We start from the raw sequence: 57671 nt of genomic DNA, 5'->3' as shown, positions 1-57671 counted from the left end.
ATTTGACAGGTGTAGGCGCTTTTGTTTAAATGTTATTAAAAACTCAGAAAACGGGATCAATGATCCTTGTTTTCTGAGTTTTTTTGTCTCCTTTTGCACAAACATCTTTAACCATGGTATTCTATATATAGATATAATTATTTCTTATGACATAAACTGGTCTCAAAAGGAATAATCAAAAAAAAGGGGAATAACTGGAATTGGATATTACACAATTGAATTATTTTATCAACATTGTTGAATGCGGTTGCAATTTATCGTTAGCTGCAAAAAAAATTCATATCTCGCAGTCAGCTTTAAGCCAAATGATTACTAATTTTGAAAAAGATGAAGAATTAAGTCTCTTTTATCGTAAAAATGGAAGATTAGAAGAAATGACACCAAGTGGTATTAAGTTATACCGATATGCTTTAGATATTTTGAAAATGCATGATGAAATGAAAAATATGATTCGTAAAGAATCATCCAAACAAAAAGGAACGATTCGTTTAGGTGTACCTTCTTTGATTTTACGTGTTTTCTTTTCCAACTTCTTCTCTAAATTCATCGTGGAAAACCCGGAAATTAAAATAGAGATTGTAGAAGATGGCTGTAATGAGTTGAGAAGGATGTTCTTGCAAAAAGATTTAGATTATGTCGTATTGATCGAACCAACGAATCTTGATCCGAAAGCCTATGAAGAGCATGTGATTCAAATTGATGAATTAACAGCTTTTATGTCAACAACTCATGATTTAAGCAGGAAGAATAAAATCAATTGGACAGAAATTGATGATTACCCAATTGCTACATTTAATGAATCATTTGTGACCAACGATTTAGTTAAACGAACATTTAAGGAACAAAATTCTAATGCAGAAATTATTTTTACTTCTTCTTCGTGGGATTTTTTAATTGAAACAACTCGTTACTCAGATACAATTGCTATTTTACCTTCACCTATTGGACGCTATTTAAACAGTGAGGATTATGTGGAAAAAACATTTAAGAACCCGATTCCTTTTAATGTTCTATTGTGCCGTCCGATAAAAACTAATTATTCAGTTGTTGAAACAAATTTACATGAATCTGTTTTAAGTTATTTTTACTGATTCATGAAGTAAGCAGTACAAATTAGCTTGAAATTGTGCAAGAAATTTCTTTACTCAAATACGAAAGGCCCGATGTTTTTATCCGGTTCTTTCGTATTTTTGTTTTTTTGAATACCCTTTCACAAAGGTATTAATAAAACTTATTGAATCTGTAATATATACTTGTTAGACGTTTAGAATCAATCCATTTATGATAACGATGTAAACGCTTCACGTAAACTTGAAGACGTAATAAAAATAGGGAAATTATTTGGAGGTAATTTAAATGACAGAAGCAGTAATCGTGTCAGCATTAAGAACGCCAGTTGGATCATTTGGAGGAGCTTTTAAAGATGTATCAGCCGTTGATTTAGGAGCTGCTGTTGTAAAAAAAGCAATTGACAGTATTGGATTAGATCCAGCAACAATTGATGAAATGATATTTGGAAACGTTTTAAGTGCAGGTTTAGGTCAAAATGTTGCTAGACAAGTAGCAATAAAAGCTGGAATCCCAAAACACGTTCCATCTTTTGCTATCAATAAAGTATGTGGTTCGGGATTGAAAACGGTCGCTTTAGCAGCGCAATCAATTCTTTCAGGAGACAATGAAATTGTTATTGCTGGTGGAACCGAAAGTATGAGTCAAGCACCATACGTATTGCCTGATGCACGATGGGGTAAACGAATGGGTAATGGTCAAATGATCGATACAATGTTGAAGGATGGTTTAACGGATGCCTTTACCGATATTCATATGGGCATAACAGCTGAAAATATTGTTGAAAAATATCAATTTACTCGTGAGCAACAAGACGAATTAGCGGTTCGCAGTCAAAATAATGCTGAGAAGGCTGTAACCTCTGGCCGATTCAAAGAAGAAATCGTTCCAATCGAAGTACCTCAACGCAGAGGAGGACCTAAAGTAATCGATACAGATGAACACCCACGTTTTGGTACAACAAATGAAGCAATGGCGAAATTAAAACCCGCTTTCAAAAAAGATGGTTCAGTAACAGCAGGAAATGCTTCAGGATTGAACGATGGTGCAGCAGTCTTGATCGTTATGAGCCGTGAAAAAGCAGATGAGTTAGGATTGAAACCTCTAGCTACAATCAAGTCATATGCAAGTGCAGGTGTAGATCCAAAAATTATGGGATGTGGTCCAATTCCAGCAACTCAAAAAGCATTGAAAAAAGCCGGTTTAACAGTAGAAGATTTAGACTTGATCGAAGCAAATGAAGCTTTTGCGGCACAAGCATTAAGTGTCATAACAGATTTAAAATTCAACACGGATATCGTTAACGTCAATGGTGGTGCGATTGCTTTAGGACACCCAGTTGGAGCTAGTGGTGCTCGTATCTTGGTCACTTTACTTCACGAAATGGAAAAACGCGATTCAAAACGTGGATTAGCAACGTTATGTATTGGCGGAGGACAAGGAATGTCACTAATCGTTGAACGTTAAGAAATAAAAAATGTATGGCTAGCTAGTAGAAAATTCAAAGAGGAGTATCCAAACATGATGAATGAAACAATGAACCATTTGATCAGTCGAGTAGCTGATTTTTCTAAAACAGTCATACGACCAAATGCTTCTGAATATGATAAAACAGAAGCATTTCCTGAAGAACAACTAAATCAATTAAGTGATATGGGCGTTTTACGGATGCCATTTGATCGGTTGCATGGGGGACTTGGGGGATCATTTAAAGATTTGTTGGAAGTCATTCGGATCGTATCAAGAGATTGTGCTTCAACAGCTAGTATTTTACTGACTCAAACATCTATGAGCCTTTGGCCAATCTATCAATATGGCACTGAACGACAAAAACAGAAGCATCTGCCTGCTATGCTAAGTGGAGAAACCTTTGGTGCATTTGGACTAAATGAGTTAGGGATGGGCAATAATCTTGAAAACATGGAAACTCTTGCAGTTGAAAAAGAAAATTATTGGGAACTAAGTGGGGCTAAAGCATTTGTTTCAAATGCGGGAAAAGCAAACGTTTATTTAATAGGAAGTAAGACCATAGCTAAAGATGGAACAAGCGGATACGGTATCTTTATTATAACAGCTGAAATGCGTGGGCTTACTATAGGAAATAGAGAAGAAAAGATGGGTATACGTGCTCTTCCTGTGGCTTCACTTGAGTTTGACCAGATATGCGTTTCAAAAGAAAATTTATTGGGTGGTAGCTGTAATGGAGCAGAGCAATGCCAATCTATCAGTGATCATATGCGATTGTCAATTGCCGCTCAAGCGATAGGAATCGCTGAAGGATCTTTTGAACGAGCTTTAAACTATGTTAGTCAAGATCGTAAATTTGGGCAACGACTGATTGATCTGCGCAACACACAATTTAAACTCGCTGAAATGTATACAGAATTACAAGCTGCGGCTGCACTGTTGGATCAAGTAGCGAAAAACGATCAACTTGATTCAATAATGGTCGCTATGGTTAAGTTGAAAGCTGCAAATACTAGTATCGAAATGACTGAAATGGCCATTCAAGTAACTGGCGGTTACGGATACATGCGGAACAACGATATCGAACGCTACGTTAGAGATGCTAAGTTAACAGCCATTTATGGTGGTACGTTAGAAACGCAAAAAGATGCAATTGCAAAAAAATGGATTAACTGATCACAAAGAAAAGTACTAGTTACTTATTTAGAGGAGTGAGATGATGGAAATCAAAAAAGTTATGGTAATCGGATCAGGACAAATGGGCAGTGGTATTGCGCAAGTTATGGCACAAGCTGGATATGATGTTATCTTGAACGATATAAAAGAAGAATTTGTGCAACGAGGATTCACTAAGATCGAAAAAGGGTTAACTCGTGAAGTTGAAAAAGGTCGTAAAACAGAAGCCGAAAAACAACGTATTTTAGTTCATTTTACACTTTCAACAGATATTCAAGATGCAAAAGAAGCGCAATTAGTCATTGAAGCAGCGACAGAAAATAAAAAAATCAAATTGTCTATTTTTAAAGAACTAGATGAAATTACAGATAAAGAAACGATTTTAGCCAGCAATACGTCCTCTCTTTCGATTACAGAAATTGCTGCAGCGACAAATCGACCTGAAAAAGTTATTGGATTGCACTTCTTTAATCCGGTTCCTGTTATGAAATTAGTAGAGATCAATCGAGGTTTGGCAACAGATGATGAAACAGCAGCCACTATTAAAGCGTTGAGCGAAAAAATCGGGAAAATTACGATTGATATTAAAGATTCGCCAGGGTTTGCCGTTAATCGTATTTTGATACCAATGATCAATGAAGCCATTTTTACGGTGCATGAAGGCATAGCAACACTTGAAGAAGTCGACGAAGCAATGAAGCTAGGTGCAAATCACCCAATGGGTCCAATTGCTTTAGCAGATTATATTGGACTGGATGTTTGTTTAGCTATTATGGAAGTTTTATATATAGGATTTAATGATTCCAAATATCGTCCTTGTCCGTTGTTGAAAAAATATGTAGAAGCTGGCTGGCTAGGTAGAAAAACCGGTAAAGGGTTTTATGAATATGCTTCATAAGGAGAGGACAACGAAATGACAGAATATAATACACTTACTTTAGAAAAAGCAGAAGGAATCGCTACTTTAACCATTAATCGACCTAAAATGTTAAACGCATTAAGTCAAGAAGTCTTAGAAGAAGTGTCGGTTGCGCTTGATGAGGTGGAGAAAGATGGTGCGATTCGTGTGCTAATCGTGACCGGTTCAGGTACTAAAGCGTTTGTAGCAGGTGCAGATATCAAAGAAATGAAAGAAAAAAATGCAGTTGAAGGAACAATTTTTTCTTCCTTAGGCAATGCGGTTTTTTCAAAATTGGAACAATTACGTCAGCCGACTATAGCTGCCGTTAATGGATTTGCTTTAGGCGGTGGGTGTGAACTTGCTTTAGCTTGTGACATTCGAATCGGCGCTGAAAATGCAAAATTTGGACAACCTGAAGTAGGGTTGGGAATCATTCCTGGATTTGGCGGAACCCAACGCTTGCCACGCCTGGTTGGAACTGGGAAAGCTAAAGAATTGATTTACACAGGAGCAAACGTCGCAGCCGCAGAAGCTTATCGAATTGGTTTACTGAATAAAGTAGTAGCCGTTGAAGACTTGCTAGAAGAAACAAAAGCGATGGCTGAAAAAATAATCAAAAATTCGCCATTAGGTGTAGAAGGCAGTAAAAAATCAATCAATCAAGGCATGCAAATGAGTATACAGCAAGGATTAGCATTGGAATCTGAAGTTTTTGGAGCTTTATTTGCTACTGAAGATCAAAAAGAGGGTATGACTGCTTTTGTTGAAAAGCGTAATGCACAATTTGAAAATAAATAAAAAAGAATCATTCATCTGATTGGGGGATTGTAGTCATGTTAAAATTATACGAAAAAATGTATGAAAAGAAAAAAACAACAGCACAAGAAGCGGTACAATTGATTGAGCCAGGAGAGGGGATCATTTTCCCAATCATGCCAGGCGAACCTCCAGCATTATTGGAAGCGTTACCTATAAATGGGTCGTTAAAAGGAAATACTTTATACCGTATGCTGCCAAGCTTTCCGACCGTGGATATCTCGCCATCTAAGCTAAAACAAGTATCAATATTTTTATCAGGTATGGACAGAAAAGGATTTAATCAAGGCAACATTGATTTACTGCCAAATCACTTTTCGGATATACCGGCATTACTAAAAAAACGTACAGATCGTCCAGTAATCATGGCGACAGTATCGTCAATGGATGAAGACGGTAACTTCTCTTTAGGAACAAGTCCTTCTTATGTTGCTTCATTGATTGAAGATGCAAAAACCATCATTCTTGAAGTCAACAAGAATATGCCACGTACATTTGGTGCCAAAAATACCATTCATATTAGTGAAGTCTCAGCATTAATTGAACACGATTTTGAATTGCCAACTTTACCTAGCCCTAAATTAAGTGAAAAAGATTTGGCTATCGGCAAAATCATTGCTGAAACGGTGAAAGATGGAGATACGGTTCAAATTGGTTTTGGTTCAATGCCAAATGCTGTAATGGACTACTTGATGGATAAACGAAATTTAGGTGTTCATAGTGAGATGCTTCCAGATAAAATTGTGGAACTCTATGCAAAAGGCATTGTCAACAATAAATATAAAACTACTTATCCAACAAAAACAGTTTCTACGTTCGCGATCGGCTCAAAACAATTATATGAATTTATGAATAACAACAGAGATATATTGATGTTGCCCTGTGATATGACGAATGATATTCGCGAAATTGCTAAAATTGATAATTTAAAAGCCATCAATTCGACAGTTGAAGTTGACTTTTTAGGACAATGCAATTCAGAAACGGTAAAAGGTTCGTATTATTCATCTACAGGTGGTCAAGCTGACTTTACTAAAGGAGTTAGACTAGCTAAAAATGGCTGTGGAATCATCTGCTTGTATTCAACAGCTAAGAACGACACTATCTCTACAATTGTACCTGAATTAGCTTTAGGATCAGCTGTATCAACTTCTAAAAATGATATCGATACAATTGTAACGGAGTATGGAAAAGCTGAATTAATTGGGAAAACAGTACAAGAAAGAGCAGAGGCTTTGATTGAAGTAGCACATCCTAAGTTTCGTGAAGAATTGCGACAAAAAGCCATTGAAAAACACTTTATTGTGGAAGAAGTTGCTGAAAAAGAAGAAACAATGGTCATGATGGAAGGGTAATGGAATAAAAAATAAAAGGGTACAAGCCTAGAATTCACTTGAATTCTAGGCTTGTACCTTTTTTTGATTTGGTTATAAACCCTTATTTTGTGCTTTCTCGTAAGATCAAATCGGTAGATAAAGTGATTTTTTTTGCAACGGTTCTTTCACTTGTGACTTTATCCAACCACAAATCAAAGCCCGTTTCTCCCATTAACTCTGTATGCACTTTCACTGTGCTCAATGTAGGATAGATGTATTTGGCTACACTGATATCGTTAAAGCCAATAAGGCTGACCCGCTCTGGTACGGATATTCCTGCTTCTTGTAAGGCTCTTAAACAACCAATGGCCATTGAATCATTTGAAACAAAAAAAGCTTTTGGTAAATCGTCTTTTAACGTTTCAATAGCGTGTTTCATGAGTTCTTGTCCAGATGAAACATTGAATGCTCCAGTAAATACAATCTCTTCTTCATAAAGCTCCACTTGCTTCATATAGTTTTCATAAATGATGGTTCTTTTGTCAATAATCGTTTTAGATTTGTCACCAAAATTTTCTTGTCCAGCAATCAAGCCAATACGACGTTGACCGTGAGTTTGGAAATAGTCAAGAACGGCATTGACGGCTTGTTCAAAATCGATGACAACAGAATCTAATTTACGATGAAGTTGGTCGAAATCAACAAAGCAGATATTCTCTGTCCACGAGGTAAGCTTGTTCACCTGTGAATCACTAAATTTTCCGATTGCGATAATACCTTCTATCTCTGCGCTCATCTCAAAATCAGTATTTTGAAAAACTCGAATGATATCGTAATTCATTTCTTCTGCTCTTTTTTCTACGCCTAAACGAATCGATAAATAATAAAGATCATCTAGTTCTTCTTTTTCGGTGTACCACTGAACGATGGCCAATTTGCCTTGTTTTTTAGATTGCTTCTTTTGATATTTTGTATAGTCTAAAGCTTCAGCGACTTCAAAAATACGCTTTTTTGTGTCATCTCCTACAGATAAAGTATCGTCATAATTCAATACACGAGATACTGTAGAACTTGAAACGCCTGCTTGTTCGGCAATATCTTTGATGGTTGCCAATTTTCTCACCACTTTCTTTGAAGGTACCATTTAGTTTATCATTACTCTTTCTCTATTATAACATGGTATCAAAGCGGTAAGTCGTTTCGGAATGAAAAGTTTCATTAGGATGCAGGATGACGTTCCCAAAACCAGCTTGGTTAATTGCGTTAGGTAGATTTTGCGCTTCTAAAGTAATTCCAGCAAAATGTTCTTGTAAGCTACCTTCATCAGTATGTCGACCATCTAATGTATTGACAGCATAAATCACAACAGCATCTCTATCCGTAACCATTTGAACTTGTCTACCGCTAGCACGGTCAGATAAGATTGCTTCTGGTTTGTTCGCTAGATGCTCAAGAATAAAAGGGTGATCATATCCTGAAACGAGTTTGTTTTGTGGATAGTCGCTTTCAAAACCTTTATTCACAGTATCAGTCGTTCTAAAATCAAACGGTGTTCCATTTACGGGCAACAACTTTCCGGTTGGAATAGAGTCTGCTCGTAGTTCAGCAAAATGGGAGCTAGTTAAAGTCAATTCATGTTGGTTAATCCCTTTAGTTGGCTCTCCTGACAAATTAAAATAGACGTGATTTGTTGGATTAAATAAGGTTGTTTTATCTGTGGTAGCTTGGTAATTGATTTTCCATTCATTCGATTCGTTTAAAGTATAAGTAACTTGAACGGTCAAATTTCCTGGATAGCCATTTTCATGATGTGGACTAGTATAAGTGAAAATCAGCTGAGCTTCATCTTCTGAAGAAACTGTTTCAACAGTCCAAATTTTGGTATCCAAACCATTTATTCCACCATGAGAATGATTGGTTTTATCATTTGTTTCTAGCTTGTAAGGGGTACCTTCTAATGTAAACGACCCTTTATCAATTCTTCCAGCAACTCTACCAATTGTTGCACCGTAATAAGGACGATAATTGGCATACTCATTTAAGTCGGTATAACCTAATAAAATATTTTGAAAAAGTCCATTCTTGTCTGGTGTTTGAATAGAAGTGACGGCAGCTCCATAAGTTATAGCTGAAAGGGATACGCCTTGACGATTCGTCAAAGTATATTCTTGAATGATAGTTTCTGAAAGTTTTCCAAAATCCTTAATTGAAATTTCCATGATATTCCTCCTCATATTTTAGCAAAAAAGGGTTGCAAATTTCTTGAACGCGGCTTTTCCTTCAGCGGATTTTTTGAATACACCCGCATCTTCTAAGACTCGTAGAAAAACAGAACCAACGGCCTCTTCTACAATAGTTCCTACAGTTTCTTTAGTGATGTTGGATGAATTCTTTAATTCATTAGCCCATTGTTTATGCGAAGGATCTAACTGATTAGGTTCTTCTAATAAATAACGTTCAACCTCAGCAAGTTCTTGTTTCAGTCTAGGTGGCAATATAGCAAGACCCATGACTTCAATTAAGCCAATATTTTCTTTCTTTATGTGTTGAACATCCGAATGTGGATGGAAGATGCCATCTGGGTATTCTTTTGAAGTTCGATTATTGCGTAATACCAAATCTAGTTCGTATTTTCCGTCATTATATCTTGCGATAGGGGTGACTGTGTTGTGAAGCTCCCCATCTGTATGAGCTATTATATTTACAGATTCATCTGAATAAGAGCGCCATTTGTCCAAAATCATGCTAGCTGCAGCCGTTAAATCAGCTTGATGAGTACTACTTAAGCGAATAACAGACATAGGCCATTGAACAAGCCCAGCTGCTACAGTCGGATAGTCTTTTAGCTCAAAAGGAAAGTCGATTGCTGCATTTGCCATTGCAAAAGTGTGTTGGCCGCCTTGATAGTGATCATGAGAGAGAATTGATCCCCCAACTATCGGTAAATCAGCGTTAGATCCCACAAAATAATGGGGAAACTGCTCAACTATATTGAGTAGTTTTGCAAATGTCGCTTTTTCTAATTTCATCGGTTTGTGTTCTTGGGATAGAAAAATACAATGTTCTTCATAGTAAGCGTAAGGCGAATATTGCAATCCCCAGTCATTTTGGTTAATCTTTAAACGAATAATTCGATGGTTGCTTCTAGCCGGATGATTTAAATGACCTTCATACCCTTCATTTTCCATACATAAAAGACAAGTAGGGTAGCCAAATGAAGCAGGAGCAGTTTTAGCTAAAGCAATTTGTTTTGGATCTTTTTCTGGTTTAGATAAATTTATTGTAATCTCCAAATCCCCATAAATAGTTGTCTTAGTAAACTCGATGTTTTTTTCAATAGCTCTCGTTTTAATATAATCATTTTCTTGGCTAAGGTTGTAAAAATAAGTTGTAGCAGCTGCAGGACTCTCTTGATATAGCTCCCAAAATTTGCGGTTTATTTCCGAAGGCAGAGGTGTAATAAGGTTCATTATTTTTGATGCCAAGATGTCTCTTTCAGATTCATTGTCAGAGATGATTTTTTTTTTGACAGCATAGTTGACTAAAGAATCCAATACGTCTAAACGATCAGGCAAAAGTGTAGCAGCAGTTAGGTCTGTATTTAATGCTTGTTTTCCAACTAAAGCGAGAAGTTGATTTTGTTTGAGAAGTAAATCTAATGGATGAATGTCTTCATTTATATACCCAATTTGAATGAAATCTGTTATTGCTTGGTCAATCACGCTATTCATCCTTTCTATTCATTTTTAGTATCGTCATAGCCATTTGGAAAAGCATTATGCCAGTTCCAAGCTGAAGCGATAATAGCCTTTATATCTGTATGCTGAGGCTTCCAACCTAAGATGTTTCTTGCTTTTTCACTCGAAGCAATCAAAGTACTTGGGTCACCAGCGCGGCGTGCAGTCACTACCGCTGGAATCTCTTTTCCAGTAACTTCTCGAGCGGTATCCAACATTTGTTTGACTGAAAAACCGGCACTGCTACCTAAATTAAAAATAGTGCTTTGATTTCCAGCCTTCAAATAGTCAAGTGCTAAAATATGGGCTTCAATTAAATCGACGACGTGGACATAGTCACGAATACAAGTTCCGTCAGCTGTTGGGTAATCGTCTCCGAAGATAAGCATTTCTTTACGCTGACCCAAAGCAGTTTGGAGGATAAGCGGCACTAAGTGTGATTCAGGCGAATGGTCTTCACCAATACTGCCGTCTAATTTTGCTCCGGCAACATTAAAATAACGCAAAGCAACAAATTTCATATCATAAGCGTGATCACACCATTTTAAAATGTTCTCCATCATTAATTTTGTTTCTCCATAAGGACTTTCAGGATTCGTATCAGCAGTTTCTTTGATTGGAATCTCTTTAGGTTCGCCATAAGTGGCAGCTGAAGAAGAAAAGACAATTAATTTCACGCCGAATTTTTGCATAACTTCTAAGACTACCTGCGTTCCATAAACATTATTATTAAAATATTGTAAAGGTTGTTGCATAGATTCTCCAACTAATGAATGAGCTGCAAAATGAAGAACTCCTTCGATAGCTTCTTTTTCAAAGATAGATTCCATAAACGACTTATCACGAATGTCTCCTTGATAGAAGCGTGCTTTTTTGTGAACAGCTTGTTGATGTCCTGTGCGCAAGTTGTCGATTACTGCAACATCATACTGTTTTTCAATTAACTGATCGACAGCGTGAGAACCAATGTATCCTGCTCCACCTAACACTAATACGGTCATAAGTTTTCTCCCTCAAGTACTTTAGGACCATCACTGATTTGAGCAATGTAAAATTCACCTGGATAACCGACTTTCTCTTGATACTGTTTGCCAACTTGACCGATAAAATCATCAATCGCATTATTTTCAACAATAGCAATGGCACATCCACCAAAACCAGCACCAGTCATTCGAGCACCTAACACACCTGATTGGTCCCAAGCAGCTTGAACCAAAGCATCTAACTCTAAGCCAGTTACTTCATAGTCATCTCGTAAAGAAATGTGTGATTCGTTCATTAACTTGCCAAATTCTGCTAATTTACCAGCTTTTAATGCGGTAGCAGCTTTCAATGTCCGTTGGTTTTCGGTCACAGCATGTCGTGCTCGTTTTAGAATAGTTTCATTTGAAAGAATTGCTTTGTGCTCATCAAATGTTTTTTCATCCATAGCACCTAATGAAGAGATATTAAGTTCTTTTTGAAATTCTGCTAGAGCTTGATCACATTCACTGCGACGTTCATTGTATTTAGAATCAGCTAACTCACGCCTTTTTTTAGTATTCATAATCACGATAGAATGATCTTTTAAGACTACTGGAATCATTTCATATTCTAAGGTGTTGCAGTCTAGCAAGATTGCAGTATCTTTTTTCCCTTTTCCTATTGCAAATTGATCCATGATTCCTGAGTTGACTCCGATAAACTCATTTTCAACTCGTTGTCCCGTTTTTATTAGATCTAATCGGTCTAACTCTAACTCAAATAAATCTTGAACGATAAAACCAGTCAATAGTTCAATAGAAGCAGAAGAGGAAAGTCCAGCTCCATTTGGAATAGTTCCGTAATATAGAATATTTAATCCATGATCAATAACGTAGCCAGCTTCTTTTAAAAATTTAATCATTCCTTTAGGGTAATTAGTCCATTTGTCTGCTGGATCATATTCTAAATTGTTTAAGTCAATCGTAATCACGCCTAATTCAGAAAAATTTTCAGAATAGAGTTTGATTAGAGTATCATCTCTTTTGGTGGCTAGGCCATAGGTTCCTAAAGTGATAGCGCAAGGAAACACGTTTCCTCCATTATAGTCTGTATGTTCGCCAATTAAATTAATTCTTCCTGGAGAGAAGAACGCTTTCATATCTGATTGTTTAAATAACTCCTCGAATCTGTTTTTCAGTGTGTTTAAGTCCATTTTTAAATATCCTCCTTAAGAATAGGTTATTGTCATCAGTTTAATTAATTTAGTAAATAAAATCAAGTAAATTTAGTAAAATTTTAAAAAAGAGAATAACCATAGCAAAATGGACCAGTGTAATTTCTGAGACCGTTTTGTTATGGTTATTAGGATTGGTTGATAAGCTAATTAAAAGAAGACAGCTCTTTAGCTTTCTATATATGTTAACCGTGGAGCCCGCTATTCTTTAATTCGGGTTTTTGAATGAAGTCAATTCTATCTTATAATAGTTCCATTTTTTGTAACTAATCACGACTTCAGCTACAGTTCCATCTTGTAAAATAGTTTTCTTTTCTTGTCTGATAGTAGGTTCGTTTGTTCCCATTTTTAATAATTCAGCAACCCAGTCATCTGTAGGAAAACAAATTTCATTGGTTTCTTTCGATTCTTCGTCGTACATGTAGATATTGAAATCATCTTTAAAGCGATTATAAATGGAATCATAATAGTCAAGACTTGGAATGTCCTGTTTAATAAACTTGTTGGGAATATACGAAAGATGCAATAAAAAAGGATCATCATTAACTTTTCTCAAGCGAATAATTTCATAATAATCTTCCTTTTTTCTTAATTGTAGTTCTTTTCGTTTTTCCTCATCCTTTTGAATCTTCATACTTAAGACTTCAACGGTTTCTGGTTCGCCAGAATAAACTTCTATATCTGAGAATCCAACCAGTTTCCGTTTCCGTGAGCGTGAAACATACGTCCCTTTTCCTTGATAGCGGACAAGATAACCATCATTTGCTAACTCTTGGATGGCTCTAATAACGGTAATTGAGCTGACATTATAAATTTTTACTAACTCTGCTTCACTATAAAAACGATCGCCATGTTTAAACTCTCCAACTTCAATTTTTTTGAGTAAATCATCTTTAATTTGTTGATACTTTGGGATTCTCATGCTTTTCTCCTTGCTATACCATTTATTTAATATACTAACTTAAAAAAAGGAATTTTACCAATTATTTCTTTCTTTAGTAAATTTTTTTCTTTTTTACTAAAAAATGATTGACAGAAAGCAACTTAGTATATTAATATATTAAATGTAAACGTTTTAAGAAAGGGGAACCTAATGAATACATTTGAAGTGAAAGAAGAATTTTTACTAAATGGTGAACCATTTAAAATTATATCAGGAGCTATTCATTACTTTAGAATTCTCCCTGAGGATTGGTACCATTCATTATACAATTTAAAAGCCCTTGGGTTTAATACAGTAGAAACCTATATTCCTTGGAATGTACATGAAACTAAAGAAAGAGAATATGATTTTTCTGGTCAGTTAGATATTCAACGATTTGTTCAAACAGCAAAAGAATTAGGTTTGTTTGTAATTCTTCGACCGTCTCCTTATATTTGTGCAGAATGGGAATTTGGAGGACTGCCTGCATGGTTACTCACTTATAAAAATATGCGCATTCGTTCTTCTGATCCACAGTTCATTGAAAAAGTTTCTAGTTATTATAAAAAACTTTTTGAACAAATTGTACCGTTACAAGTAACTTCAGGTGGACCGGTTATTATGATGCAGTTAGAAAATGAATATGGGTCTTATGGTGAAGATAAGGAGTACTTGAAAACACTTTATGAGTTAATGCTAGAATTGGGCGTAACGGTTCCAATTTTCACATCAGACGGAGCTTGGAAAGCAACTCAAGAAGCAGGAACAATGACGGATCTTGATATTTTGACCACAGGAAATTTTGGCTCCCAATCAAAAGAAAATTTTAAAAATTTGAAAGAGTTTCATGAATCAAAAGGAAAAAATTGGCCTTTAATGTGTATGGAATATTGGGGTGGTTGGTTCAATCGCTGGAATGATCCCATCATAAAAAGAGATGCACAAGATTTAACAAATGATGTAAAAGAAGCATTAAAAATTGGAAGCCTAAATCTTTATATGTTTCATGGCGGAACTAATTTTGGTTTCATGAATGGTTGTTCAGCAAGATTAGGAAAAGATTTACCTCAATTAACGTCTTATGACTATGATGCACCATTAAATGAACAAGGAAATCCAACGAATAAATACGATAGTTTGCAAAAAATGATGAAAGAAAGTTTTCCAGGGATTGAACAACATTCTCCGCTAGTTAAAAATAGTATGAGCATCACGGATGTTCCAGTTGTTGGAAAAGTAAACCTGCTTTCTATTATCGATCGTATTGCGGATAAACAAGAATCAAAATACCCAAAAACAATGGAAGCATTAGGACAGCAATATGGCTACACGTTATATAGAAGTTTTGTAACAAAAGACAGTGACGAAGAATTTTACCGTGTAATAGACGGAAGCGATCGAGTACACTTTTTCCTGAATGAAGAAAAAATTGCTACACAGTACCAAGAAGAAATTGGCGAAAAAATATACGGTTCACCTATAGCGGGTTCTAATCAGCTAGATGTATTAGTAGAAAATATGGGACGTGTCAATTATGGGCATAAATTATTAGCAGATACACAACAAAAAGGAATTCGAAGAGGTGTCATGTCTGATTTGCACTTTATTACGGATTGGGAACAGTACAGTTTAGATTTTTTGAAACCGTTAACGATAGATTTTAATGAAGAATGGAAAGAGAATGCACCTTCTTTTTACCAGTATAAGGTCACAATTGATACACCAGAAGATACCTTTATCAACATGGAATTATTTGGTAAAGGAATTGTCCTAGTAAATGGGTTTAATATTGGACGATTCTGGAATGTAGGACCGACACTGTCTTTATATGCTCCAAAATCTCTCTTTAAAAAGGGAGAAAATGAGATTATTGTTTTTGAAACAGAAGGTATTTGGTCAGAGACAATAAGTTTAGAAAAAGAACCAAAATTTAAAAAAATGGATAAGGAGGAAGAGTAATATGAGTATCACAGCAGTAAGAATAGATGGAAGATTGATTCACGGACAAGTTGCAAATCTTTGGACTACAAAATTAGGTATTAACAGAATCATGGTTGTAGATGATGGAGTAACGACGAATGCAATTGAAAAAAGTGGTTTGAAATTGGCTACTCCAGCAGGGGTTAAATTAAGTATTTTGTCGATTGAAAAAGCAGCTACAAATATATTGGCTGGAAAATATGATTCACAACGATTGCTGATTATTGCAAAGAAACCAAATCGTTTATTAAAACTGGTGGAATTAGGGGTACCTATTAAAAAAATTAATGTGGGGAATATGTCTCAATCGGATGACTCAAAATCTATTACAAGATCGATTAACGTTATAGAAGAAGATATTGAAAACTTTAAAAAACTTGATGAAAAAGGTGTCGAGTTGGTATCGCAAATGGTGCCAAATGATCGTGAAGAGAAATTTATGGACTTGTTAAAACAACATATTTAATAAATAAAGATAGATAGAGGAGGAAAAATAATGGCAGTAGCATGGTGGCAGATAATATTATTAACGCTTTACGCAGGGTATCAAATTTTAGATGAATTGCAAGTTTATACTGGGCTTGCTCAACCGGTATTTGCCGGATTAGTAGCGGGTTTAATTATGGGTGACGTAACAACTGGACTTATTATTGGTGGAAGTATGCAATTAACCGTTTTGGGTATAGGTACATTTGGGGGTTCATCAAAAATTGATGCTAACTCTGGTACCGTTTTGGCTACAGCTTTTTCAGTAGGAATTGGAATGAATCCGGAGCAAGCAATCGCTGCAATCGCAGTTCCAGTAGCAGGATTAATGATTCAAATGGATATCCTAGGACGATTTGCAAATACATTCTTTGCACATCGTATTGATACAAAAATTGAAGAAATGGACTACAAAGGCATTGAACGCAATTATCTTATGGGTGCTCTTTCTTGGTCATTATCAAGAGCAGTTCCAGTCTTATTAGCATTGAGTCTAGGTGGAAGTTTTGTTAATTCTATTGTAGGCGTTCTAAACAATCAATTGTTGTGGTTAGGTAATGGATTAGCTGTAGCTGGTGCTGTTCTACCTGCAGTTGGGTTTGCTATCTTATTAAGATACTTACCAGTGAAAAAACACCTGCCGTACTTGATTTTAGGATTTGTTATTACCGCATTGTTAACAACAGTATTTGGAAATATTCAAGTACTTGGCGGATCTGTAGCAGGTGTAGTAGACGGATTTGCAAATACATTTACAGGTATGCCAATGTTAGCTATTGCATTGATTGGCTTTGCCTTTGCTTTTAAAGAATATAAACGAACAACAGAAGCCCCAAAAACGCAACACACAACTAATTCTGCATCAGAGGAAGGGGAAATAGAAGATGACGAAATCTAATTATAAATTGACCAAAAAAGACTTTAACCAAATTAATAGAAGAAGTTTGTTTGGATTTCAACTTGGTTGGAATTACGAACGTATGCAAGGATCTGGGTATCTGTATACGATATTACCGCAATTAAGAAAATTGTATGGTGATGGTACACCAGAGTTGAAAGCAATGATGAAAACACATGCTCAATTCTTCAACACAAGTAACTTTTTAAATACAATCGTTACAGGGATTGATATGGCGATTGAAGAAGAAGAAGGTATTGATGCACAAGAATCAATTGCTGGGATTAAAGTTGGTTTGATGGGACCATTCGCTGCAATTGGAGACTCAATTTTCGGAGCTTTATTGCCAACTATTTTTGGAGCATTAGCAGCTAATATGGCCGTAAGCGGAAACCCAATAGGCGCATTTATATGGATGATCGTTAACTTTGCGGTAATGTTCTTCCGTTGGAAACAACTTGAAATTGCTCATAAAGAAGGAGTATCACTTGTTACAACCATGCAGAGTCGACTAACAGCTATCACAGATGCAGCTACATTATTAGGTGTATTTATGGTTGGTGCTTTAGTAGCAACCATGATCAATGTTCGTTTATCTTGGACACCTATGATTGGCGATTTAGTTGTTGATGTACAAAATAACGTTGATATGATTATGCCTCGTCTGTTACCAGCTGTAATCGTTGGAGCTGTCTATTGGTTATTAGGTAAAAAGAATATCACCTCTACTAAAGCTATCTTTATTGTATTAATAGTTTCTATCGCTTTATCTGCATTAGGCGTGATTTCAAAATAAGAATCAAGTGAAGGAATGAATAGAATGAAAAGTTTGATACTCGTAAGCCATGGAGATTTCAGTACAGAATTAAAGAAGAGTGCAGAAATGATACTAGGTTCACAAGAAAATATTTTCACGGTATCTTTATTGCCACACGAAGGTGAAAAAGAATTTACTGAGAAATTTGATGCAGTAGCTGATTCGTTAGAGGGAGATTATATTGTATTCTCTGACTTATTGGGTGGCACTCCTTGTAACATCGTTTCAAAAAAAATTATGAACGGTGCTCATTTTGATCTATATACGGGTATGAACTTGCCAATGATCATTAGTTTTGTAAATGCAACATTGATTGGCAATCCGCTTTCAGTTTTAGAGGAAACGAAAGAGAGCATCATCAAAGTAAATGATTTATTAGAAGCAAATGATTTTGATGAAGAAGATGAATAGATTGGAGTGAAATGAACGTGCAACTATTTACTAAATCACAAAATGAATTAAAGGATCTTGGAGCAGCGATTACGACTCAAGAAATCATACAACAACCTGGGCTTTGGGAAGAAGCCTGGGATAACTATCAAGATAAAAAAGATGTAATAGACTCTTTTTTGCAACAAATAAAAAAAGAGTCCTCTAGTAAAATACGTGTAGTTTTTACTGGAGCAGGAACATCGGCTTATGTTGGGGATACTGTGCTACCATACTTAAATAATGCGGGAGATACAGATTCATTTATTTTTGAAAGTATTCCAACAACGGACCTTGTTTCTTCCCCAAAAGATTATCTGCATGAAAATGATTGGACGGTATTGGTTTCATTTGCAAGAAGTGGAAACAGCCCTGAAAGTGTTACAGCAGTTTCCAATGCGAATAAAGTCGTGAAAAATATTCGACACATCACCATTACTTGTGCAGCAGATGGAGCTTTAGCAAAAGCAGCAGCCACAGATAAAGAAAATTTATTGTTACTAATGCCTGAACGATCAAATGATCAAGGATTTGCTATGACGGGAAGTTTTACTTGTATGACATTGACTGCATTACTGGTTTTTGATCAGTCCTCTGTGGCTGATAAAGAAAGTTATGTGATGACTGCAACTAAAATGGGCAAAGAAGTGATTGAACATGAAGGAAACTTAGATAAATTAGTAGCGGTTGACTTCAATCGCATTGTTTATTTAGGATCCGGCAGCTTAGCAGGTTTAACACGTGAAGCACAGCTAAAAGTATTAGAATTAACAGCTGGGAAAATTGCAACAATGTTTGACTCCTCTATGGGATTCCGCCATGGACCTAAATCATTTGTAAATGAACAAACGCTGGTCTTTGTTTTTGTAAGCAATGACCCCTATACCCGTAAATATGATTTAGATATTTTAGAAGAAATACAACAGGATCAAATTGCTATGCAAACAATAGCGATAGCTCAGCCTGTTGAAGGACAAAATTTTTCTGGTACAACAATTGATTTTGATAACCAGCATTTGCTCTTGCCAGAAGCTTATCTTGCGTTGCCATTTATCATGGCAGCACAGACCGTTTCGTTACTAGCTTCTATTAAAGTGACTAATACACCGGATACTCCTTCTAAATCTGGAACGGTTAATCGAGTAGTCAAAGGTGTAACGATACACGAGTACAAGGACTAATCAAAAAAAGGGATGAAAAGATGGGAACCTATTATATATACGCGAGCCGGTTTTTCTTGCCGAGTGGAATAAAAGGTGAAGGCTATCTAGCGGTTAAAGATGGAAAGTTTGGGTCGTATATAAAGGAATTACCTAATGAAAATGAGCAAGTTCTTGATTATTCAGGAAAATGGATTACACCTGGCCTTGTGGATACACATATTCATGGATTTATGGGTCATGATGTGATGGACAATGACTTTGAAGGCCTCAAGGCAATATCAAAAGGGTTATTAAGTTGTGGTGTAACGTCCTTTTTACCTACTACACTGACTTCAGATATTGAAACTTTAAATCAAGTGAGTCGGACAATCGGGGATCACTATCAAGAAGTACAAGGAGCTAAAATTCGTGGTATTTTCTTTGAGGGACCTTTTTTTACAGAAGAACACAAGGGGGCGCAAAATCCTCGGTTCTTCCAAGATCCTAATCTAGAGATTTTTCATCATTGGCAAGAATTATCAAAGGGCTTAATAAAGAAAATTGCTATTGCTCCAGAAAGAGCAGGAGCAGTTCACTTTACCGAAAATGTAGTCAAAGAAGGGGTAACTGTTGCCCTGGCGCATAGTTCTGCAACATATGAACAAGCTGGAACAGCTGTTTCTTCTGGTGCTTCAATCTTTGTTCACACATACAATGGAATGAGTGGTATGAACCACAGAGAACCTGGAATGGTTGGAGCAGCTATGACAACAAAAGATACTTTTGCTGAGTTGATTTGTGATGGACACCATGTCCATCCAGCAGCGGCAGATGTTTTAATAAAAGCAAAAACGCCAGAACATATTGTTTTAGTCACCGATTGTATGAGAGCTGGTGGAATGCCTGAGGGAGATTACACTTTAGGAGACTTTCCAGTTGAAGTAAAAGACGGAGCAGCTCGTTTAAAAGAAAATGGAAGCCTAGCTGGTAGTGTTCTGAAATTGATGGATGCTGTCAGAAATGTTTGTGATTGGGATAGTGCAACCATTGAAGAGACAATTCGAATGGCTTCTATCATTCCAGCAAGAAGCTGTCATATCGATGATTGTTGTGGCAGTTTACAAGCTGGTCATGATGCGGATTTTTTAGTGATAGATCCTCAATTGAAGTTACATGAAACCTATTTAAATGGTGTATCTGTTTACAAAAATGATAACTAAAGGATGAAGAAAATGCTAAAAATTTCAAAAGCAAAAAAGGCAGCAATGGATCGTTTATCTACTAAAGAAGGCTTTATAGAAGCTTTAGCTATTGATCAACGCGGTGCTTTAAAAAAAATGATTAAAGCAGAAGGTCAAGAACCAACTGATGAACTCATTATTGAATTCAAAAAATTAGTATCTGAAGAATTAACGCCATATGCTTCTTCTATTTTATTGGATCCTGAGTTTGGTATAGAAGCAGCTGATGCTCGCCATGCTGAAGCTGGATTACTATTAGCCTATGAAAAAACAGGCTATGACGTGACAATTCCTGGACGATTACCTGACTTGTTAGAAGACTGGTCAGTAAAGGGCTTAAAAGATAAAGGTGCAGATGCAATCAAATTCTTGCTTTATTATGATGTAAATGAGGAACCTAAAATAAACCATCAAAAGCATGCTTTTGTAGAACGTTTAGGAAGCGAATGTTTTGGAGAAGATATCCCGTTCTATTTAGAACTACTGTCTTATGATAAAACTATTCAAGATAATAATTCTAACGACTATGCAAAAGTTAAACCTCGTAAAGTAATCGATATGATGAAAGAATTTTCCAAACCTCAATATAAAGTTGACGTGTTAAAGGTAGAAGTACCTGTCAACATGGATGTAGTTGAAGGTTTTGGGAAAGAAGCTGTTTATACAAAAGAAACTGCTGCAGCTTATTTTAAAGAACAAAGTGAATCAACACAGTTACCGTTTATTTTTCTTAGTGCTGGTGTGTCTGCAAACTTATTCCAAGAGACGCTTGAATTTGCAAAAGAAGCAGGTTCTACTTTTAGTGGTGTTCTTTGTGGAAGAGCAACATGGAAAAATGGTGTTCACCACTTTGTAGCAAATGGAGAAGACGCTACTAGAAAATGGCTTCAATCAGAAGGCAGAGAAAATATTGAAAGTTTAAACAAAGTAGTAGAACGCACAGCTACTTCTTGGCATGAAAAAGTAGAAGTAAGTGAATTAGTGAGATAGAATTAATAAAGAAAGCTATCTTATAAATTTAGAGATAAAAGAAAAATCGTTGCTTACAGATGTGAGCAACGGTTTTTTGTTGAGTCATAATCCTAAAAAAATATTTACGGTATATTCTAGATTTACTCGGCAGAAAAACAATCGTTATCAAATTCATCATGGTAATAAATTATCAGATAATCTGTCAATAAGACTGTTAGTCGTTAAGTTCGTTCGAAATATTCATTTAAAATTTCCGACTAGAACCGCCACCGCCAGAACGACCACCGCCACCAGAGCGTCTGCTTGATTTCCTATTTCTTCCAGAACCGGATTTATTTCTACGCCCACTTGAACCGCCGCCACTACCAGGGGTGAAAACAGCAAAAGCTATACCCACAATAATAATAAGCACATTAAAGGGTTTTAAACTCTTAAAAAAACGAATAGTAGATGGAATAAAACCCTTGTCACGCGGTGTAGTGTTGAGCGTTTCAATGACTTTTGAATTACTAGAAGCTAAAGTTGCCTCAATATCATACTGGTATTCGGTAGCTACTTCTATTGCAGTAGCTCTAAATATCTGTTGAAGCCCACTATCGAATAAATTGTTGCTTAAATAAGTTATGTTATTATCTAATATTTTTCCTGTTTTTCCATCTGTTAGAATGCCTTCTAAACCGTAGCCAACTTCGAAACGAATTTCTCGTTCCTTTAAAGCTAGTAAGATGAGGACACCATTATCGTAGTCAGTATTTCCAATTTTCCATTTTTCGAATAAGGCAGCACTATAGTTTTCAATGGTTTCACCATCTAATGAATCAATGACGGTTACAACAATTTGAGGTTTTTCAACTGTTTGTTCATAAGTATCATTTATATTCATGATCAGTTCTTTAGTATCAGGGGTTAAAATGTTCGGCTCATCATAATAGTAAAAATCAGATGTAGCATCTGGCAATTCAATAGCGACTACCGATTGAACGGGTAGGAATACAAATAAAGCAATTATTCCAAAAGCCGTTATCAAATAGGGCCAATTCTTTTTTAGTGTGATATGCATATTTTGATCAGCTCCTTTCGTTAGTTAAAGCACCTCTAATAGGATACTAACATTAATACTATAAAGTTCCTTAATGTTAGTTTATCATAGAATGAATTTCAGCCGATAAAGATTATACTAATAAAAAAGATAAAGAGGCAACCAATAATTGTACTAAAATTGGCTGTCTCTTTATCTGATTTGTGTTAGGAAAAATTAAGAAAGTTGTCTTTTTTCAATCCCAATAATACCGAAAGCTCCAGGACCACCGTGACTTGAAATAACGGATCCAGCAGTGAACCATGAGAAGTTATTGAAACCGGCTTCTTGTAACAGTACTGTAGCAAGTTGTTTATGGTCTTCACTCAATCTTTTTGTGCCACCAATAATCACTGTTTCTGGATCAATATCATAATTTTTTAGGAAGTCTTTAATAGTATTTTTCAAACAACGATCAAAGGATCCACGATATTTTTTAGAAGCGACCAAGTATCCATCTTTTAAAATAATTGTAGGGTGAAGATTTAAAAGAGAAGCACCAAGATAAGCTACATTTGAAACTCGTCCTCCCGCTTTCAAGTAAAGCAAAGACTGAGGTAAGAAAACGAAACGAGTTCGCTCGCGAACATCTTCAACAAAAGACACAATCTCTTCAGCTGTAGCAGCTGGATTTTTTTCGATAAATTTTGCTGTTGCAACAATGACAGCAGTTAATCCACCTGAAACATTCTTGCTGTCTACAAGATGAATGTTTTTAAAATCTTGAGCAGCAATATTACACGAATTATATGAAACAGTGGTTACTGCTGAATAAGCAATATGAATGATGTGTGCTTCAGGATATTGAGTAAGAATATGTTTGAAAACATTACTATTATCCTGTGGAGTCGTTCCTGCAGTTTTAGGCAAAGTGCCTGTTTGATCATAAAAACGATAAACGTCTTCAACATCAAAGCTGCCATCGTCAAGCGTTTCCAAACCCATTGTGACGTGCATTGGAATAACTTGTACATTGTAACGATTGATAAGTTCTGAGGATAAGTCAGAGCCGCTTTCGGTAGTAATAATAAATTGAGTCATATGTTCCTCCAAATGTCGTTTCGTTTAGTTGTATTTATCATAGCATATGCAAAAGGGAAGAGATACTACTAGTAGTGTATTAAACATAATCAAATTAAATAATTAGATAATCAGTATAGGTTATCTTCAAGTATTTCATAGAAATTATTGTTTTTTCAAGAAAAAAGTATTACAAGTAACTACACATCAAAAAAATATTGGTCAATGGAGTGACCCGATAAAATTAAATGGTGTTGGTTTTGATGCATTTTTGTTCCATGATGAAGACGGGAAAAATACCTTGTTCAAATGGAATGGGATCGTCGTGAATATTGTTATCCGTTTAATGGAATTAAACTTACCGAGTATTCTATTAACCAGCAAATGTTGCCTCCAAAAACAGCTAAAATCATTTATCAGGGAACGGATGTTAAATTGGTTGAAGGCTCCCACATTTATAAAATTTTTGGGAACTATTATTTGTTTGCTGCAGAAGGTGGAACAGTTTATACCCATCAAGAAGTCGTTGCTCGTTCAGAAGAACTTTTCGGTGAGTTCGAAACTCAACCGGGTGAAGCATTCTTAGCAGCCTATGACTCTCCAAGGAACTATCATCAAAAGTGTGGCCATGGATCTTTAGTTGAAACCCCTAGTGGAGAATGGTACTTTGCCCATTTAACAGGTAGACCCTGTCAGCATAAAACAGAATCAGCAATTAGTCCTAGATGTGGGTGCGCATTAGGAAGAAAAATGCCCCATGTTGTCGGTGGAAAACAAGGAGCAAGAGAAGTTGAAGCACCACCAGCATCCTTACATTATGAAAATCTTCCAACAATTCTGCTAGAAGATGATAAAAGTTATAACAAACAGACTGTTTTTTCATTTTATATTGAATAAACAAAGCATATTACATGATACTCATTGATTATTCCTTTACACTGGAAGCAGTAAAATATTCATAGAAAGGATGAAAGTAAGATGACAAAAATAGAAAAATTCGAATTAAATGATGGAACAAGTTTACCAGCTATTGGATTTGGTACGGTAAATATCCAAGGAGCTACTGGTGTGAACAGTGTACTCACGGCAATTGATGCGGGTTATCGACTTATCGATACTTCAACTAACTATATGAATGAGGGAATGGTAGGAGAAGCTATCCGACGCTCGTCTATTCCGCGTGAAGAATTGATGATCAATTCCAAGTTGCCCGGAAAAGCGCATGAATATGATAAAGCCATCAAGATGATCCAAGAATCATTGTATCGTATCGGGATTAACTCTTTTGATAAATATTTGATTCATTGGCCATTACCTAAACAAGGCAAATATGAAGAAGCATGGCAAGCATTAGTGGATGCAAAAAAATTTGGGTTAATTAAAACAATTGGTGTATCTAATTTCTTACCTGAACATCTTGAACGCATTATTGAAAAGACTGGCGTTACTCCTGCTACAAATCAAATTGAACGCCATCCTTATTTTAATAATAAAGAGTTGGTTGAAGCCAATAAAAAATTAGGTATTCTTACGGAAGCTTGGAGTCCCTTTGGGCGTGAAATCAATGATGTATTAGAAAATGAAACGATTGTTGCAATTGCTGAAAAATATGGCAAAGAACCTGCGCAAGTCATTATTCGTTGGAACTTGCAAAATGGGGTTATGCCAATTGTAAAAGCTTCTTCTTTTAGTCACCAGAAAGCCAATCTTGCTGTCTTTGATTTTGCATTAAACGATGAAGATATTCAAAAAATTGATGCTTTAGATAAAGGTGAAGCTGGCAGAGTAGAAGGACAACATCCAAATGAATACGAAGAATTTGATTAAAGAAAGATAAGGTAAAAATCGATTTTTCTAACAAAAAAGATCATCAGTAGCAATGGAAAATGACACTACAGAGGTTAATCAGTTAATGATTTCCTTCATAGTGTTATTTTTTTGTACTGTTTTATTTCTCTTCGATATGTTGTACCCCTAAACAAAAAAATTACCTCGTTATTTGATTTTCGGACTAATACCATAGTAATGAGACTCTAATTACTGTTTGGTATGCTTGCAAGCGCAATGACTCTAGCAGCAACCTAGTAAGGGCTTTTTTTTACTTAAATAGAAAATGAAACAAAGTAGATAGGAAGCTCTGGGAATGATATTGCTGAATAATGGGAGGAAAAAGGCTATAATATAGCAATGTCCGTTGACAAGAGACATTAAGAGTCTATGATGAATGCTGGAAAACTATTAAAGTATACTTATGAGGAGCGGAACCTATGGTAGATTTTTCAAATCGAAAAAAAGAAATGCTGTCTTTATTATTGAAAAGTGATGAATATATTAAGAGCGATTACATTGCCGAAGAAATAGGGATATCAAGTAAAACAGTGCAACGAGAAATTAAAAATATTAATGTGCTTTTAAGAGAATTGAAAACAGATAGTATAGAATCTTCAAGAGGAAAAGGCTATATAATTCCTCTTGAATCAAAAAAATCTATTCAATTAGTTTTTAAAGATTATGAAGATAAGGATGCTTTGGTTCCAAACATGCAACAGTCTCGTATTGAGTGGATAATCAGAAAGTTTGCTGTTTTAAGTATGGAGAAAAAAGAATGCACCTTAGAAAAATTAGCTGATGAATTATTTGTAAGTTTGACAACGCTAAAAAAGGATATGAACAGCGTAAAAGATACTTTACAAAAATATCACATTCAACTAGCTAAAATCTCTAATAAGGGACTAAAACTACAAGGAGAAGAAAAAAACATCCGCCAATTAATTGTAGACTATTTAGTTCTTGAGCAAAGTGAATTGAAGTTAGATAGAATATTCAGCATATCATCAACCGATAAGGTTTCCGTTGAAGAAATTGTAATCCGGAATATTAGAAAATATCAAATTCCGATAACGGATATTGGTTTTAGAAATCTGATTATTCACGTAGAAATTGCTATTTCAAGACTCAGGTTTCAAAATAACAGTATTGATCAAAAGCCAAATACTATTGAAGAACATTCCGATGAATATTATTGTGCAAAGGCAATTGCCAAAGAAATAGAAGCGAAAATTAATTTGACCATTCCTGAAAATGAAATAGCTAATATTTATTTGCATCTTCTGGGACAAAAAAGAATGTTGGTAAGTGAAGACACATTAGAAAGTAGACTAGAGACTCCTGAAAGCGAATTAATAGAAAGAGTCATAGTTGAAATTAATGAAATGTATCAATTAGATTTTAGACAAGATGTTATCTTGAAGAATGGTTTGCTTTTGCATCTCGAAAGTGCGTTGCATAGAATTCGGCTAAATATGCCGATTAATAATGAATTGATTGAAGAAATAAAAAACAATTACCCATTTCCAATGCAACTAGCAAAAATTTTAGCTAGCTCTTTAGAAACAAATTTTAATATTAAGATTGATATTAATGAGGTTGGTTTTTTAACGTTACATTTTTGTGGTGCTCTCGAAAGAGCAAATTCAATTCAATCAAATAAAGAAATTCGGGCTGTGGTAGTTTGTACAACAGGGTTAGGAACCTCGGTTTTATTAAAGGCTAAACTTCAATCAAAGACTAACTTAAATATAAAAGTTGTAGGTGTATATGCACTATACCAATTAGATGACATAGAATTTACAGATATTGATATTATTATATCGACGGTACCTTTGTCAAAAAAATATTCAATTCCAGATGTAGTGATTACACCAATTGTTAGCAACAACGATATAGAAAAAATTCATGAATTTATAACGTATGGATCTAATGAGTTTTCTATCTCTAGTTTATTTTGTAAAGAGCTATTTTTTACTGATTTAAACTGTAAAACAAAAGATGAGTGTTTATCAATAATGACAGACAAATTATATCAGCTAAGTTTTATAGATGATAAGTGTAAAGAATCAATTTATGCTCGAGAGGAGATGGCAACTACTGAAATTGGTAATGGGGTATGTGTACCACATAATATGGACGGAAAAGTTTTTCGCTCCTCTATCTGTATAGGGATTTTAAAAGATCCAATTTTATGGGAATTCGGAAAAGTTCAATTGATTATTATGATTGTTGTAGATAAAAAAGCAATCAGAGAATACAATGAACTATTTTTAGAAATATATGAAAAAGTTGATTTTCAATACAAAGTAGATGAATTTATAAAACAAAAAGATTTTAATTACTTAAAAAAATTATTTAATTAGGAGGAAAAAATAATGAAAAAAATAATTGTAGCGTGTGGAGCAGGTATCGCAACTAGTACGGTAGCTTTAAGAAAATTAAAAGATGGTATGGAAGCTAGAGGTAAAGCGGATTCTGTAACATTTACACAAACTTCATTGGCTGAACTACCTTCAATGGTAAGTGGGCACGATTTAATCGTAACAACAGCACAAGGTGGGACGGGTTATGGCGTGCCTGTTATTTCAGGATTAGGTTTAATCACAGGGATAGGTATAGATAAAATAATTGATGACGTAATTAAGACGTTAGAGTTATAGGAGGAATATAATGTTTTCAGAAGACTTAATATATATAAATGAAAGTTACAGCTCACAAGATGATCTTTTTAATCAAATTTCAAAAGATCTTTTGGAAAATGAATACGTTTATGATAGTTACCAAGAAGCACTGAAGCAAAGAGAAATCAAATATCCAACAGGTTTACAAACAGAAGTATGTGGTATCGCAATACCACATACAGATGCGATGCACATCAAAAAACAAGCAATTGCAGTTGTTAAATTAGATGAGGGCATTATGTTTAAGGAAATGGTTGGTGATGCCGACGTTTCGGTTAAATTGCTTTTTTTCTTATTAGTGAAGGAAAAAGAAAGCCAAGTTCAAGTGTTAAGTAATTTAATGGGTTTATTTTCAAATAAGCAATTTGTTAATGCTTTATTGCAGTCTGAAAGCAAAATTCAAATATTAGAAACTATAAATAAAGAAATGAAGGAGTGACAATATGGGGATATTGAATTATTTAGTTGATTTAGGTGCAGCAGTAATGATGCCAATCATTTTTACAGTTTTTGCTTTGGTTTTAGGTGTTAAATTTGGTAAAGCATTAAAATCAGGTTTAATGGTCGGGATAGGATTTACAGGATTAAATGTCATCATATCTTTATTGACTGATAATTTAGGACCAGCAGCGGAACAAATGGTTCAAAACTTTGGGCTAAACTTACGAGTACTTGATGTAGGCTGGCCTGCAGCAAGTGCAATCGCATTTGGTTCAGCAATAGGGGTACTAATAATCCCAGTTTGTATCGTTGTCAATTTACTTATGCTTTTCACTAAGACTACCAAAACAATAAACGTAGATATTTGGAACTACTGGCATTTTGCTTTTACAGGTTCAATGGTATATCTGATCACAAATGACATTATCGTCAGCCTAATTATGGCAGCAATCAATATGATCATTATTATGGTTATAGCAGATAGAACAGCACCAATGGTAGAGAGAGAATTAGGATTGCCTGGAATATCAATTCCACATGCTTTCACAGGTTCATTTGCTCCAATTGCGTTTGTATTGAATGCAATTATGGATAAGATACCGGGAATCAACAAAATAAAATTAGATGAAAAAGAATTTCAAAAAAGATTTGGAATATTTGGAGATCCAGCAATTTTAGGAACATTGGTAGGTATCTTGTTAGGGATAGTGGCCGGATATGATATTAAAAGCTCATTAAACCTTGCAATCGTTATGGCAGCTGTATTGGTTTTAACTCCCAAAATGGCAGCTGTATTGATGGAAGGGTTAATGCCAATCAGTGAAACCGTCCAACAAAAAATTCAAGAAAAATTTAAAGGGAATAGTAAACTATATATTGGTTTAGATTCAGCTGTTGGTGTAGGAAACCCCGTTACTTTAACCATTTCACTTGTGATGGTTCCGATAACTATATTATTAGCTTTCCTTATTCCTGGAAATGAATTTCTTCCATTTGCAAGTTTAGCTGGGTTACCTTTTATGTTTGTTTTAATTGCTCCACTATGTAAAGGAGATTTCTTCAGAACGTTAGTGGTCGGAATCATAATCGTTTCCGGAGGACTTTTAATAGGAACAAATATTGCTCCTATCTTTACACAAGCTGCTGCTGCAGCAAACTTTTCTGTCCCAGAAGGATCAAGTTTAATTTCAAGTATTGATTATGGCAGTTCGTGGTTACCATTTGTAATTGTAAAGATTGCAAAATACAAATGGATTGGTGTAGCAATCTCTTCAGTTGTTGCGATAGTGTTAATGTATTGGAATAGAGTTCTAATTATAAAAGAAGATAAAATCGAAGAAGCATAAGCAAGGCGTATATTGATAAAAAGAAGACAATAACTTCACCCTTACTCAAGAGAATTTTCTGTTGTGTAAGGGTGTTTTTTTCTTTTTCCTAGACGTCGTATGGCTAAAAAAAGCGCAAAGAACCAAACACTGTGAAACCATTCTTATAGAGAAGGGATTCTCTTCTTAACGGGCTAATAATATGCTACACTGAAATAGAAAGCAGTTTCAGTCAATTATCTGCTTGCAAATTGACACGATTAGATAATGTAATAACCAAGGAGGAATCGTATAATGAAAGGGCATTCAAACAAGAACCAAAAAATGAACTATCAATTATCTTTAGTTGCTTATTCTCATGTGAAAGGACAAGTGGCAGATTTAGAGTTTCATTCTCATCAACAATACGAACTTTATTTTTTTTATGGAGGAGAATGCAAGTATTTGATTAATAATCAAATATATGATCTACAACCCGGAGATATGCTGTTTTTAGATGGTCTAGATTTGCATAAGGCACATGTAACGGGGAACAAAGAGTTATACGAAAGAAGCATGATTCATTTTTCACCAGAATGGATTTTACCAGTTTTGCAAGAATTGGATGCGCTTTTTTTATTTGATACTTTTAGTCAGTTGCATCATGGGCTATTTCACACATCAAATGTAAAAGAAACTCTTGAAATTGAAAGATTAATCAATCAGTTGTCACTATTATCTCAAGCAACAGAGGTGGACAATGAAGCAAAAGCAGAGGCCAAAGCAAAAATTTTGTTAATTCAATTGCTTTTTAAAGTTCATGAATTAGAGAAAACAACAATGTTGGTGTTAGATAAAGGGAATGAAGGTAAGTATTTATATGTAGAGAAAATTGCTTCTTACCTCCAAAAGTATTTTAAAGAGGTTATTTATATAGAAGATATCTCAAAAGCATTAAATTTGAGCCCTTCGTACATTTCACATACGTTTAAAGAGTCTACCGGTTATACTGTTATGCAATATTTGATGGATTATCGGCTGATACAGGCGAAATACCTGATTGAAGTTGCAGGAGAGAATAAAACGATCAAAGAAATTTCTAGAGAATGTGGTTTTGAAAGTGATGCCCATTTTAATCGTTTTTTTAAGAAGAAAATTGGTGTGACCCCGAATGAATATAGGAAGAAACAATTATACAAATACACTAGAATGATAGGAGAATGACAAATGACTAAAAAAGTTAGATTAGGGATTATAGGTATTGGAACACAAGGATCAATGTATGCAAAGTTTATTAAAGACGGTATGGTACCAAATATGGAAATTGCAGCAATTTGTGATATCGATTTAAGTAAAAAGACACTCGTTGAAGAGCAGTACACAGGTGTTCCGTTTTATGAAGATTATATTGAAATGCTTGAAAGTGGAAAGGTAGATGCAATCATCACTTGTGTACCACATTTCTTGCATCCAGAAATGGGAATCGAAGCTTTAAAACATGATATTCATGCTTTAGTTGAAAAACCAGCAGGCGTGTATACGGCTCAAGTCAAAGAACTAAATGACTATGCGGCAACGAAACCAGAATTGACTTTTGGTATTATGTTCAATCAACGCAATAATCCTTTATATAAAAAGCTGAAGGAAATCATGGACAATGGTGAAATCGGTAAAGTGCGTCATACAAGTTGGATCATCACTACATGGTGGAGACCGCAACCTTATTACGATCAAAGCGAATGGAGAGCAACTTGGGGTGGAGAAGGCGGAGGCGTTTTAGTCAATCAAGCTCCTCACCAATTAGATTTATGGCAATGGATTTGTGGTGTTCCTGAGTCTGTTTATTCCAAAGTTGCTTATGGATTTAAGCGTAATATCGCTGTTGAAGATGAAGTAACTGCAGTCGTAGACTATGGTAACGGTGCAACAGGTGTCTTTGTTACTTCGACTCATGATATTGTTGGAACGGATCGTTTTGAAATATTAGGCGATAAAGGAAAAATTGTGGTTGAAGATAGTTTAACTGCTACTGTTACACGTCTAAAAAAAGATGAAACAGAATTAAGCGAAAACATGGGTATGGAAGACGTTGCTAAATTATTTATGGGACAAATGAATGTTGAAGAGTTATACACAACTGAGACAATTAAGTTTGATAGTGCTTGGGGCGAACAACATTCAGGTGTGCTAGAAAACTTTGCTGCTAACATTCTGGATGGTACGCCATTATTAGCACCTGGATCAGACGGAATCAAAGGAGTTCGTTTAGCAAATGCAATCCACTTATCAAGTTGGACAGGCAAAGAAGTCAATTTACAAGAGTTAGATGAAGAATTGTATTTGGAAGAATTGAACAAACGGATTCGTGAAGAAGGCAAATTTTCTGAAAGAACATCTTCATAAAAGCATCATTAGTGAAATAAGAAGCAACGCAAGGAGAGAATGTTTATGTTAAGGGTTGGTATAATTGGATTGGGAGAAGTTTCTGCAATACACGTAAATGCTATTAATGCCAGTGAACATGGAGAATTAGTAGCAGTATGTGACGTTGATCCGGACAAGAAAAGTGAATGGATGGAATTTCCTTTCTTTAGTGATATGGAGACAATGCTGCAAAAGATGGAATTGGATGTGGTGCACATTTGTCTCCCGCATTATTTACATCAGTCTGCTACTACTTTATGTGTAGAACATGGGGCTCACGTATATTTGGAGAAACCTTTAGCCGTCAATTATGAAGAGTCCCTGAAACAGTTAGAGTTAGCAGAGAGTACCGACCGGAAAATCTGTGTTAGTTTTCAAAATCGCTACAATAGAAGTTTTATGACGTTAGTGGATATTCTTAAAAATAAGGATGTCGGGGAGATTACTTCTATAAAAGGATTGGTGACCTGGTTTCGTCCAGAAAGTTATTATACATCCAAACCATGGCGTGGACGTAAATTAGAAGCAGGATACGGTTCGATTATTAATCAATCGATTCATACGCTGGACCTAATCCAGCTGATTGGTGGTGAGCTGAAAAGTTGCAAGGCTTCTCTGTCTAATTTGACAGATTACGCGATTGAGGTAGAAGATACAGCTAGTGCTACATTCACTTTCCAAACTGGAGTGAAGGCATTCTTCCATGGGACTAATGCCTACACAGAAAACTCTTCGGTAGAATTACAAGTCATCACTGAAAAAGAAAAATTTACGATTAAAGACAGTCGGTTGTATTTTACAAACGAGAATGGTCGAAAAGAAGTTATTGTAGAAGATGATCGAATTCCTGGTTCCAAATTTTACTACGGAATGGGTCATCGGATTTTAGTTGAACGTTTCTACAAGAGCATTATTGAAAATACAGAAGACTATGTGCATGTGAGAGAAGCTATTCCAGCAATGGAAATGATTGAAATGATGGATCGTTCATCAAAAAATACTGGCAATGCAGAACGAGTGAAAAGGGAGGATCTTTTAAATGACAAATCAAGTTAAAATCGGGGTACAAGGCTACACGTTGAAAGCACAATTTGAACAATTAGGACCTTACGAAACATTAAAAAGAATCAGTGAGCTAGGGTACAATGCGGTAGAGATTTCTCAAGTGGAAATGACACCGGAAAATGTCGCTGAAATTAAACGTGCATCTGAAGAATTAGGTATGGAGATTGCTTCTTTATCAGCTGGATTAAAACCAATGATGGAAGGACAAGAATCGTTGACTACTGATTTGAATAAAATCATTCAAGATTGTAAAACATTAAATACAGATATTGTTCGCATCGGAATGCTCCCATTTGAAGCAATGGCATCTTTAGACAAAGTGTTGGAGTTTTGTCATGAAGCGAACGCGGTAGCCGAAAAAATGAAAGAACAAGGAATCAAATTGTATTACCACAATCACCATATTGAATTTGTGAAATACGATGGACGTTATCTATTAGATATTATCCGTGAAGAAGCACCATTATTAGGATTTGAATTAGATGTTCACTGGGTACAACGTGGTGGGCGTAATCCTGTAGAAGTCTTGAAAGAGTACGCTGGAAAAGTTGATTTAGTTCACTTGAAAGATTACCGTGTGGTTCCGATTCCACAAGAAGCAGTAGATGAGATACTAAAAGGAAATTCTGGAGACTTCATGCATGCCTTCACGAATAATATCGAATTTGCTGAATTGGGACAAGGAACATTAGACTTGCCAGCGATTATCGAACAAAGTATTGCAAGTGGGGCACGTTACTTATTGGTAGAGCAAGATGACCAATATGGAAGAGATCCGTTTGATTGCTTAGCAGATTCGCGTGATTATTTAAAAGAAGCAGGATATGCAGACTTATTCTAAATCGTTGACAAACAAACTGAGGAGACTAGGGGATTTACTCTCTAGCTCTCTTTTCTATTGAGTAATGAATGAAGGGAAGAGAACTAAATGGCTGGTAAAGATGGTATGAACTATGCTCCAAAAGGAAAAATAAATCGTGTAGTAAAAGAAGGGGAATTTAACTTTGCAACGGTTGCTTTAGATCATGGGCACATTAATGGGATGACGAATGGTTTATTAGAGGCTGGAGCAACGCTTAAATGGGTCTATGATCCAGATGAAGAAAAAGTAGCAGCTTATAAAGCAGAATTCCCACAAGTTCAAATTGCTGAATCTTTAGAGCAAGTTTTAGCAGATTCAGAGGTTCATTTAGTTGCGGCAGCGGCAATTCCAAATTTGCGTAGTGAATTAGGCAATCGTGTGATGCGAGCGGGTAAAGATTATTTCACTGACAAAACGGCTTTCACCACAATGGAACAGTTGGAAGAAACAAAACGTGTTGTCAAAGAGACCGGACAAAAATTCTGGGTATACTTTAGCGAACGTTTGCATGTAGAAGGCTCTGTTTATGCTGGTCAACTAATAAAAGAAGGCGCAATTGGAGACGTTATTCAAGTCACTGGATTTGGTCCGCACCGTTTGGACAAAGAAAAACGTCCAGATTGGTTCTTCAAAAAAGAACAATATGGCGGAATTCTTTGCGATATCGGAAGCCATCAAATTGAACAATTCTTGTATTTTACAGGAAATGAAGACGCGGAAGTGTTGCACAGTAAAGTAGCCAATTATGCGAATCCGGATACGCCAGAATTAGAAGACTATGGCGATGCGACTTTACTTGGAGCAAATGGAGCCACCTTTACGTTCAAAGTCGATTGGTTCACGCCTGATGGATTAAACACGTGGGGCGATGGCCGTGTATTCATTACAGGGACAAAAGGAACAATCGAAGTTCGTAAGTATATTGATGTTGCTCGTGAAGAAACCGGAGATCATTTGTACCTAGTTACTGCAGAAGGGGAAAAACATTATTCCTTAACGGGAGAAGTAGGTTTTCCATTCTTTGGTGAAATGATTAAAGACTGCATTAATCGGACTGAAAAAGCGATGACGCAAGAACATATTTTCAAAGCACAAGAGTTGTGTTTGATTACGCAAGAAAAAGCAATGGTTATTCCAACAAAATAGTAAAATAAAAGCTGCATCGAAACTCCTTAATAAAGGGTTTTTCGATGCAGCTTTTGAATTACATTCTTTTTCATACGTGTTAATACAGTGCTTAAAAGGTTGTGATTGTAAAGGAAACTTCTTTTTGTTCGCTTGCTTCCAATAAGATAATGCCTTCTTTTTCTTCAAGTGTTCCAATTTCTCCTATCACATCTGGAAGACCATAAAAGGGTTCAATACAAATAAAGGGTGCATCCATTTGTTCTTTGGTCCATAAGCATAAGTATGGAAATTCTGAAATGCCTAATGTTACTCCATGTTTACTGTTAGGCGAAGATAATGTAACCGTTTCAATAGTTGGTTCATCAATAATAATCAACCCATCACGGAACGTTTCATGATTCATACTTAAAACACCATTTTCCATATCTTTAAAGGGTTTCTTATTTCCACTTCGATAAGGTACTGGATTGCTTTCGAAGTAATTCACTTCTTTTTTAGGATCAATCGTCAATGTATAATCGTCATAGGTTCCTTCACCATTCATTGGAATGTTGAACGCAGGGTGACCACCAATTGAAAAAGGCATAGTTTCAGTTGATTCATTTGTTACTTGATAAGTTGTTTTCAGTTTTGAGCCTTCTAGATTGTAACTAATGGCTAGTGAGAAGTTGTAAGGATACATTGCTTTTGTTTCGTCTGTTGATTTTAATACAAACACTGCTGTTGTATCAGAAGATTCTGCTACTTCGAATTCAAGGTCTTTCGCAAAGCCATGTTGTGGCAGTTCATAAGTTTTGCCATCTTTAGTATATTTATAGTCATTTAAGCGACCAATAGTAGGGAATAAATTTGGTGCATGACTTCCCCAAAAATCAGGGTCTCCAGTCCAAAGGTAATCAAAGTTTTCTTGTTTATTATAAATTTTCTGTAGTTCTGCCCCTTTTGTAGCTATTTTAATAAGTAATTGTTCATTTTCTAAAGTTAACATTTGTTTTCCTCCAATACTCTTATTTTATGTTCTACTGTTGCAGTGTCAGGTTCCAATTAACAATCCTAAAAAGCTATTTATACGGGCAAGTAAATTAATCTAATTATACTACAAATAGCCCGGAAAATGAGAAGAAAAGGCTGGTTTTATCGTAAGAAAGACAAAGTGGAAAACCGGTAGAAGGATTAGGTATGATTTGCGGACATAGAAAGAATTCTTTATACTTTGTAGAGATGCAATTAAAAACGGATAGTGTCTAATCCTAACGTTTTATTACACTATGGAGGAAAAAGATGGATAAAAAAACAGAGAAGTTATTGATTAAGAAAGCAAAGAAATTAGCTAAGTGGTATGAAGGTGTATTTGTAAATCCCGTTTTTTGGGAAGTAAATGGAAAACCTTACTACATGGCTGGATTTACAGTGAATAATACAGTAAAAGCGACAGCTTATTTAACAACTGTAGGGGGAGAAACGAGAGAAGAAGCAGAAATAGCTCAATCTTCATTATCACTTTTTTCAGATACTAGTACGAATATTCTTAAGGTTGGCGGTGAACACTTAAAAATAGATACTACTTACTATACGGAACCGCTGAAAATACCGGTAAATTCAACCGATTTAACCGTAAATGAAGGACATAAAGCTTTTGAACAATTGTGGAATGTGCAACAGAAGTTTAACCAGCTGACCAATAACTATAAACGTTATTACGATGAACTATTGCTGAGAGAGCAATTAATGCAAAAAGATATTGACCATAATATTGAAATAGCCAATTGGGTCAATCTTTACCAATATGAAACATTATCGCTATTATTAGATCGAAATAACGCATTGCGCGTATATTCTAATTATCTGATGAAAACGAAAGAATGGAAATCTTTATCACGTGATCAACGGATATTTGTTACTCAAATCACAGATAATGTTGCTAAAGTGGAAGAAAACCGCCGTTCTTTAGCGCTTATTGAAGTGGATGATCAAGAAAAAATGATTGCATTGAATAAGGAAAAAGCGAAAAGTGATCTTAAAAAAGGTATTGATAAACAAAAAGCATATATTCGCTATCCAGTCTAACGAATAAAAAGTAGTATCTACCAAGTGAATTGAACTGGTGAAATAATTAACTAAAATGAAGAATCATTTGTAGGAGCGAATTAAGTGAAAAGATTGGGGAAGTGATAAATATGAAGCGGGTTATCTTAGCAGAGAAACCTTCCCAGGCACAAGCGTATGCTGAATCTTTTGGAAAATTTTCAAAAAAAGATGGGTATATTATTTTAAATCCATCCAATGATATCATTACTTGGGGATTCGGACATTTAGTCGAATTGGCTTCCCCAGAAGAATATAGAGATGAATGGAAAAAATGGAATATGAAAGAACTGCCCATTATTCCGCAAACGTTTAAATTTAAAGTTGGGCAAGGCAAAAGCAAACAGTTTAATATCATAAAAAGACTGTTGAAAGAAGCAGACCAAATCGTGATCGCTACTGATAGCGATCGCGAAGGGGAAAATATTGCGCGGTCAATCATCAGCCAAGCAAAAGCAGATAACAAGGAAATTAAACGTCTGTGGATCAACTCACTTGAAGCGGATGAGATACAAAAAGGATTTTCTGATTTAAGAGATGGAAAAGACTTTTATTCTGCTTACATTGAAGCTCAAACAAGACAAATAAGCGACTGGTTAGTGGGTATTAATTTATCGCGCATGTACACTCTTTCGCTGCAAAAAAAAGGCATTAATGAAGGGGTATTTAGCGTGGGGCGTGTTCAAACACCAACCCTTTATATGATTTATACTCGTCAAAAAGAGATTGAAAATTTTATCCCGGAACCTTTTTTTGAAATGCACGCTACAATAAAAGCTGAAAAAGGGTCATTTAAAGCCAAATATAACAAAAAATTTCCAACAAAAAAAGAATTACAAGATCTAATCAAAAAACATGAATTACTAGCTAGCAATCCTGGAGTGATTTCTGATATCGGAACGAAACGCATTTCACAGCCTTCACCGTTTTTGTTTTCCTTAAGTGACTTGCAAAGTTTGATAAATAAAAAATATAAAGTGAGCCCATCAGATACATTGAAACATGTCCAATCGCTTTATGAAGCTAAATTGCTCAGTTACCCACGAAGCGACTGCCGGCATATTACTGATTCAGAGTTTCATTACTTGATAGAAAGAATTGACGGTTATCAAAGTGTATTGAATTATACCATAGAACAGCCGAATACAAGTAAACGAAAACGGTATGTAGATGGTTCAAAAGTTCAAGAGCATTACGCTATTATTCCGACTAAAAAAGTACCCACGCAAAAAGAGTTAGACAAGTTGACATCCATTCAAAAAGAAATTTATTATACTGTTTTGAAGCGGACAATGGCGATGTTTGAAACAGACTATAAATATGATGAAACCACCATCACGGTAGAAATTAAAAAGCTCCCTTTTATAAGTAAAGGAAGAACGATTCTGGATAAAGGCTGGCGCAAGTTGGAGTATGCTGCTAGTAAGAAAACAGATAAAGAAGAAAATACAGAATTGCCTTTAGTACAAAAAAATGAAGCAATTGAAGCAGATTTAGCTACTTCAGAAGGGTTTACAGCACCACCAAAATCTTACACAGAAGGTACCTTAATCACTGCTATGAAGACTTGTGGTAAAGAACTGGAAAATGTGGAAGAAAAAGAAATCCTAAAAGCCACTGAAGGGATTGGAACAGAAGCGACCAGAGCGAATGTTCTTGAGACACTTAAAAAACAACACTATATTGAGATTCAAAAAAACGATGTGACGGTTACTCAAAAAGGAGCGATACTGTGTCAAGCAGTAAAAAACACCTTATTAAGCAGTCCTGAAATGACAGCCAAATGGGAAACTTATTTAAAGAAAATAAAGAAAGAAGAAGGCACTCAAGAAGCATTTTTGGAAAATATTCAAAAATTTATCGACCATACATTGGCTTCAAGCGCTCAAGTAATTGAAAGCAGTGACTGGTCTACTCGTATAACGAGTATGAATCAAACGATTAGTCAAACAAAGCAGACAATTGGAACTTGTCCTGCATGCGGCCAGTCGATAATAGATAAAGGGAAATTTTATGGTTGTAGTGGATACAGTAACGGCTGTACCTTCACATTGCCAAAAAGATATGTAGGAAAAACATTATCTGAAGCAACAATAAAAAAACTATTAAAGACAAAAGAAACATCGTTGTTAAAAGGATTCAAGAAAAAAACAGGCGAGACTTTTTCAGCTGCTCTTATAGTGAATGAGGAGCATAAGGTAATGTTTAAGCCCTATAAAAAAACGGATAAATAAAGGCTAAACATTAGTATGAAGAGATTTTGAAATGAAACCCCAAGTAATAGTGAGTGGGTTCACTATTACTTGGGGTCTTTTTGCAAAGAAAAAGTTGCACATAGATAGAATATCATCTATATTAGTAAGGAAGCAAAATGGAAGAAAAGAGGTCTAAATGTGGACTATAATTCTTATGCAAAAGTGATGAAAGCTTTATCTGATCCTAAACGGGTAAAAATAGTAGATATGCTTTCTAACGGCAAGTTATGTGCTTGCGCTATTCTGGAGCAATTTAATTTTACACAGCCTACTTTGTCTCATCATATAAAAGTGTTAGTGACTGCTGAGTTGGTAACAGTAGAAAAAATAGGAACATGGCATTACTACTCATTAAATGAAGATATAATGACTGTATTGGTAACGGATACGCTAAAACTCGCCTCAGCCAGCGCGACGTCTATTGGCGGAGAAGTAAAGGGACAAGGAGAGAAATGAGATGAAAATTGTCATAATTGGATCGGTTGCTTCGGGAACTTCTGTAGCAGCTAAAGCTAGAAGAAATACAGAAGAAGCTGAGATAACAGTTTACGATCAAGGGAAGGATATTTCTTATTCTGTCTGCGGCATTCCTTATCAAATTGGTGGAGAAGTCGCAACAATTGAAGAATTGACGCCACGTGATTCTGTATGGTTCAAGAAAAGATACAATGTAGATATTTATACGGAACATAAAGTGACTCATGTGAATGCTAATGAAAAAACGCTACTGGTTGAAAATAAAGTAACTGGGGAAAGTAAAAAAGATACTTATGATGTGTTGGTATTTGCGACCGGAGCAACACCTATTATTCCTGTTCCGTTTGACCAAAAAGACTACCAAAATACTTTTGTAGTTAGAAATATTCAAGATGACCGAGATATCACGACTTTTATTGCTAGTAAACAACCTAAAAAAGCGCTAATTATCGGAGGCGGTTTTATTGGCTTAGAAATGACGGAACAGCTAGAAAATTTAGGAATCGAAGTGACAGTAGTTCAAAGAGGAAAACACATTATGCCGCAAATGGATCCAGACATGGCTTTTCGAGTAGAAAGTTACTTACGCGAAAAAGAGATTCGGTTGATTCTTGACGATACAGTGCATGCGATTGTCGAAACAGAAAAAACCATTACTGGAGTAACCACGACCAAAGGGATAGAAATCGAAACGGATATGGTTATTCTAGCGACTGGGGTTCGTCCAAATACTGCATTGGCAGAACAAATCGGTGTGAATATAGGAGAAACCGGTGCTATCGCAGTCAATCATCAAATGCAGACCAACATTCCTGATGTTTATGCAGTGGGAGACGTAGCAGAGAGTTATTCTCTTTTGACCAATACTCCAATGTATCGCCCGCTTGGAACAACGGCTAATAAAATGGGTCGCATTGCAGGTGATGTGATTACTGGTGGGAATTTAGAACACCGCGGTATCTTGGGAACAGGGATTTTTAGAATTTTTGATAGGCATGTTGGGTATACCGGAATGACCGAAAAAGACGCAGCGAAAGCTGGCTATGAGATTGAAGTTTTATTCAATATCAAACCAGATCATGCAGAGTATATGGGCGGAAAAGAATTGACCATTAAAGCCTTAGCCGATAAGAAAACGGGCCGCATTCTGGGAGCGCAAGCCATTGGTCAAGGTGGAGTCGACAAACGAATTGATGTGATTGCAACCGCCATAACGTTTAAAGCTAAAGCAGAAGATTTGTTCCATTTGGATTTAGCTTATGCACCACCTTTTGCCACAACTAAAGACCCGGTTCTCTATACTGGAATGGCTTTAGACAATGCATTGAAAAGCAATCCACTGATGACACCGGCAGATTTAGTAAATCGTCAACGGGATGATGAAGCTTTGCAAATTATTGATACGCGTTCAAAAAAAGATTTTGAAAAAGCCCATGTAAAAGGAGCTATTCATATTCCACTCGCTGAACTAAGAGAAAGAAGTAACGAGTTGGACAAATCCCCTACAACTATTGTCTATTGTAATAAAGGGGTCACTGGAAATGCTGCTCAAAACGTATTGCTTAATATTGGATTTAAAAAAGTATATAATTTATCTGGTGGTAATAAAAATTATCAAAGTTACATTAGAATGATAGGTTTAAAAAAATAAAATCAATAAAAAAAGCTACTATTAAAAACAAGTAGGAAGATTCCTTTCTATTTGTTTTTTCATGGATTAAGCAAGAATCTTGCATAGAAAAAATGGAAGATTAAAAGAAAGGAACGAAATAATGTTTAATACGTTTAAAAAATATGGTTGGTTTTTCAAGTTGCGCTGGAAAAGTTATACGTTTGGTGTTACAGCTTTAATTATTTGTGCTATTTTACAAGTTATGAATCCAAAAATCATCGGTACTATTATTGACCATTTCATAGCAGGAACGCTAAATTGGCAAATTTTGTCTTTTTGGGTTGCACTAATTCTTATTTTTTCATTGGTTATGTATGCTTTGAGATATGGCTGGAGAATGGCTTTATTTGGGAACTCAACATTGATTGAGTCTATTTTACGTAATCGTTTGTTTACATTTTTCACTCGAATGGATTCAGAATTTTTTCATAAATACCGTACGGGAGATTTGATGGCCCATGCTACAAATGATTTGGCAGCTATTCGATTTGTAGCAGCTGATGGTGTCTTAACATTAACGGATGCTCTATCATTAGGCGGTGTTACGCTTTTTTCTATGTTCTTTTTTATTGATTGGAAGCTAACGCTCGTCTCTATTTTGCCATTGCCAATCTTGATTTTTGTCTCAACTTATTTAGGGAAAATGATTCATGCCCGTTACCGTGGAGCCTTACAAGCTTTTTCATCTATGAACGATCACGTTCAAGAAAGTGTAACGGGTATGAAAGTGCTCAAAACACTTGGAGAAGAAAAAGAAGATTTTTCTGCTTTTAAAGAAGAAACACAAAAGGTTGTAAATACAAACCAACGCGTCTACAAATTAAAAGCAGCTTTAAACCCAAGCATTGAGATAATTATGGGATTAACGTATGTAATTGCCTTGTTAGTTGGTGGGAATTATGTGCAAATTGGACGTATTTCTATTGGAGATTTAGTGGCTTTCATTAGTTATATTGGCATGATGCAGTGGCCATTGCTAGCTGCAGGGGGTCTTATTAATACACTTGAACGAGGAAATGCCGCTTACGATAGGGTAGATGCTTTATTAGATTACACTCCTTCAATTGTGGAATTGGATAATCCTTACCGTCAATCTTTAAATGGAGATATTGCGTTTGATATTCAATCGTTTGCTTATCCAGATGATCCGCATCCTACTTTAACTAATGTTTCTTTCCAATTAAAAAAAGGTGAAATGCTAGGAGTAGTCGGCAGAACGGGTGCTGGAAAGAGCACGTTATACAAATTACTGCTACGTGATTATGATCAATATGAGGGAACGATATCCTATGATGGGATTAATATAAAAGAGTACGCATTAGAGTCACTTAAAAAAGGAATAGCTATTGTTCCACAAGAAAACTTTTTATTTTCAACAACTATTCGAGAAAATATCCGTTTTGGGAATCCGAATTTATCGCAAGCAGAAGTTGAAAAATATGCAACATTAGCCAACATCCATGAAGATATTTTACAATTCTCTGAGGGCTATGATACGAAAGTTGGGGAACGAGGAGTCTCTTTATCTGGTGGACAAAAACAGCGGATTGCGATTGCACGTGCTTTAGCTGTAGAACCAGAATGTTTGATTTTAGATGATTCTCTCTCAGCAGTAGATGCTCAAACGGAAGAAACTATTTTAAGTTTATTGAAGCAAGAAAGACGCCACAAAACAACCATTATTTCTGCCCATCGTATTAGTTCAATCATGAATGCAGATGAAATCATTGTAATGGAAAAAGGAAAGATCAGTGAACGCGGTTCTCATCAAGAATTGATCGGAATAGACGGCTGGTATAACGATATGTACCATAAACAACAACTCGAGAAAAAATTAGATGGGGAGGGAGTGTAATGGAAGCACAAAAACAAACAGCCTTTTCCACTAAAGAATCAGGGTGTATCTTGTTTAGTCTAATCCGTTTTGCAAAACCGCATAAATTTCTTTTCATCTTCTCATTTCTATTTTTAGCGTTGAGTGCAGCAATAGCTGCGTATTTGCCAATCATTATTCAACGTTACATTGACACTTATTTAGCAAATGGGACAGCAACAATGGAAATTACAGTACGTATAGTAATTTTTTATGGAGTACTGACTCTCCTCAAGGCCATCTTTTCATATGCAAAGGATTTTCTATTTAACACGGCTTCTGAAAGAACCGTTGCGAATATTCGAAATCAATTGTATGAAAAAGTTGTTTCATTGGGAATGCGTTATTTTGACCAAACTCCCGCGGGTACAGTTGTTTCTAGAGTAACAAATGATACAGAAACCATAAAAGACTTTTGGACAGTCTTTTTAAATATTGCAAATGGGTTATTTAATGTCATTTCAATCACAATTGCTATGTTTGCATTGAATTGGCGAATGGCGTTAGTCTTTTTGCTGTTTACACCTTTCATTATCTGGATTGCAGGAATCTATCGAAAGAAAAGTACGGTTGTCTACAGTCAGATGAGAAAAGTATTGAGTCAGCTAAATGCGAGTTTAAGTGAATCGATCAGCGGAATGAGTATTATCCAAAAGTACCACCAAGAAGAGCGTTTGATAGAAGAATTTAGCGATATCAATCAAGAATATGTCGTTTCTCGACGTTCGATGTATAGCATGAATGCATTATTATTAGCACCAGCTATCAATGTGATTGAATCCGTTGCTCTAGTAGTAGTATTGCTAATTTTTGGGTATCAAGATTGGAATCAAAGTGCAGTTGATATTGGTCTGGTCTATGCGTTTACGGCATATTCGCGCTCATTCTTTCAACCCATTAGTCAAATGATGAATAGCTTAAGCTCCTTACAAGATGGTATTGTTTCTGGGTATCGGGTCCAAGAATTATTGAAAAATGATGAACTTGCACCGCAATCTATGCCAGGGGAAAATGGGTTGATTACTAACGGACACATCAAAGTAAATAATTTGAACTTTTCATATGATGGTAAGAAACAAGTTTTACGCAACATCAGCTTTGAAGTGAAACCAGGTCAAACAGTTGCTTTGGTCGGTCAAACGGGATCAGGAAAAAGTTCCATCATTAATGTCTTGATGCGCTTTTATGAATACCATGAAGGAGAAATTACTATTGATGGACACTCGTTAAAGGATATGTCTATTGAAGGGCTTAGAACTAAAATGGGCTTAGTTTTGCAAGATAGTTTCTTGTTTTATGGAAATATCGCCGACAACATCCGAATGTACAATACCTCTTATACCGAAGAAGAGGTTAAGCAAGCGGCTGAATTTGTCTATGCAGATGATTTTATATCTGAAATGGAAAATGGGTATGCATCAAAAGTTATCGAACGAGGAGCAAGCTTATCTGCTGGAGAAAAGCAGTTGATCAGTTTTGCTAGAACAATTCTACGTTCACCGCGTATACTAATTCTTGATGAAGCAACAGCTAATATTGATACAGAAACGGAAGAGAAAATTCAAAAAGGTTTAGCCAATATGCGTAAAGGTCGGACCTCTTTGATTATTGCCCATCGCTTATCTACGATTAAAGATGCAGATAAGATTTTAGTTCTGCATAACGGTGAAATTGTTGAACAAGGAAGTCATGATGAATTAATTGATCAAAAAGGGACCTATTACGATATGTATCAATTACAGACTTATCAAGAAAAAACAGGCGACTTATAAACACTTAAACCGATTAACTATCAAAAAAAGATCGAATCATTTTAGATTCGGTCTTTTTTTGTTGAGCTTTTTATCGGAAATTGATGAAGGTCAATTTTTTAAGGAGTAGGACTGCTTATACTAAAGATAATAAAAGATAGGAGGAAGATCATTATGAGTAAAGCAGTATATCAATTAGAACCATTAACTTGTCCATCATGTATCAAGAAAATCGAAACGACTTTAAATAAAACGGCAGGTATTGAATCAGCCAAGGTAATGTTTAATTCAAGCAAAGTAAAAACAGAGTTCGATGAAACAGCTATTGAAGCTAGTAAAATTCAAGAAACCATTCAAAAATTAGGTTATCCCGTACTATCTGCCAAAATATCTTAATAGATGAAGTCTGATAATGAGTTGAAAATAATCTAAAGAAGGATTCCGACTTTCAATAGTGGGAATCTTTTTTTGAAAAGTGAAATGGAGTAGATTAAATGGAAGTAGGATTAGGATCAATCAACCCCCATGCTATTGAGATAGGCTCTTTCGTGATCCATTGGTATGGTGTCATCATTGCTGCAGCAATAGTTTTAGCTATTCATTTAAGCACCAGAGAAGCAAAGAAAAAAGGTCTTGAAGAGGATATCATCATTGATATGGCTTTATGGGCTATTCCGATTGGTTTTATAGGTGCACGTCTCTATTACGTTTTATTCGAATTAGATTATTATCTCCAGAACCCAGGAGAAATTGTAGCTATTTGGAATGGTGGAATTGCTATTTACGGAGGGTTGATTGCAGGAGGACTTACACTATACTGGTATACAAATAAGAAAGGCGTTTCTTTATCATTGTTATTAGATATCTTGGCACCTAATGTATTGTTGGCTCAAGCTATCGGACGCTGGGGAAACTTTATTAACCAAGAAGCTCATGGAGGACCTGTTAGTTATGCATTTCTTGAAAAATTATATTTACCAAAATTTATTATTGAGCAAATGAACATTAAGGGTACCTATTACCATCCAACGTTTCTATATGAATCACTGTGGAGCGTAGTGGGATTTGGACTGATTATCCTATTAAGGAATCGGAAAAACATGTTGCGTCAAGGAGAAGTAGCGTTAAGTTACGTACTTTGGTATTCAGTAGGGAGATTCTTCATTGAAGGGATGAGAACAGATAGCTTGTGGATAGGGGATTTTATGCGCGTATCGCAAGCCTTATCTTTAGTGTTATTCATTGGAGCCATTTTCATATGGTATCTCCGTAGGCAAGACTATCCGCCTATTCCGTACTATTCCAAGGATAGAGAGACAACGAAACTAAGGTCATTAGTATAGCAAAAAAAGATTTCAGCAAAATGTGCTGGAATCTTTTTTTATTGACTGTGGTCAATTTTTAACTGCGTATTAAGAAGTAAGATAAGACTATAAAGAGAGAGCAAAAAGAAAGGAGAAAGATCAATGGCTAAAGCCTTATTTAAAATCGAACCGCTTGATTGTGTTGGATGTGCAAAAAAAATAGAAAATCAGGTCAAAGAATTAGACGGTATCGAATCGGTCAGAGTTTTTCCTCAACTTGGAAAGATTCGCACGACATTTGACAACCAAAAAGTTACGATCCATCAAATTGAAAAAGCCATTCTGTTAACCGGACATTCCATTCATTCAAAAGTAAGCAAATAAAAAATTAGGAGGAATAAAAATGATTGCACATATTAATCATCATAAAAATCATATCACTATTTTATCAGGAGTCTTAATCGCTATTGGATTTATTTCTGGCTTCTTGGGAACCGAAAATTTAAAAGACGTCGCTTTAATTATTGCAACTCTTATTGCCAGTGTACCTATTTTTATCAAAGCCATTCAAGCGTTGCGTATGAAAGCTTTCAGCATTGATTTATTGGTCAGTATTGCTGTTCTAGGGGCATTGTACATTGGCGAGTACACCGAATCTTCTGTGGTAACCTTCTTGTTCTTATTTGGAGATTATTTAGAAATGAGAACGTTAGAAAAAACCCGTTCGTCTTTAAGAGAATTGGTTGATATGGCTCCACAAGAAGCGACAATATTACGGGCAGATGGAAACACAGAGACAATTCCCGTCGAAGAGGTTGAAGAAGGAGACCGTGTCGTGATTCATCCAGGTGGAAAAGTTCCTGTTGATGGTAAAATTGTCTCCGGAAAAGCTTCTATTAATGAAGCGGCGATTACTGGGGAATCTGTTCCAGCTTCAAAGACAATCGACGCTAAAGTTTTTAGTGGAACTATAGTAGACAATGGGTACATTGAAATCATCGCTGAAAGAGTTGGTGATGATACGACATTTGCGAAAATTATTGAGCTAGTTGAAGAAGCACAAGAATCAAAATCTAAAGCCGAAAAATTCTTAGATAAATTCGCCAATATCTACACACCAACTGTAGTTGTCTTATCGATTATCGTGTACCTCTTTACTAGAGATCTCCATTTGGCCATTACGTTCTTAGTTATCGCATGTCCTGGTGCTTTAGTTATCGGAGCTCCCGTTTCAAATGTTGCCGGTATCGGAAATGGCGCAAAGAATGGGGTGTTGATTAAAGGTGGAGAAATTATGGATAAGTTTTCCAAAGTTGATACCTTGGTTTTTGATAAAACAGGTACCTTAACAAAAGGAAAACCTGAAGTGACAGACATTCACACGTTTAACAAAGTCGATAAGGATACGTTATTGGAACTAGTGGCTAAAGCAGAAACCATTTCTGAACACCATTTGGGACAAACAATTGTAAAAACAGCCAGAAACCGTGGCATGGACCTTGCTTCTATGGAACTAACTGATGGAGAAGCAATCAAAGGCAACGGGATCAAAGCTGTAGTGAACAAGCGTAAAATTATTGCTGGTAATCGAAAATTAATGACAACTGAAAACATCACATTGTCAACGGCTGTTGAAAGCTATGCCGTGAGCCGTGAAAAAGCAGGTAACTCTGCTATCTTTATCGCAATTGACGGAAATATTGCTGGTATTATCTCTATTGCCGATCAGATTCGTGATGATGCTAAGAAAGCTTTGGCACAAATGAGAGCAAATGGAATTAAGAAAATCGTCATGTTGACTGGAGATAACAAACATACTGCAGAAGCTGTTGCAATGGAACTAGGATTAGATGAGTTCCATGCTGAATTATTACCAGAAAACAAAGTAGAATATGTAAAGAAATTGAAAGAATCAGGACACATTGTTGCTATGGCGGGAGACGGAATCAACGATGCTCCAGCGATTGCAACGGCTGATATTGGTTTAGCAATGGGTGAAGGCGGAACTGATGTATCGATGGAAACAGCAGATGTTGTCTTAATGGCTGATAAATTGATGCAGTTCTCACATGCTTACTCATTATCTAAAGCAACAACTAGAAATATGAAACAAAATATTTTTATTGCGGTAGCTGTAGTAGCTATTTTATTAACTGGGGTCTTAATGGGAAGTGTTCATTTGGCATCTGGAATGTTCATACATGAAGCCAGTGTGCTGATCGTTATTTTAAATGCGATGCGTTTGATTCGTTTCAATCGTAAAAATATGCAAGCAGACGAAGAAGTAGTTGCAGTACCTGTCGAAGCTTAATCAACTGGAGTACTAGTCAACAGGCAAGGAAATGAGCTGAACCATTGAAAGGAGTGATCAGTCAAAATTAAGTGCGAGTCTTGCACTAAGTTAGTTCAAGCTGATTTTTTCAAAAGGCAACCGTAACTATTCGAACGATAAAACTAGGAGGAATTAAAAATGACTGAAGAACACACTATTGAAGAATTACATCAAGCAGAGACCGTACAAGAGGAAAAAGAGCATGACCATCACAATCCAACTGCAGCGGCTATGACGAACCATATTATCTCTAACCAAGCAATCCTACATGTGAAACTGCACCAGTATCATTGGTATGTAAAAGGACCCAATTTCTTTTCATTGCATGAAAAATTTGAAAATTTATATGATGAAAATGCTAAGTATTACGATGACATTGCAGAGCGCTTAATTGCTTCAGGTGCCAAACCAGCATCTACTACTGAAGAGTATGCGAAGTATGGGTTGATCTCTGAATCATCAAAAGATAAATATTTGTCAGCTGAAGAAATGGTTGGAAATCTAGTAGATGATTACCGTCTCACAAGAGATTTGACACTAAGAACGATCCGACTAGCACAGAAAGAAGAAGACTTTGTATTAGAAGATACCATGATTGGTTACAAGAACTATTTAGACAAAACAATTTGGCTGTTACAAGCGTTTCTTAGCCAATCAGCTCTTGAAGGAGAAGATGAGTAAACTCATTAAATAAATAGTCAAAGTCAGCCTACTACAGAAAAAATTCATTTCTGCAGTAGGCTGACTTTGATGAAATCTAAGCAAATAAGAAAGAATGTTTAACTTAACTCGAAGAATCCAGCTGAAGTTGGTATACTAAGGTTAATAATACTGTCAAAAAAGTAACTTATGTGGAGGAAATGAATATGAATCATACACACCATAGCCATGACCATTCGAGTAATTCGCATAAAGCATGCGTATCTCTGGTTCCCATCTTTAATCACTTAGAAGATGAGCAGTTAGATGAAATTATGAAAACAACTCGATCTGTAACGTATAAAAAAAATGAACTTATTTATCATGCTGGAGATGAATCGGATTCTCTTTATATTATTAATAAAGGAAGAGTCCGAATCTACAGATTATCAGATTCTGGGAAAGAACAATTAGTTCGTATGTTAAATCCTGGCGAATTCACTGGTGAAATGGCTTTGTTTTCAGAGTCTACACATGAATCGTATGCTGAAGCTATTGTGGATACAAAAATTTGTATGATTAAACGCTCTGATTTGCAAGAATTCTTGCTGAAATACCCTTCGATTGCTCTAAAAGTGATTGCTGAATTTTCAAGTCGCCTTGAAGCATCTGAAAAGCAAACGACACGTTTTTCAACAGAAAAAGTTGAAACTCGTATTGCTTTATATTTAGCAGAAAGTCTCGATGATGAAGAACTAGGAGCAGCCGAATTTACTTTACCCATGAGCAAAAAAGATTTGGCTTCTTATTTGGGAACGACTCCTGAAACCATCAGTCGTAAGTTCAATGACTTAGAAGAGAAAGGGTACATCAAACAAATTACTCATAAACGAATTAGAGTACTTGATTTAGATGGGTTATTATTGATTTGATAGAATGCTGAGGTCTGTAAACTGAGCAGTCATGCGAAAAAAACTAATTTGTACAAAGGGGGGATAGTATGGAACAAAAACTAATCAACGACTTTGAAATCATGATACAAAGTATTCAATCTGTTTCATCTCACCAATTTGCAGGTACAATGCTTTTGTTTGTGGTTGAAGGGACTATTACGGTTTTGATGGATGGAGAAGAGTATTTCTTACAGGAAAGCGATATTCTGATTATTAATCGAAATACCATTTATAGTATCATAGGAGACTCATCGAATGTTGTCGTTTCTTTAGCTATTACGAACCACTTTTTTAAAATGCAGTACGAAGCCTACTACCATTATGTTTTTGAATGTTTCTCTAAAAAGATTGATACTGGTCGTGAGGAAGTTTTAGCCCAACTGCGCCGTTTATTAGCGAAAATGGTGATTGCTCATTTGCAAAAGGGGGAGGATAGTTCCATTAGCGTTCAAAGCGATCTTTATCAAGTTTTATTGATGATGATTCGTTTTTTCAAAAAGAGCATTCCTTATCAAGAACAAATTGAATTAGAAGACGAACGAATAACCCGTATTTTAAACCATATTGAACACCATTATGGCGAACCCTTATCATTAACTCATATGGCTAATCAAGAATTTTTATCGCCTTCTTATTTTTCGCGTTATTTCAAACAATTCGTCGGCATCAATTTTTCAAAGTATCTGACGAACGTTCGACTTAAGCACAGTAAAGAAGATTTGATTCATTCATCAGATTCGCTTTTTCAGATAGCATCCCGAAATGGATTCTCCACAGCGAAACAATTTGCACTGGCTTTTAAAACAGTCTATGAACAAACACCAGCTAGCTATCGAAAAAAGCATAAATCAATGGTTCCTTTAGAGGAAAGTATGGCTAGACAGAATACTAGTAAATCTAGTATTTTAGATTCACCTGAGGTACTTGTGAAATTAACTAAGTATTGTGATAAAGAAATGAACCAAACTCTTTTAGGAAATGATTTTACAAATGAAAAATTACTGATTTCACCTATGGAGCAGACAAAAACAGCACTTATTCATGAAAAACACATTGTTTTTATTGGCGAATTGAAAGACATTTTAAATGAGAATATAAAGAAACAAATTTTGATGGCAAATGATTCCATGAAAATAAACTATATCGGTATCCGTAATTTAATCAGCGGTTCAACAATTCTACCAGAAATAAATACCGATGAAGCTATTTCTACTATTTCGATATACGCCAACGCTGATCTAGCTTTACGTACAATTAAAGATTCGGGATTTAGTGTCTTTTTGCGAATCAATGTAAATGAAATACTTTACTTCCAAGACTACTTCTCTAAACTAAGGGCATTTCTCAATCATACTATTCAAGTGTTTGGTAAAGAATTTGTTCAGAACTGGCATGTTTTGTTTTATGCACCAAAAGAGACAAAACTTGATCCTACGTTACTAGAGGAGTTATACGATACGTTACAAAAGACATTAAAAAATAAAATGCCACATATTCAATTAGGTATTTTTTTACCTTTTGATGAAGACGCGGAAAGCATTGAAAAAAGTCACATGTGGCTTCTAAATAAGGCGAGAAATATTGATTTTATAAGTTTTGATGCCAATCGAAATAGCGATATTAATTTTGAAGACACAAGTGATAAGAATTTTATGAAAGCACAAAATTACCATATGAACAAAACGAAGAGGTTGAAACACTTTCTCAAGAAAAATAAAATTGAAAAACCGTTGTTCCTTGATATTTGGAATACACTGACGGGAGATTCTCGGTATAGTAATGGCACTTTTTTTCGTGCGGCACTCATTTTCAACACCGTGCTAGAGCTGAGTCAAGAAGTTCAAGGTTTAGGTTTTTGGATTAATAATGAAATACACGAAAGGGTCCATAACAGTCAAGATTTGGTTTCTGATGGTCTTGAACTCTTTCATTATTTTGATGGTAAACGACCGGTTTATTATGCTATGTTTTTTAAAGAAAGGTTGTACGGTACCGTCTTATCTGAAGGAGAAAACCATCTTTTAACACAAAATGAAGATGGCTATCAAATTGCGTTATTCCATGAACGGAACTTTAACCCTAGGTATTCAGTTGATGATTTATTCTTGCGTGAACATAGTAAAGAGTTGCAAGTTAAAATAGAAAATTTAGAACCAGGTGAATATCAAGTCACTCGTTTTAAATTCGATCGTAAAAATGGTGCGCTCTATGATAATTTAAGAAAGATCAATAGCAAATATGGCATCAATCAAGACATCATGAAGTACATTATTTCTACTGCGACTCCAGATGTAGAAATAAATGATGAACTTATTGATGGAAAATGGTCTTTTTATGCTTACATGGACATCAATTCGATTCATTTTATTGAGTTGAAAAAAATCGAACCAGATTATTAATGAAGACAAAAATAGTAGTTATCTTTTTAGTATGGATAGATAAATTGAGTTGAATGCTTAAAATTTTTTTAGGAATAGGATTGCTTGTAGCCCTGTACAGCATTGGTTTTTAGCGATTATAGTGAGATTGAAACTTGAACGATTTTAAGACGGTACCAAGGCTCTTACAAGCAAATCCGTCTATTCCACAAGAAATTTAGTTGAAGCAGCCACACAATTTGAAGAAAAACCAAAATAAATAAAAGAAGTTATTCTAGCTGATACTGAGTAGAATACCTTTTTTTTTGCAATAAAAGCAATTAAGGAATAAAAAAGCCTCTTTTCTTTACCTATTTGAGCCTAATGAAAAATGACGAGAGCAAAAAAGAGCTCTTTTGTGTAAAATTATGCCCTGTTTTTTTCCTGAATCTATCTTAGAATAGAAGGGTAAAGAACGAAAGAACAAAGTTAATCGCTCTGAAAGATAACTAAGGAGGAGAAAAAAATGAACGAATCTATAAAAAATGACCTTTTTGAAAAAATGAATGAGAAGCAAGACCGTATGATTGAGATACGCCGTTATTTGCACGAAAATCCTGAGTTGTCTTTTCAAGAAGAAAAAACGGCTGCTTATATTGCTGACTTTTATAAAGGCAAAGACTGTAACGTGCGAACAAATGTAGGTGGAAGAGGTATAGTCGTAACAATTGATTCTGGTAAACCCGGAAAAACAGTGGCTATTCGCGCTGATTTTGATGCATTGCCAATTGAAGAAGAAGCAGATGTTTCCTTTAAATCTAAAAATGCGGGTGTGATGCATGCTTGTGGGCATGATGGGCATACGGCATACATGTTAATCTTAGCTGAATCTTTGATTGAACTAAAAGATTCATTAGCAGGGAAAATCGTTGTTATCCATCAACATGCGGAAGAAATGCCTCCAGGTGGAGCAATACAAATGATTCAAGATCACGCACTAGATGGAGTTGACAATGTTTTTGGTATCCATGTGATGTCTCAAATGGAAACAGGTAAACTATTTTATCGTCCTGAAAACATTCAAACTGGCCGTGCAAATTTCCATATCAAGATTCAAGGAGTCGGCGGACATGGTTCTTCGCCGCACAAAGCAAATGATGCAATTGTAGCCGCAAGTTATTTCGTGGTAGCCGTCCAATCCATCGTGAGCCGTCGTTTAAATCCATTTGACGTGGGTTCAATTACAATTGGTAACTTCGATGGTCGTGGATCATTCAATGTGATCAAAGATTCAGTCTTCCTAGAGGGTGATGTACGTTCAATGTCTGAAGAAGTTCGTACAATTATCGAAAAAGAAATTCGCGCTAAATTAGAAGGTATAGCAGCTATGTTTGATGTTACTTATGAGCTGAAATATGAAAATGACTACCCAGTTCTATATAATGATCCTGAGTTGACAGAAGAAACGATCAGCAAATTGAAACAAACAACTATTCCTGAACTAAAAGGAATCGAAATGTGTGATGCACAACCCCCTTCAGAAGATTTTGCTTACTATGCAAAAGAACGCCCAAGTATGTTCTTTTATGTGGGGGCTGCTCCTGAAGAAGGCGAAGCTTATCCACATCATCATCCTAAATTTAAAATTAGTGAATCAAGTTTAATCGTTGCAGCAAAAGCAATGGGATCAATTGTAATAGATTATCTAGTAAAAGGAGAATAAAAGAAAAATGGAAACAAATTATAAGGGTACAAATAGATTAATTGTTGGGATTGTATTTGGAGTTATTACATTTTGGTTATTCGCACAAACGATGTTAAATATTGGACCAGCTGTACAAGCTGATTTAGGTATTTCATCAAGTGTTTTAAACATTGCGATTAGTTTGACCGGGTTATTCTCAGGGATGTTTATGGTAGGGTCAGGCGCAATGGCTGATAAACTTGGCCGTGTAAAATTGACAAAAATTGGTTTGATTTTAAGCATTATTGGTTCGTTGTGTTTAGTAGTTGCTCAAGGTTCAGTGTTGTTGATTATCGGGCGTATCATTCAGGGTTTTTCAGCAGCAGCAATTATGCCTGCAACATTATCACTTATGAAAACTTATTTTGAAGGACCAGATCGTCAACGTGCTCTTAGTTATTGGTCTATTGGATCTTGGGGTGGTTCCGGGATCTGTTCATTATTCGGTGGAATGGTAGCAACTTATTTAGGCTGGAGATACATCTTTGTCTTTTCTATCATCTTTGCTATTGCAGGCTTTTTACTAGTTAATGGCACACCTGAAAGCAAAGTCGTAGCTGCAGAAAGAACGACTTTTGATTTTAGTGGCTTAGTTAGTTTTGTGATCATGATGTTAACGTTCAATTTATTTATTACAAATGGTTCTTCTATTGGATGGACTAGCCCATTAGAAATTGCATTTGTTGTCGTATTTATTATTTCAACAGCTATTTTCTTTAAAGTTGAACTAGCAAAAACAAACAGCTTAATTGATTTTTCATTGTTTAAAAATAAAGCTTACAGTGGTGCAACATTATCAAACTTCTTATTGAATGCATCTGCCGGTACAATGTTCGTTGCGAATACGTACGTGCAAATGGGTAGAGGCTATTCTTCATTCCAATCAGGTTTATTAACGATTGGTTACCTAGTTTGTGTATTGTCATCTATTCGCCTAGGTGAAAAAGCTTTACAAAAACACGGTGCTCGTAAACCGATGTTAATGGGCACCAGTATTGCTGGTATCGGGATTCTACTCATGTCTCTAACTTTTATACCAGGTACAATCTATTCTGTTCTTGTATTTGTAGGTTATGCTTTCTATGGTCTAGGACTTGGTTACTATGCAACACCTTCCACAGATACGGCTATCTCTGCTGCTCCTGTAAGCAAAGTTGGAGTAGCGTCTGGAGTTTACAAAATGGCCAGTTCTTTAGGTGGAGCCATTGGTGTAGCTATCTCATCTAGTGTCTATTCAGCTATGTCCACAAGTACTTCTTTTGAATTAGCAGGTATGATAGGTTTATGGGTAAATGTATTATTCGTTGTGATTGCTGTGATTTCTGTTGTCCTAACAGCTCCACGTGAAACAGAAGAATATTTAGCAAGTACACATTAAATAAAAAATGCCATATGCGTCCTTATATTAAGGATACATATGGCATTTTGTGCAAATTGATTGTAAGCGCTTATGTTTTTCTGTAGGAGATTAATGAAAAAGAAATTTTAGTGTTAGGCTTGTTGTTTACGTCTTTCAGCTAAGATAGCTGTATTTTCGCGAACTTGTTTTTTGCCTAATGGATAGATAAAGAAAAGACTAAGAGCAACCAGTAGATAAGCAATAGCTGGGATACCACTAGCAACACCATATATCTTATCTAAAACGTCTTGGTTTTGAGTGGAAGCAGCTGAAACATATCCGATGGCCGATAATGCGAATCCACCTAAACCACCAGCCAAGGCTTGACCAAGTTTACGGGCAAAAGAGTATACCGCGTAAACGGTTCCATCTTCACGTTTACCTGTTCTGATTTCTTGATAATCAATAATATCGGTGATAAAAGCCCAAATGATAATGTTGAAGTAATTCATTCCTAGGTTTCCTAAACTTGCGAGGACAAGGAATAACCAAACATTTGAAGTACCCATAAAGAATAAAATCGTATATATTGTTGCAGACCATAAAAGCGCTACAGTACCTGATTCTTTCTTTCCGAAACGAGAAGCAATTTTATTTGAAAATGGTGCCAGAACAAGTACACCTGCTGCACCCGCAACACCTGCAATTGCTAGCGCTCTATAATTTTGGAAGTAGTCAGCATATAAATAAGCATTCATTGTACCGACCAACAATTGAGCTAACAATAAGAAAATGGCAGCTACGATAATTCCAACTAATGCGCGATTTGTTGTTAGACCTTTAATAATGTTTTTGACTTGTATACCAAAAGATTCTTTTGGTTGTTCACTCGTGTCAGGTAATTGAACACGCTCGATTGAGAAATGATAGCAAAATTGGTAAAGAACAAAGGCGATAACCCCAAATGCAATAGCTATTATAGTGAATCGGTCTCCAAGAACGATTTGTGCACCATTTGCATCGGTTGTGTAAACAAAAAGTGGAACAAAAAATGAAATGAAAATACTTGCGAGACTTGCACCAACACTACGGAAAATTGAAAGTGAAGAGCGGTGATCTGGGTTATCACTGATAACAGAGGCCATGGATCCGTAAGGGATATTTATAGCTGTATAACAAAAACTTCCCCAAAAAATATAAGTTACAAAAATATAAACGATTCTCATATTCATCGGCCAGTCTTGCGCCACATTTAAAAATAGCAAAATCCCTGAAATTACGGCAAATGGAGCAACACGTTTGATCCATACTCTGAATCGTCCATCTTTAGAAGGTTTCAATGTATCAATCAATCGGCCCATTCCAATATCGGTAAATGCATCGACAATACGAGCGGTTAGGAATAGGGTTCCAACGACAGCCCCGCTTATCCCTAAAACTTTTGTATAGAAAAGCATTAAGAACGAACTAGAGAAAATAAAGAACATATCAT

Annotated in this window: 51 protein-coding genes (1 of these 51 running past the window's edge); 41 read left to right on the top strand and 10 right to left on the bottom strand. The window is 35.7% G+C overall.

What is annotated here, in order from left to right; genetic code table 11:
• The 7 genes from fadE to CAT7_RS03170 form a co-directional block, all read left to right on the top strand.
• Positions 1-29, top strand: the final stretch of a protein-coding gene (fadE, locus tag CAT7_RS03200; RefSeq protein ID WP_007721927.1) for an acyl-CoA dehydrogenase FadE. Its footprint begins 1192 nt before the window's first position; 29 of the gene's 1221 nt are visible here — the last part of the coding sequence; its start codon lies beyond the left edge, outside the window; it ends in the stop codon at positions 27-29.
• A 171-nt stretch (positions 30-200) separates the two neighbouring features.
• Complete coding sequence (locus CAT7_RS03195) at positions 201-1091, top strand: LysR family transcriptional regulator (RefSeq protein ID WP_007721925.1); 891 nt, start codon at positions 201-203, stop codon at positions 1089-1091.
• Positions 1092-1356: 265 nt separating this feature from the next.
• Positions 1357-2535 (top strand): acetyl-CoA C-acetyltransferase, encoded by a 1179-nt coding sequence (locus CAT7_RS03190; RefSeq protein ID WP_007721923.1) that lies wholly within the window; start codon positions 1357-1359, stop codon positions 2533-2535.
• Positions 2536-2589: 54 nt separating this feature from the next.
• Positions 2590-3711 (top strand): acyl-CoA dehydrogenase family protein, encoded by a 1122-nt coding sequence (locus CAT7_RS03185; RefSeq protein WP_007721921.1) that lies wholly within the window; start codon positions 2590-2592, stop codon positions 3709-3711.
• A 43-nt stretch (positions 3712-3754) separates the two neighbouring features.
• A complete protein-coding gene (locus CAT7_RS03180) occupies positions 3755-4609 on the top strand; it encodes a 3-hydroxybutyryl-CoA dehydrogenase (protein WP_007721920.1) in 855 nt (284 codons plus the stop codon).
• A gap of 15 nt (positions 4610-4624) precedes the next feature.
• Positions 4625-5410, top strand: a complete 786-nt coding sequence (locus tag CAT7_RS03175) for an enoyl-CoA hydratase-related protein (protein ID WP_007721919.1) — start codon at positions 4625-4627, stop codon at positions 5408-5410.
• A 35-nt stretch (positions 5411-5445) separates the two neighbouring features.
• Positions 5446-6783 carry an acetyl-CoA hydrolase/transferase family protein gene (locus CAT7_RS03170; protein ID WP_007721918.1) on the top strand — a complete coding sequence of 446 codons (1338 nt, stop codon included), beginning with the start codon at positions 5446-5448 and terminating at the stop codon, positions 6781-6783.
• 82 nt (positions 6784-6865) lie between these two features.
• Here the strand turns inward: CAT7_RS03170 and CAT7_RS03165 are convergent, their stop codons facing one another.
• The 6 genes from CAT7_RS03165 to CAT7_RS03140 all read right to left on the bottom strand — a co-directional run bounded on the left by CAT7_RS03165 (position 6866) and on the right by CAT7_RS03140 (position 13600).
• Positions 6866-7858 carry a LacI family DNA-binding transcriptional regulator gene (locus tag CAT7_RS03165; RefSeq protein WP_029276681.1) on the bottom strand — a complete coding sequence of 331 codons (993 nt, stop codon included), beginning with the start codon at positions 7856-7858 and terminating at the stop codon, positions 6866-6868.
• A gap of 55 nt (positions 7859-7913) precedes the next feature.
• The gene (locus tag CAT7_RS03160; RefSeq protein WP_007721914.1) at positions 7914-8963 is read right to left on the bottom strand and encodes an aldose epimerase family protein; all 1050 of its coding nucleotides are present in this window, start codon (positions 8961-8963) and stop codon (positions 7914-7916) included.
• 18 nt (positions 8964-8981) lie between these two features.
• Positions 8982-10475 carry a UDP-glucose--hexose-1-phosphate uridylyltransferase gene (gene galT, locus CAT7_RS03155; RefSeq protein ID WP_035019359.1) on the bottom strand — a complete coding sequence of 498 codons (1494 nt, stop codon included), beginning with the start codon at positions 10473-10475 and terminating at the stop codon, positions 8982-8984.
• Positions 10476-10480: 5 nt separating this feature from the next.
• Positions 10481-11482, bottom strand: coding sequence for a UDP-glucose 4-epimerase GalE (galE, locus tag CAT7_RS03150; RefSeq protein WP_007721910.1), 1002 nt, complete (start codon positions 11480-11482; stop codon positions 10481-10483).
• Positions 11479-12657, bottom strand: coding sequence for a galactokinase (locus CAT7_RS03145; protein WP_007721908.1), 1179 nt, complete (start codon positions 12655-12657; stop codon positions 11479-11481). The genes galE and CAT7_RS03145 overlap by 4 nt, the downstream gene beginning before the upstream one ends.
• A 229-nt stretch (positions 12658-12886) precedes the next feature.
• On the bottom strand, positions 12887-13600 hold the full coding sequence (locus CAT7_RS03140) for a GntR family transcriptional regulator (protein WP_007721906.1): 714 nt from the start codon (positions 13598-13600) through the stop codon (positions 12887-12889).
• A 171-nt stretch (positions 13601-13771) separates the two neighbouring features.
• On the opposite strand from CAT7_RS03140, the gene CAT7_RS03135 reads away from it, so the two are divergent.
• From CAT7_RS03135 to lacD, 8 genes are read left to right on the top strand one after another with little or no spacing between them, the layout of a single operon-like run.
• Entirely contained in the window at positions 13772-15559 is a 1788-nt protein-coding gene (locus CAT7_RS03135; RefSeq protein ID WP_007721905.1) for a glycoside hydrolase family 35 protein, read from the top strand.
• A gap of 1 nt (position 15560) precedes the next feature.
• Positions 15561-16046: a PTS system mannose/fructose/N-acetylgalactosamine-transporter subunit IIB gene (locus CAT7_RS03130; protein ID WP_007721903.1), complete on the top strand. Its 486-nt coding sequence runs from the start codon at positions 15561-15563 to the stop codon at positions 16044-16046.
• Between the two features lie 30 nt (positions 16047-16076).
• On the top strand, positions 16077-16964 hold the full coding sequence (locus CAT7_RS03125) for a PTS mannose/fructose/sorbose/N-acetylgalactosamine transporter subunit IIC (RefSeq protein WP_007721901.1): 888 nt from the start codon (positions 16077-16079) through the stop codon (positions 16962-16964).
• Positions 16951-17760 carry a PTS system mannose/fructose/sorbose family transporter subunit IID gene (locus CAT7_RS03120; protein ID WP_007721899.1) on the top strand — a complete coding sequence of 270 codons (810 nt, stop codon included), beginning with the start codon at positions 16951-16953 and terminating at the stop codon, positions 17758-17760. Before CAT7_RS03125 ends, CAT7_RS03120 begins: the two co-directional genes overlap by 14 nt.
• Before the next feature lie 24 nt (positions 17761-17784).
• Entirely contained in the window at positions 17785-18192 is a 408-nt protein-coding gene (locus CAT7_RS03115) for a PTS sugar transporter subunit IIA (protein ID WP_007721897.1), read from the top strand.
• Positions 18193-18209: 17 nt separating this feature from the next.
• Positions 18210-19391: an SIS domain-containing protein gene (locus tag CAT7_RS03110; RefSeq protein WP_007721895.1), complete on the top strand. Its 1182-nt coding sequence runs from the start codon at positions 18210-18212 to the stop codon at positions 19389-19391.
• Between the two features lie 20 nt (positions 19392-19411).
• Complete coding sequence (gene nagA, locus CAT7_RS03105) at positions 19412-20572, top strand: N-acetylglucosamine-6-phosphate deacetylase (RefSeq protein WP_007721893.1); 1161 nt, start codon at positions 19412-19414, stop codon at positions 20570-20572.
• A gap of 12 nt (positions 20573-20584) precedes the next feature.
• Entirely contained in the window at positions 20585-21583 is a 999-nt protein-coding gene (lacD, locus tag CAT7_RS03100) for a tagatose-bisphosphate aldolase (RefSeq protein ID WP_007721892.1), read from the top strand.
• A 226-nt stretch (positions 21584-21809) separates the two neighbouring features.
• Here the strand turns inward: lacD and CAT7_RS03095 are convergent, their stop codons facing one another.
• Together CAT7_RS03095 and CAT7_RS03090 are read right to left on the bottom strand one after the other, a co-directional pair.
• On the bottom strand, positions 21810-22625 hold the full coding sequence (locus tag CAT7_RS03095; protein WP_007721890.1) for a TPM domain-containing protein: 816 nt from the start codon (positions 22623-22625) through the stop codon (positions 21810-21812).
• A gap of 195 nt (positions 22626-22820) precedes the next feature.
• Positions 22821-23684 carry a DegV family protein gene (locus CAT7_RS03090; RefSeq protein ID WP_007721888.1) on the bottom strand — a complete coding sequence of 288 codons (864 nt, stop codon included), beginning with the start codon at positions 23682-23684 and terminating at the stop codon, positions 22821-22823.
• 288 nt (positions 23685-23972) lie between these two features.
• Here CAT7_RS03090 and CAT7_RS03085 point away from each other — a divergent pair, with 288 nt between their 5' ends.
• The 11 genes from CAT7_RS03085 to CAT7_RS03035 all read left to right on the top strand — a co-directional run bounded on the left by CAT7_RS03085 (position 23973) and on the right by CAT7_RS03035 (position 35416).
• Complete coding sequence (locus CAT7_RS03085) at positions 23973-24560, top strand: family 43 glycosylhydrolase (RefSeq protein ID WP_007721886.1); 588 nt, start codon at positions 23973-23975, stop codon at positions 24558-24560.
• A gap of 81 nt (positions 24561-24641) precedes the next feature.
• Positions 24642-25490 (top strand): aldo/keto reductase, encoded by an 849-nt coding sequence (locus CAT7_RS03080; RefSeq protein WP_007721885.1) that lies wholly within the window; start codon positions 24642-24644, stop codon positions 25488-25490.
• Positions 25491-25930: 440 nt separating this feature from the next.
• Positions 25931-27856, top strand: a complete 1926-nt coding sequence (locus CAT7_RS03075) for a BglG family transcription antiterminator (protein WP_007721883.1) — start codon at positions 25931-25933, stop codon at positions 27854-27856.
• Between the two features lie 12 nt (positions 27857-27868).
• Positions 27869-28153: a PTS sugar transporter subunit IIB gene (locus CAT7_RS03070; RefSeq protein WP_007721880.1), complete on the top strand. Its 285-nt coding sequence runs from the start codon at positions 27869-27871 to the stop codon at positions 28151-28153.
• Between the two features lie 10 nt (positions 28154-28163).
• Positions 28164-28613, top strand: a complete 450-nt coding sequence (locus CAT7_RS03065) for a PTS sugar transporter subunit IIA (protein WP_007721879.1) — start codon at positions 28164-28166, stop codon at positions 28611-28613.
• A 4-nt stretch (positions 28614-28617) separates the two neighbouring features.
• Positions 28618-29961: a PTS galactitol transporter subunit IIC gene (locus CAT7_RS03060; protein ID WP_007721878.1), complete on the top strand. Its 1344-nt coding sequence runs from the start codon at positions 28618-28620 to the stop codon at positions 29959-29961.
• Between the two features lie 273 nt (positions 29962-30234).
• The gene (locus CAT7_RS03055) at positions 30235-31143 is read left to right on the top strand and encodes an AraC family transcriptional regulator (RefSeq protein ID WP_007721877.1); all 909 of its coding nucleotides are present in this window, start codon (positions 30235-30237) and stop codon (positions 31141-31143) included.
• A gap of 3 nt (positions 31144-31146) precedes the next feature.
• Complete coding sequence (locus tag CAT7_RS03050; protein WP_007721875.1) at positions 31147-32322, top strand: Gfo/Idh/MocA family protein; 1176 nt, start codon at positions 31147-31149, stop codon at positions 32320-32322.
• 45 nt (positions 32323-32367) lie between these two features.
• Entirely contained in the window at positions 32368-33399 is a 1032-nt protein-coding gene (locus CAT7_RS03045; RefSeq protein WP_007721874.1) for a Gfo/Idh/MocA family protein, read from the top strand.
• Positions 33383-34249, top strand: coding sequence for a sugar phosphate isomerase/epimerase family protein (locus CAT7_RS03040; protein WP_007721873.1), 867 nt, complete (start codon positions 33383-33385; stop codon positions 34247-34249). The genes CAT7_RS03045 and CAT7_RS03040 overlap by 17 nt, the downstream gene beginning before the upstream one ends.
• Positions 34250-34336: 87 nt before the next feature.
• Complete coding sequence (locus tag CAT7_RS03035; protein ID WP_007721872.1) at positions 34337-35416, top strand: Gfo/Idh/MocA family protein; 1080 nt, start codon at positions 34337-34339, stop codon at positions 35414-35416.
• 91 nt (positions 35417-35507) lie between these two features.
• On the opposite strand, the gene CAT7_RS03030 is transcribed toward CAT7_RS03035, so the two are convergent.
• On the bottom strand, positions 35508-36386 hold the full coding sequence (locus CAT7_RS03030) for an aldose 1-epimerase family protein (RefSeq protein WP_007721871.1): 879 nt from the start codon (positions 36384-36386) through the stop codon (positions 35508-35510).
• 293 nt (positions 36387-36679) lie between these two features.
• Between CAT7_RS03030 and CAT7_RS03025 the strand changes: the two genes are divergently transcribed.
• The 15 genes from CAT7_RS03025 (at position 36680) to CAT7_RS02955 (ending at position 56218) form a co-directional block, all read left to right on the top strand.
• A complete protein-coding gene (locus tag CAT7_RS03025) occupies positions 36680-37465 on the top strand; it encodes a hypothetical protein (RefSeq protein WP_007721870.1) in 786 nt (261 codons plus the stop codon).
• Positions 37466-37575: 110 nt separating this feature from the next.
• Positions 37576-39717 carry a type IA DNA topoisomerase gene (locus tag CAT7_RS03020; RefSeq protein WP_007721869.1) on the top strand — a complete coding sequence of 714 codons (2142 nt, stop codon included), beginning with the start codon at positions 37576-37578 and terminating at the stop codon, positions 39715-39717.
• A gap of 159 nt (positions 39718-39876) precedes the next feature.
• Positions 39877-40194, top strand: coding sequence for an ArsR/SmtB family transcription factor (locus CAT7_RS03015; RefSeq protein ID WP_007721868.1), 318 nt, complete (start codon positions 39877-39879; stop codon positions 40192-40194).
• A gap of 1 nt (position 40195) precedes the next feature.
• Positions 40196-41866 (top strand): FAD-dependent oxidoreductase, encoded by a 1671-nt coding sequence (locus CAT7_RS03010; protein WP_007721867.1) that lies wholly within the window; start codon positions 40196-40198, stop codon positions 41864-41866.
• 121 nt (positions 41867-41987) lie between these two features.
• Positions 41988-43742 carry an ABC transporter ATP-binding protein gene (locus CAT7_RS03005; RefSeq protein WP_007721866.1) on the top strand — a complete coding sequence of 585 codons (1755 nt, stop codon included), beginning with the start codon at positions 41988-41990 and terminating at the stop codon, positions 43740-43742.
• Entirely contained in the window at positions 43742-45532 is a 1791-nt protein-coding gene (locus tag CAT7_RS03000; RefSeq protein ID WP_007721865.1) for an ABC transporter ATP-binding protein, read from the top strand. The genes CAT7_RS03005 and CAT7_RS03000 overlap by 1 nt, the downstream gene beginning before the upstream one ends.
• Positions 45533-45685: 153 nt before the next feature.
• The gene (locus tag CAT7_RS02995) at positions 45686-45907 is read left to right on the top strand and encodes a heavy-metal-associated domain-containing protein (RefSeq protein WP_007721863.1); all 222 of its coding nucleotides are present in this window, start codon (positions 45686-45688) and stop codon (positions 45905-45907) included.
• Positions 45908-46005: 98 nt separating this feature from the next.
• Complete coding sequence (gene lgt / locus CAT7_RS02990) at positions 46006-46854, top strand: prolipoprotein diacylglyceryl transferase (protein ID WP_007721861.1); 849 nt, start codon at positions 46006-46008, stop codon at positions 46852-46854.
• A gap of 123 nt (positions 46855-46977) precedes the next feature.
• Entirely contained in the window at positions 46978-47199 is a 222-nt protein-coding gene (locus CAT7_RS02985; protein ID WP_007721859.1) for a heavy-metal-associated domain-containing protein, read from the top strand.
• A gap of 19 nt (positions 47200-47218) precedes the next feature.
• On the top strand, positions 47219-49126 hold the full coding sequence (locus CAT7_RS02980; protein ID WP_007721857.1) for a heavy metal translocating P-type ATPase: 1908 nt from the start codon (positions 47219-47221) through the stop codon (positions 49124-49126).
• A gap of 159 nt (positions 49127-49285) precedes the next feature.
• Positions 49286-49828 (top strand): Dps family protein, encoded by a 543-nt coding sequence (locus tag CAT7_RS02975; protein WP_007721855.1) that lies wholly within the window; start codon positions 49286-49288, stop codon positions 49826-49828.
• 185 nt (positions 49829-50013) lie between these two features.
• Positions 50014-50718, top strand: a complete 705-nt coding sequence (locus CAT7_RS02970; protein ID WP_007721853.1) for a Crp/Fnr family transcriptional regulator — start codon at positions 50014-50016, stop codon at positions 50716-50718.
• A gap of 68 nt (positions 50719-50786) precedes the next feature.
• Positions 50787-53138, top strand: coding sequence for a helix-turn-helix domain-containing protein (locus CAT7_RS02965; RefSeq protein ID WP_007721852.1), 2352 nt, complete (start codon positions 50787-50789; stop codon positions 53136-53138).
• 484 nt (positions 53139-53622) lie between these two features.
• The gene (locus tag CAT7_RS02960; protein ID WP_007721851.1) at positions 53623-54819 is read left to right on the top strand and encodes a M20 family metallopeptidase; all 1197 of its coding nucleotides are present in this window, start codon (positions 53623-53625) and stop codon (positions 54817-54819) included.
• A gap of 7 nt (positions 54820-54826) precedes the next feature.
• Entirely contained in the window at positions 54827-56218 is a 1392-nt protein-coding gene (locus CAT7_RS02955) for an MFS transporter (protein WP_007721850.1), read from the top strand.
• A 113-nt stretch (positions 56219-56331) separates the two neighbouring features.
• On the opposite strand, the gene CAT7_RS02950 is transcribed toward CAT7_RS02955, so the two are convergent.
• A partial coding sequence (locus CAT7_RS02950; RefSeq protein WP_007721849.1) for an MFS transporter occupies positions 56332-57671 on the bottom strand: 1340 nt, incomplete at its 5' end.

This window comes from Carnobacterium sp. AT7, assembly GCF_000171855.1.
In the GTDB taxonomy this organism is placed as follows: domain Bacteria; phylum Bacillota; class Bacilli; order Lactobacillales; family Carnobacteriaceae; genus Carnobacterium_B; species Carnobacterium_B jeotgali.
Note: the sequence above shows the minus strand (reverse complement) of the source record. Positions and strands in the feature narration are given on the sequence as shown.

Excerpts from the sequence above, each read along its gene's own strand:
- CAT7_RS03190 (WP_007721923.1), top strand. The coding sequence starts at position 1,357 with ATGACAGAAGCAGTAATCGTGTCAGCATTAAGAACGCCAGTTGGATCA.
- CAT7_RS03185 (WP_007721921.1), top strand. The coding sequence starts at position 2,590 with ATGATGAATGAAACAATGAACCATTTGATCAGTCGAGTAGCTGATTTT.
- CAT7_RS03180 (WP_007721920.1), top strand. The coding sequence starts at position 3,755 with ATGGAAATCAAAAAAGTTATGGTAATCGGATCAGGACAAATGGGCAGT.
- CAT7_RS03175 (WP_007721919.1), top strand. The coding sequence starts at position 4,625 with ATGACAGAATATAATACACTTACTTTAGAAAAAGCAGAAGGAATCGCT.
- CAT7_RS03170 (WP_007721918.1), top strand. The coding sequence starts at position 5,446 with ATGTTAAAATTATACGAAAAAATGTATGAAAAGAAAAAAACAACAGCA.
- CAT7_RS03160 (WP_007721914.1), bottom strand. The coding sequence starts at position 8,963 with ATGGAAATTTCAATTAAGGATTTTGGAAAACTTTCAGAAACTATCATT.
- galT (WP_035019359.1), bottom strand. The coding sequence starts at position 10,475 with ATGAATAGCGTGATTGACCAAGCAATAACAGATTTCATTCAAATTGGG.
- galE (WP_007721910.1), bottom strand. The coding sequence starts at position 11,482 with ATGACCGTATTAGTGTTAGGTGGAGCAGGATACATTGGTTCTCACGCT.
- CAT7_RS03145 (WP_007721908.1), bottom strand. The coding sequence starts at position 12,657 with ATGGACTTAAACACACTGAAAAACAGATTCGAGGAGTTATTTAAACAA.
- CAT7_RS03140 (WP_007721906.1), bottom strand. The coding sequence starts at position 13,600 with ATGAGAATCCCAAAGTATCAACAAATTAAAGATGATTTACTCAAAAAA.
- CAT7_RS03135 (WP_007721905.1), top strand. The coding sequence starts at position 13,772 with ATGAATACATTTGAAGTGAAAGAAGAATTTTTACTAAATGGTGAACCA.
- CAT7_RS03130 (WP_007721903.1), top strand. The coding sequence starts at position 15,561 with ATGAGTATCACAGCAGTAAGAATAGATGGAAGATTGATTCACGGACAA.
- CAT7_RS03125 (WP_007721901.1), top strand. The coding sequence starts at position 16,077 with ATGGCAGTAGCATGGTGGCAGATAATATTATTAACGCTTTACGCAGGG.
- CAT7_RS03120 (WP_007721899.1), top strand. The coding sequence starts at position 16,951 with ATGACGAAATCTAATTATAAATTGACCAAAAAAGACTTTAACCAAATT.
- CAT7_RS03115 (WP_007721897.1), top strand. The coding sequence starts at position 17,785 with ATGAAAAGTTTGATACTCGTAAGCCATGGAGATTTCAGTACAGAATTA.
- nagA (WP_007721893.1), top strand. The coding sequence starts at position 19,412 with ATGGGAACCTATTATATATACGCGAGCCGGTTTTTCTTGCCGAGTGGA.
- lacD (WP_007721892.1), top strand. The coding sequence starts at position 20,585 with ATGCTAAAAATTTCAAAAGCAAAAAAGGCAGCAATGGATCGTTTATCT.
- CAT7_RS03095 (WP_007721890.1), bottom strand. The coding sequence starts at position 22,625 with ATGCATATCACACTAAAAAAGAATTGGCCCTATTTGATAACGGCTTTT.
- CAT7_RS03090 (WP_007721888.1), bottom strand. The coding sequence starts at position 23,684 with ATGACTCAATTTATTATTACTACCGAAAGCGGCTCTGACTTATCCTCA.
- CAT7_RS03085 (WP_007721886.1), top strand. The coding sequence starts at position 23,973 with ATGGAATGGGATCGTCGTGAATATTGTTATCCGTTTAATGGAATTAAA.
- CAT7_RS03080 (WP_007721885.1), top strand. The coding sequence starts at position 24,642 with ATGACAAAAATAGAAAAATTCGAATTAAATGATGGAACAAGTTTACCA.
- CAT7_RS03075 (WP_007721883.1), top strand. The coding sequence starts at position 25,931 with ATGGTAGATTTTTCAAATCGAAAAAAAGAAATGCTGTCTTTATTATTG.
- CAT7_RS03070 (WP_007721880.1), top strand. The coding sequence starts at position 27,869 with ATGAAAAAAATAATTGTAGCGTGTGGAGCAGGTATCGCAACTAGTACG.
- CAT7_RS03065 (WP_007721879.1), top strand. The coding sequence starts at position 28,164 with ATGTTTTCAGAAGACTTAATATATATAAATGAAAGTTACAGCTCACAA.
- CAT7_RS03060 (WP_007721878.1), top strand. The coding sequence starts at position 28,618 with ATGGGGATATTGAATTATTTAGTTGATTTAGGTGCAGCAGTAATGATG.
- CAT7_RS03055 (WP_007721877.1), top strand. The coding sequence starts at position 30,235 with ATGAAAGGGCATTCAAACAAGAACCAAAAAATGAACTATCAATTATCT.
- CAT7_RS03050 (WP_007721875.1), top strand. The coding sequence starts at position 31,147 with ATGACTAAAAAAGTTAGATTAGGGATTATAGGTATTGGAACACAAGGA.
- CAT7_RS03045 (WP_007721874.1), top strand. The coding sequence starts at position 32,368 with ATGTTAAGGGTTGGTATAATTGGATTGGGAGAAGTTTCTGCAATACAC.
- CAT7_RS03040 (WP_007721873.1), top strand. The coding sequence starts at position 33,383 with ATGACAAATCAAGTTAAAATCGGGGTACAAGGCTACACGTTGAAAGCA.
- CAT7_RS03035 (WP_007721872.1), top strand. The coding sequence starts at position 34,337 with ATGGCTGGTAAAGATGGTATGAACTATGCTCCAAAAGGAAAAATAAAT.
- CAT7_RS03030 (WP_007721871.1), bottom strand. The coding sequence starts at position 36,386 with ATGTTAACTTTAGAAAATGAACAATTACTTATTAAAATAGCTACAAAA.
- CAT7_RS03025 (WP_007721870.1), top strand. The coding sequence starts at position 36,680 with ATGGATAAAAAAACAGAGAAGTTATTGATTAAGAAAGCAAAGAAATTA.
- CAT7_RS03020 (WP_007721869.1), top strand. The coding sequence starts at position 37,576 with ATGAAGCGGGTTATCTTAGCAGAGAAACCTTCCCAGGCACAAGCGTAT.
- CAT7_RS03010 (WP_007721867.1), top strand. The coding sequence starts at position 40,196 with ATGAAAATTGTCATAATTGGATCGGTTGCTTCGGGAACTTCTGTAGCA.
- CAT7_RS03005 (WP_007721866.1), top strand. The coding sequence starts at position 41,988 with ATGTTTAATACGTTTAAAAAATATGGTTGGTTTTTCAAGTTGCGCTGG.
- CAT7_RS03000 (WP_007721865.1), top strand. The coding sequence starts at position 43,742 with ATGGAAGCACAAAAACAAACAGCCTTTTCCACTAAAGAATCAGGGTGT.
- CAT7_RS02995 (WP_007721863.1), top strand. The coding sequence starts at position 45,686 with ATGAGTAAAGCAGTATATCAATTAGAACCATTAACTTGTCCATCATGT.
- lgt (WP_007721861.1), top strand. The coding sequence starts at position 46,006 with ATGGAAGTAGGATTAGGATCAATCAACCCCCATGCTATTGAGATAGGC.
- CAT7_RS02985 (WP_007721859.1), top strand. The coding sequence starts at position 46,978 with ATGGCTAAAGCCTTATTTAAAATCGAACCGCTTGATTGTGTTGGATGT.
- CAT7_RS02980 (WP_007721857.1), top strand. The coding sequence starts at position 47,219 with ATGATTGCACATATTAATCATCATAAAAATCATATCACTATTTTATCA.
- CAT7_RS02975 (WP_007721855.1), top strand. The coding sequence starts at position 49,286 with ATGACTGAAGAACACACTATTGAAGAATTACATCAAGCAGAGACCGTA.
- CAT7_RS02970 (WP_007721853.1), top strand. The coding sequence starts at position 50,014 with ATGAATCATACACACCATAGCCATGACCATTCGAGTAATTCGCATAAA.
- CAT7_RS02965 (WP_007721852.1), top strand. The coding sequence starts at position 50,787 with ATGGAACAAAAACTAATCAACGACTTTGAAATCATGATACAAAGTATT.
- CAT7_RS02960 (WP_007721851.1), top strand. The coding sequence starts at position 53,623 with ATGAACGAATCTATAAAAAATGACCTTTTTGAAAAAATGAATGAGAAG.
- CAT7_RS02955 (WP_007721850.1), top strand. The coding sequence starts at position 54,827 with ATGGAAACAAATTATAAGGGTACAAATAGATTAATTGTTGGGATTGTA.